The organism is Tersicoccus sp. Bi-70 (genome assembly GCF_001968825.1).
Classification (GTDB): Bacteria; Actinomycetota; Actinomycetes; order Actinomycetales; family Micrococcaceae; genus Tersicoccus.
In genome coordinates this window covers 395559-452197 of record NZ_MIEU01000011.1, presented here as the reverse complement: position 1 = coordinate 452197, position 56639 = coordinate 395559, and the positions used below count along the sequence as shown (strand labels likewise).

Genomic DNA, 56639 nt, shown 5'->3' with positions numbered 1-56639 from the left:
GCTGCCGGTTGCTGAAGAGCGGGTCGCCCGTCATGACCAGGGCCTGCGGGACCTTCTGGCTGATGGCGGCCTCGCGGAACGCCCGGTTGGTGGGCGTGCCCAGGCCGGAGGTCTCCGCGAACACGCCGTCCGAGGTCATCTGCTGGAAGTTGGCGAGCGACTTCTGCGGGTCGTAGGCGTCGTCGTAGGTCTTGATCTCGACCTTGCGGGTCTTGCCGTCCCCGAACTTCACCCCGCCCTCGGCGTTCTTCGCGCCGAAGTAGGCCTTGACACCGGCGACGGTGCAGGTGCCCGGCCCGGCGGTGGTCCCGCTCAGCGGCGTGGTGATGCCGAGGGTGATGGAGGTGTCGGTGATGCCCGGCGTCGACGCGGCGCCGCCGCTCTGAGCGCTGCCGCGGCAGCCCGTCAGCGAGATCGCGAGCACCGATGCGACGGCGACGGCGCCGACCCAGCGGGCTCGCGGTGTCACGCGAGTCCCTTTCCGAACGGTCATGGTCATGCCTCTCTGGTGGGTGTGGTCTCCGGCGCAACGTCCGTGATCGGATCCTGCGCGGGAGCATGCTGGGTGAGGGAAGTCGAAGGGGGCGTCGCGGAGTCGTCCGGCGTCGCTCTCGGCGGTCCACCGGAGCGGCGGCGGAAGGCTCGCCGGAGCGCCCGCGGCAGGCTGACGAGGCCGTCGGGCAGCAGGAACAGGACGGCGAGGAGCAGCACGCCCTGGCTGACCGTGGTCAGGTTCGGGTCCACGGCGTTGGTCAGCTGGGGCACGAGCACGTAGAAGAACCCGCCGATGAGGGAGCCGGCGATGCTGCCCGCGCCGCCGATCACCATGGCGGCCAGCAGGGAGATCGAGTGGCCGAAGCTCAGCGTCTCGGGTGAGGTGTACTGGACGGCGGCGATGTAGAGGAAGCCGCTCGCCCCGCCGAAGATCGAGGCGATCGTGAAGGCGGTGACCTTCGTCCAGTACGGGGAGACGCCCATCGCCGAGGCGACCGCCTCGTTGTTCTTCACGACGCTGAACGCACGGCCGTACTTGCCGCGGACCAGTTTCCGGGCGAGCAGGAAGGCGACGCCGCCCACCACCAGGACGATGTAGTACTGCCACTGGTCGTTGAACAGACCGGACCAGTCGGGGGCGTTCGAGAAGATCGCCGAGACGCCCTGGGAACCGCCGGTGAACTCGTCGAGCCGCTTGGCCAGCGGGACGCCGACGATCGGCAGGGCGATCGTGACCATGGCGATCGCGAGGCCCCCGAGCCGGGCGGCGGCGAGCGCCACCAGCAGGCCGACGAGACCCGGGATGACGCACGCCGCGACGAGGACGAGCAGGATGTTCCAGCCCTGGGTCACGCCGTAGGCGGTGACGTAGGCGCCGAGGCCGAGGAAGAAGATCTGGCCCAGGTTCACCTGCCCGGTGTAGCCCATCACGATGTTCAGGCCGAGGATGGCGACCGCGTAGACGCCGATGCGCACCAGCGTCTGGTTGCCGAGCGGCGGCAGGACGAACGGGATCACCAGCAGGAGGACGACGGCGAGCACGGTCAGGCCCACCAACAGGGGCCGGCGTCGTGCGCCCGGACCGCGGGCGGACCGCCGGGAGGATCGGGTCACTGTGCTCATCTAGACGCGCACCACGACTTTCCGGCCGAACAGGCCCTGGGGGCGGAGGATCAGGATGACGAAGATCAGCACGAACGGCACCGCGATCTTCAGGTCGTGCCCGATCAGCGGGACGTAGACGGCCACCAGGTTCTCGAGCACGCCGATCGCCCAGGCGGCGACGACCGCACCGAGCGGGCTGTCCAGCCCGCCGAGGATCACCGCGGCGAGCGCGTACACCAGGGCGCCGTCGAGCATGCCGGGCGTGAGGGTGAGCTGCGGCGCGACCAGCGCCCCGGCGACGGCGCCGAGGGCGGCCGCGAGGCCCCATCCGACCATCAGCAGCCGCCCGACCGGAAGGCCGGAGAGGGCGGAGGAGCGGGGGTTGTCGGCGACGGCGCGCAGGGCGAGCCCGAGCTTGGTGCGCAGGAACAGCACCTGGAGGATCACCATGATGGCGACGATGGTCGCCGTCGTCGCGAGCGACCGGACGCTGACCACCGCGCCCAGCACGTCCACGCTGGTGAGCGGGAACAGGGAGGGGAACTGGAGGTTGTTGTAGCCCCAGATCAGCGCCGTGACCCCGGTGACCAGCGTGAGCAGGCCGATGGTCACGACCACGGCGGTGTCCGGATCCCCGCCCTCGAACCGCCGGATCAGGAAGCGCTCGACCAGTCCGCCGAGCACGAAGGAGAGGACGACGGCGATCAGCACCGCCGGCAGCAGCGGTATCCCGACGCCCAGGCACGCGTAGGCGACGTACGCGCTGAGCACGGCCAGGCCGCCCTGGGCGAAGTTGATCAGGCCGGTCGCCTGGTTGACGAGCACGATGGCCAGCGCGAGGGCCGCGTAGATCGACCCCGTGGACAGGCCGTCGATCACGAGCTGGATGAAGGTTCCCATGTGGTCAGCCCCCCAGGTAGGCGCGACGGATCTCGTCCTTGCCCGCCAGCTCGGCCGAGGTCCCGGTCAGCACGCTCCGGCCGGTCTCGAGCACGGTCGCGGTGTCGACGAGGGTGAACGCGAGGTTGGCGTTCTGCTCGACGACGAGCATCGCGATGCCCGACTCGACGCGCAGCCGGCGGATGGCCGCGTACACGGTCTTCGCGGTCCCCGGTGCCAGCCCGAGGGATGCCTCGTCCAGCAGCAGCAGGCGGGGCCGGGCCATGAAGGCGCGCCCCACGGCGAGCATCTGCTGCTCACCACCGGAGAGGGCCGCGGCGCGGGAGCCGATCCGCTCCCGCAGCTGTGGGAAGAGCTCGAGGCAGTAGTCGACGTCGGCGGCGATCTGACGGCGGTCCCGGCGCCGGTAGGCGCCCACCGCGAGGTTCTCCCGCACGCTCAGCTGCGCGAGGGTGCCGCGCCCCTCGGGCACGTGGGCGATGCCGAGCGCCGCTACCTGTTCGGGACGCAGCCCCCGGATGCTCCGGCCGTCGAACCGGATGCTGCCGCCGGTGCGGACGGCCCCGCTGATGGCGCGCAGGGTGGTGGTCTTTCCGGCGCCGTTCGCGCCCAGCACACCGACGGCGCCCCCCTCCGGCACGGACAGGGAGATCCCGTCCAGCACCTGGACCGGTCCGTACGACGCCGTGACGCCGTCGAGCTCAAGCAGCGTCATCGGCCGCGTCCTTCCCGAGATAGGCCTCGATGACCCGCGGGTCGGCCTGGGCCTGCGCGGCGGTGCCCTCCATCAGCTTGCTCCCGTGATCGAGGACGACGACGCGGTCCGTCAGGGCCGAGATGAGCCCCATGTGGTGCTCGACGATGACCACGGTGATGTCCTGCTCGTCCCGGATCCGCCGTACCGAGGTGATCAGCTGGTCGACCTCCCCGTGGGAGAGGCCGGCGGCGGGCTCGTCCAGCAGCAGCAGCGAGGGCCGCGACAGCAGGGCCCGCCACAGCTCGATGCCCTTGTGCAGACCGTGGGAGAGCTCGTCGGCCGGCAGGTGCGCGGCCCAGCCCAGGCCCGCGCCGTCGAGCATCGTCAGCGCCTCCTCGCGGATGTCGCGCTCGGCCCGCGCCGTCGACGGCAGGCCGAGCGCCCACCAGACCGGTCCACCGGGCAGCCGGGTGTGGCCGCCGAGGAGGACGTTGTCCAGCACGGTCGCGTTCAGCCGCAGCGCGGGGTGCTGGAAGGTGCGGGAGAGCCCGAGCCGCGCGAGGCGCGACGGCGGGCTGCCCACCACCTCGGTGCCGTCGATGGTGATGGAGCCGCCGGAGGGCCGATAGTGACCGCTGATGCAGTTGAACAGCGACGTCTTGCCCGCACCGTTGGGACCCACGAGACCGAGGATCACGCCGGGCTCGACGTCGAAGCTCACCCCCGAGAGCACCTTGACGCCGCCGAACTGCAGGCTGACGTCGTCAAGGCTCAGGCCTGCGGCCATCCTCGCACCTCATTCTTGCGCCGTTGCATGGACTGTGCACGGGTCTGACATGGCGGAATCCGCCCCCCGGTGCCCTGACCGTACGGAGTAGGCAACGAGATTGTCAACGATTTTGCAAGACGTGTTCGCGATGAGGATCGCAGGCGGCTCCTCCGGCCCGCCGGCTCACCGCGCCGCGGTGCGCCAGCCGCCCTGGTACTCGGTCCGCGCGGTCACCGAGTAGGGGGTGGGGCTCACGACGGCGCGCACGCTGATCTGCTCGTGCGGCTCGACGGTGGCCTTGCCCGATCCGCCGTCCGGCTCGCCCCACACCACGCGCACCTCGGTGCCGATCGGCACGTCGGCGTCCACCGTCGCGAGCGAGAGTCCGCGGCGCTCGTTGGCGGTCACGCCGGTGAACAGGGACAGGCCGACGTTCGTCCCGTCCGCGTCGACGACGGCGTCGTAGTTCGAGGAGCCGTAGTTGGCATTCGGCAGGTCGAAGAACTGGTAGCCGGGGCGGTCGCGGTCCAGGAACGACGCCCAGATCGACGCGAGGTCCTCGTCGTTCCAGGCGAGGGTCACCTTGCGGCGCTGCGCGGCCGGGTCGATCGCCTCGAGCGCGTCCCGGCCGATGAAGTCGTGGTCGAACTTGACGAACGAGCCGTAGCCGAGCTCCCACGGGTTGAGGTAGTAGTCCTCGATGTTCGTCGAGACGAAGGAACCGGCCAGCGCGTTGCCGGCCTCGTAGCTGGCGGCCGGCAGCCACTGCCGGTAGGCCCGCTCGCCCTCCCCGGTGTAGACGGCGGGCAGCGGCGAGGGGATCCAGCCGGACTCGAGCGTGTTGGACGAGTAGGCGCGGGAACCGCAGGGCTCGATGCCGAACTCGGCGCCGGCGGTCAGGACGGCGTCGCGGATCGCGCCGTGCTGCGCATACGGGCCCCAGATCTCCAGGCCGGGCGCGCCGGCCATGCCGTGGCGCAGCGTGTGCACCGCGTTACCGGCGATCGTCGTCTGCCCCATCCGGAAGAACTTGACCTTCTCCACCGGGCCGCCGGCCAGCTTCTCGATGATCTGCCAGGCGTTGGGCCCCTGGATCTGGAACCGGTAGTACTCCCGCTCGACCGCGGCGCCGTAGGGCCGGGACGGGGAGCGGTCGTCGTAGCGGACCTCGACGTCGTAGCCGCCCGTCTCGGCGTGGAACTGCAGCCAGTTGGCCACCGGCGCGCGGCCGACGAAGACGTACTCGTCCTCGGCCTCGTGGAAGAGGATCCCGTCGCCGATCACGCCGCCGTTGGAGGCGACGGGCACGAACTGCTTCGCGGTGTCCACGGGGAAGTCCGCGAAGCTGTTGATCCCGGTCTCCGAGAGCAGCCGCAGCGCGTCGGGCCCCTTGAGGAAGAAGTTGACCATGTGGTGTGACTGGTCGTAGAGCACGGCGGTCTCCCGCCAGGCCCGCTGCTCCCGCCGCCAGTTCGTGAACTCGGCGGGGACGACGGGGTAGATGTACGCGCCGACCTGCGAGTTCCGCAGCAGATCGACCGTGTTCCCCGCCGCGTCGAGCACGTCCTGGAGGTTCCTCGAAGCCATGGCGTCCTTCTCCTGTCGATCGGTCGCAGGCCGTGGCGAAGATCACCGCGGCATTGACGACGGAATTGGTGACAATAATGTAAGCGAAGCCTTGACCGGGCACCAGCGCCGTGGTTCGCTGACATCGATTCCCCCTGCCGCAGTTCCCCCGCGTCTTCAGAAGGGTCGACGATGACCTCCGAATCACTTGCCCGTGCGATCGACCGGGCCAGCAGCCCCGTCGAGCTCCTCCGCAACCAGGACTGGCCGGCCTTCACGTTCCCGGTGGCCCCCGAGTTCACGAACTGGCGCGACGAGCAGCGCGCCTGGAACACCTCCGTCGCCCTGATGGACCAGTCGCATCACATGACGCAGCTGTTCCTCGGAGGTTCCGACCTGATCGACCTGCTCGCCTCCATCTCGCCGAACACCTTCGCGACCTTCCGCCCGGGCGTGGCGAAGCAGCTGATCGCCGTGAACGCGGACGGCTACCTGATCGGCGACGGCATCCTCTTCTACCACCGTGCCGACGAACCCGAGGGCCTCGTGCTGATCGGGCACCACCTGCTGATCGACTGGGTGCGGTTCAACGTGGAGAAGGCCGCCGCCGAGGGCAGGGACGTCTCCCACCGTCTCGAGGCCAACTCGCACATGCGCCAGGGGCCGCCCACCTTCTACCGCTACGAACTGCAGGGCCCGCACGCCGATCGCGTGATGGAGAAGGTGTTCGGCGGCCCGGCCCCCGACATCAAGTTCTTCCACATCGGCGACGTGACGATCGCCGGCCGGCCGGTCAAGGCGCTGCGGCACGGCATGGCCGGGCAGCCCGGCTTCGAGTTCTACGGGCCGTGGGAGGACAACGAGACGGTGCTCGACGCGCTGATGGAGGCCGGCGAGGAGTTCGGGATCCGCCGGGTCGGCGCGAAGGCCTACTCCTCCTCTCCGCTGGAGTCGGGCTGGGTGCCCACCCCGTTCCCCGCCATCTTCGGCGAGGACCTGGCCGAGTACCGGGACTGGCTGCCCGCCGCCCGGGCCGGCTCGATCGGCGGCTCCCTGTACTCGACCGACGTCCACGACTTCTACCTGACGCCCTGGGACATCGGCCTGGGACGGTCCGTCCGGTTCGACCACGACTTCCACGGCCGGGCCGCCCTCGAGAAGCACGCCGAGAACCAGCGGCGGCACAAGGTCACGCTGATCTGGAACGCCGAGGACGTCGCCGCCGTCGTCCGCTCCCAGCTCGAGCCCGGCACCCCCGCCAAGTACCTCGACTTCCCGAAGGCCCGCTACGGGCTGTTCCAGATGGACGAGGTGGTCCGGGACGGCGCCCGCGTCGGCATCTCGACCGACGCCGGCTACGTCGCCCACGACCAGCTGTACATGTCGCTCGCCACCTTGGACGTGGACATCCCCGACGGCACGGAGGTCGAGGTCGTCTGGGGCGAGAACCCCGTCTCCCGCAAGGCCGGCGTCGACGCCGACCACCGGCAGGTCCACATCCGCGCGACGGTCGCGCCCGCCCCGTTCCACGAGTTCGCGCGCACCGTCTACCGCGCGAACGCCTGATCCGCCCCCAACCGCCCGCTCCCGAGGAGTGAAGGACCGATGACCGACACCACCCCCGCCCCCGCCGACACGTCGACGCCCGTCAGCACGGGCCTCTACATCGGCGGGGAGGCCCGCACCACGACCGACACCCTGACGGTGCCCGACCCGGGACGCCCCGGCGAGATCGTCGGGCACGCCGCCGCCGCGACCACGGCCGACGTCGACGACGCGATCGCCGCCGCGCGCTCCGCCCAGCCGGCCTGGGCCGCCCTGAGCGCCGCCGAGCGCGCCGACGCGATGCGGGCCGCGCTGGCCGGCATCGCCGAGGCCCGCGACGAGGACGCCGCGATCCTCTCCCGCGAGAACGGCAAGATCCGGATGGAGTCCTGGGTCGACTCGCTCGTCTTCGAGCTGCGGTGGAACCTCGCGCTCGAGCTGGCCGACGAGGTGGACGCGACGCGCACGCTCAGCCCCGCGCCCGGCATCCCCGTGACCACCACGGTCGCCCACCAGCCGCTCGGCGTCGTCACGGTCATCGTGCCGTTCAACTGGCCCATCGCGATCCTCGGCGCCGCCCTGCCGCACGCGCTGCTGGCCGGCAACACCGCCATCGTCAAGCCGCCGCCCTCGGCACCCCTGGCCACCACCCGGGTGGTCCAGCGGGTCGCCGAGCAGCTGCCGCCCGGCGTCCTGAACGTCGTCACCGGCCGGGACGCCGACATGTCCGCCCTGATCACCAGCCCGCACGTCGCCAAGGTCTGCTTCACCGGCAGCGTCGGCGGCGGGAAGAAGATCATGGAGCTCGCGTCGACGTCGCTGACGCGAGTGACGCTGGAACTGGGCGGCAACGACGCCGCGGTGGTCCTCGCGGACGCCGTCCTCGACGACACCCACCTGGACCGGCTGCACGCGGCGATCTTCGACACGACCGGCCAGATCTGCATGAACGCCAAGCGCATCCACGTGCACCGCTCCCGGCTCGAGGAGGTCGCGGCCGGGCTGGCCGCCCGCCTGGAGAAGACGGTGATCGGGTACGGGCTCGACGAGGGCACCACGATGGGCCCTCTTCATTCCTCGGCGCAGCAGGCGTTCGTGACCGAGCTGATCGAGGAGGCCCGGGCCGGCGGCGCGGACGTCCGCGAGTTCGGCACCCTCCCGACCGACCCGGCCCTGGCGGACGGGAACTTCCTGCGGCCGGCGATCGTCGTCGACCCGGACCCGGCCCTGCGGGTCGTGACCGAGGAGCAGTTCGGTCCGGTCATCCCCCTGCTGCCGTTCGACTCCGACGACGAGGCGGTCGCGGCCGCCAACGACACGTGGGCCGGCCTCGGCGGGTCCGTCTGGTCCGCCGATCCCGAGCACGCCCGCGCCATCGCGAACCGGCTGGCCTGCGGGTACGTGTGGATCAACGACCATGGCGCGACCCGGCTGGACCTGCGGGCCCCGTTCGGCGGCATGAAGCAGTCCGGTTTCGGCCGCGAGCAGGGCATCGACGGGATCCGCGCCTTCCAGGACACCCGTGCCGTCGCCGACCTCGACCCGGCCGCTCTCGCCGAGCATTGAGCCGAAATACCTCTGGACATTACCTATCGCCATAGTTACAGTCGTCACACGGGCGCATCGCGGCGCCCGGCGGAAAGGAGTCCCGATCGTGGCACGACCCGCATCGAACCCCGAGGCCTCCCTGCATCTGATCGAGGGCTTCTCCCTCGAGATGACCGGCAAGGACGTCCCCAGCCTGATGGAGGCGAAGGACCGCATCCCGGCCGGCACCCGGATCAACGTCACCTTCCTCGGCAACGAGGACCTGGACATGCGCGTCGCCGCGGCGAGCGCCGTGCGCGAGCACGGCTTCGTGCCGGTCCCGCACCTGTCCGCCCGTCGGCTGAAGTCCCGGGACGAGCTCGAGGAGTTCCTCGGCCGCCTGCAGGAGGTGGGCGCCTCCGAGCACGTGTTCACCATCGGTGGGGACCCCGCCACCCCCGAGGGTCCCTACGAGGACTCGCTCGCCGTGATCACCAGCGGTGTCCTGCAGCGCTACGGCGTCCGCGAGGTCGGCATCGGCGGCTACCCCGAGGGCCATCCCGACATCGCCGGGGACGCCCTCTCCGGCGCACTGCGCGACAAGGCGGCGGCGCTGAAGGACGCGGGGCTCGACGCCGTCGTCGTCACCCAGTTCGCCTTCGACATCGACCCGGTCGTCGCGTGGATCGACACGCTGCGCTCGGCCGGCATCGACGCCCCCGTCCGGGTGGGCACGCCCGGCCCGGCCGGCATCAAGCGGCTCCTGGGCTTCGCCCGGCGCTTCGGCGTGGGCGCCAACGCCATGATCGTCAAGAAGTACGGTTTCTCGCTGACCAACCTGATGGGCGAGGCCGGCCCCGATCGCTTCGTCGACGACCTGGCCGCCACGCTCGCGGAGCGCACCCCGGGCACCGGGCTGCCGGGCGAGGTGGGCCTGCACTTCTACACGTTCGGCGGCCTCGGCGCGACGGCGGACTGGGCCACCCGGTTCGCGACCGAGCGGTCCACCCAGAGCGCGGCCCAGCGGTCGGCGGGCGACCCGGCCGACCGGGGCTGAGCGCCGTGGCACCGCACACCGACGCCAACCGCGACGAGGCGTGCCTGATCGTGCACGGCCCCGACCGACCCGGCATCGTCGCCGCCGTCGCCGCGCTGATCACCCGCAACCAGGGCAACGTCGTCACCCTCGACCAGTACTCCTCCGATCCCAGCGGGGGCGACTTCTTCCAGCGGGTCGTCTTCAGCCGGCCCGGGCTGACCGTGGCCCTGCCCGACATCCAGGCGGACCTGGCGGAGACGCTCGACCCGCTGGGGCTGGCGTGGTCGCTCACGGACCGCTCCGTGCCCAAGCGGATGGCGATCATGGTCTCCACCTCTGACCACTGCCTGCTCGAGCTGCTCTGGCGGCACCGGCGCGGCGAGCTGCCCGTGACGATCCCGATGATCATCTCCAACCACACGAACACCGCGGAGGACGTGCGCGCGTTCGGCATCCCGTTCTTCCACGTGCCCGCGACCGGGCCCGACAAGAGCAAGGCGGAGGCGGAGATCGCGCGGCTGCTCGACGGCAACGTCGACTTCGTCGTGCTCGCCCGCTACATGCAGATCCTCTCGCCGGACTTCCTCGACGCCGTCGGCGTCCCGCTGATCAACATCCACCACTCGTTCCTGCCCGCGTTCATCGGCGCCGCGCCGTACCGCAAGGCGAAGGAGCGCGGGGTGAAGCTGATCGGCGCGACCGCCCACTACGTGACGAAGGACCTCGACGAGGGCCCGATCATCGAGCAGGACGTCGCCCGGGCCACCCACGCGTACTCCGCGGCCGATCTGCAGGCCCGAGGCGCCTACGTCGAACGCGCCGTCCTCTCCCGCGCCGTCCAGTGGCACGCGGAGGACCGCGTGATCCGGCACGGCAACCAGACCATCGTCTTCTGACCGTCTTTCCTGATCCCCTTCCAACGAGAGGAAAACCCGTGGCACCGAAGAATCTGCAGGACGTGCTCGACGCGTCCGCGAACCCCGTGGAGCTGCTGCGCACGTCGCAGATCGGCTCGTACATCTACCCCGTGGTCCCCGCGGACTTCCAGAACTGGATCAAGGAGCAGACCGCGTGGCGTGACACGGCGGTGCTGTACGACCAGTCGCACCACATGGACAACCTGTTCCTCAAGGGCCCCGACGCCATCAAGCTGATCTCCGCGACGGCGATCAACTCCACGGCGACCTTCCCCGTGAACAAGGCCAAGCAGTACGTGCCCACCACCGCCGCGGGGCACGTGATCGGCGACGGCATCCTCTTCCACGAGGCCGACGACGAGTACGTCTACGTGGGCCGCTCCCCCGCCGCCAACTGGCTGCTCTACCACGGCGAGACCGGCGGCTACCGGGACCTGGACATCACCGTGGACCGGCGCTCCCCCTCCCGGCCGTACGGCCACGAGGTGAACCGCCGCTACTACCGCTTCCAGATCCAGGGCCCGAACGCGTGGCCGGTGATCGAGAAGCTCAACGGCGGCCCGGTCGAGCAGCTGAAGTTCTTCACCATGGCCACCATGCAGATCGACGGCACCACCGTGCGGACCCTGCGTCACGGCATGGCCGGCGCCCCCGGCCTGGAGCTGTGGGGACCCTACGAGGACCACGACCGCATCCGCGACGCGATCGTCGCCGCCGGTGCCGAGTTCGGTCTCGTTCCGGTGGGCTCGCGCGCCTACCCGTCGAACACTCTCGAGTCGGGCTGGATCCCCTCCCCGCTGCCGGCCATCTACACCGGTGAGGCCGAGCGCGGTTACCGCGAGTGGCTGCCCGCCGACAGCTACGAGGCCACCGGCACCCTCGCCGGTTCCTTCGTGTCCGAGAACATCGAGGACTACTACCGGACCCCGTGGGAGCTCGGGTACGGCTCGTTCGTCAAGTTCGACCACGACTTCATCGGCCGGGACGCGCTCGAGAAGATCGACAAGGAGACCCAGCGCAAGAAGGTGACGCTGGCCTGGAACGCCGAGGACATGACGAAGCTCTTCGGCTCCCTGTTCGACGTCGACGGCCCGCACTACAAGTTCTTCGACCTGCCGCTGGCGAACTACGGGTCGGCGAACTACGACTCCGTGGTCGACGCGGACGGCACCGTCGTCGGGCAGTCCATGTTCACCGGGTACAGCGCGAACGAACGCCGGGCGCTCTCGCTCGCGACGGTCGACGCGAACGTGCCCGAGGGAACCGAGCTCTCCGTCATCTGGGGTGAGCCGAACGGCGGCACCTCGAAGGCCGCCGTCGAGCCGCACGAGCAGCTGCCGATCCGGGCCGTCGTGAGCCCGGTGCCGTACTCGACGGTCGCCCGCTCGTCGTACCAGGGCGGTTGGCGGACGAACTACCAGCCCGCCTAGGGTGGTGCTCACCCGCGAGGGGGCCGTTCGGCCCCCTCGCGCCGTGTGCCGCCGAAGGAGCCCACCCCGATGAGCCTGCGATACGCGCTGCTCGCGCTGCTGCGCGTCGGCCCGCTGACGGGCTACGACCTGCAGAAACAGTTCTCCGCGTCGGTGGGCCACGTGTGGCATGCCCCCGACTCGCAGATCTACCCCGAGCTGCGGAAGATGGAGTCCGAGGGTCTGGTGGCCGGGGAGGAACAGCCCCGCGGGGAGCGGGCCACCCGGCGCGTGTACCACGTGACGGACGACGGGGACCGGGCGTTCACCGACTGGATGCGCGCACCCATCCCCTACTCGCGCGTGCGGGACCCGGCACACCTGCGGGCCGCCTACCTGGAGACGACCACCCCGGAGTCGGCGCGGGCCTTCCTGCAGGCGCACATCGCGCAGTGGGAGGGCGAGATCGCCCGCTGGGAACGCGAACTGACCCGCATCGACGCGGTCGAGAATCCCATGCTCGCCCGGCGTATCGCCGTCACCGCCCCGCAGGACCGCGACCGCACGATCGCGTTCAAGCGCTTCGCCTACGAGGGACTGGTGGAGCGGGCGCGCGGTGAGGTCGCCTGGGGACGGCATGGCCTCGATCTGATGGACACCCTCGTCGCCGACGACGGCTCCTGGGCCGACGGAACGGCCCACTGAGCCGTCGGTTCCTCCGCTCGCGCATATCCGCCCCCTTCCGCACGGCGGTGATGGCCCTCGCGCGTGCCGCACCGTAGGTTGGTGCCGTCACACTTCGCACAGCGAATATCGGGGGAATACACATGAGTGAGTCAGACCTGCCTCCGGGAGCCCCGCGGCCCCTGCGCCCGGCCCTTCCGGAACGACCTCCGGCCGTCGAGACGGGCGGCTCGCCCGGACCCGCCGCCGCCGGCCCGTCCACACCCGGCCCGTCCGCTCCCGCGCACGGCGCTTCCACTCCCGCGAATGACGGATCCGCCCACGCCGTGGGCGGATCGACCGACGGGACCGCCACCACGTCAGCGCTGCCGACCGGCACCTCCGGGGTGCCGCGCGGCGGTGCCGGCATCGACCTGATCCGGCTGTGGACCGGCGCCGCGACCGGGGTCGTCGCGTACGTCGGCGTCCTGGTGTTCACGCTGCTGGCGATCGTGCTCGCCCTGCTCGGGGCGGCCGACCTGACCAGCTCCAGTGCGGCCGCATCGGCCGGCGCGAACGCGGTGGACCCGTGGTCCCTGCTGGTGCCGGGAGCGGTGCAGCTGATCGCGATGGCCCACCTCGGGACGCTGGGGGCGTCCGTCTCGGGGGCTCTGCCCTTCTTCGGCACCCTCGACGGATCGGCCGCGCTCTTCGCGGTCCCCCTCGCGGTGACCGCCGTGACGGCGCTCGCGGTCGCCCTCGTCAGTGCCCTGGCCGAGCGCTTCCGGCCGTCCGCCGGCCGCCTCCAGGCGGCGGTCCAGGCGGCCGTGACGGGCGTGGTGCTCAGCGCCCTCGTCAACACGGTGGCCGTTCTCGCCGGCATCACCCTGCCCTCGATCAGCACCTTCCGGGTCGACGGCGTGCACGCGGCCGGGTTCGTCCCGGTGATCGTCGCCTTCCTGCTCGGCACCGGTGCCGCCTGGGCGGGACGCCGGCTCGGCTCCCGTGGGCGGTGGGCCGCCGGGCCCGCGGCTGCGACGCCGACGGTTCCGGCCGACCAGCCCGTCGCCCCGGCGCGCGGCATGGTCACGGTCCCGGACCTGGTCGCCGCGGCTCGGGCCGTGCCCGCAGCCCTGCTCACCCACCTCGCCGTCGTCGTGGTCGTGGCCCTGCCGGTGCTCGTGCTGCTCTATGCCGTCGGGGGCCACCCCCAGGCGATCCTGAGCCTGCCGCTGACGCTGCTCAACCTCGCCGGCTACATCCTCGTCGCCGGACACCTGGGCCCGCTCCACCAGACCGCCCACGCGACCCAGCTCTCCTCCCGGTCCCGGTCCGGCACCGACACGGACCAGCTCCTCCAGGCGGTCGCCGGCATCGACGCGCTGAACATCCCGGCCTGGGCGGGGTGGTGCGCCGTGGTCCTCGCCGTCGTCGCGACCGTGCTCGCCGGCATCGTCCTCGGCCTGCGCCGGCCCTCCCGGGACGCGGCGGGCTGGCTGGTGACGCCCCTCGCCTGGGCGGCCGCCGGTGCTGTCGTGACCGTGCTGCTGGCCGCCACCGCCCGGGTCGACATCCGGGGCATCGCCTCGGCCGAGGGCGGGTTCGGTCCGTCGTGGTGGTTCGTCCTGATCTTTGCGGCGTGGGGCCTCGGGGTCGAACTGACCGCCCGGGTCCTCGCCCCCGTCGTCGCGCCCGCGCTCCCCGCCCGGCTGCGGCGCCTGCTCACGCCCCGCCCACGGGCGACGGCTCCCGGCGACCCCGCCGCCACGACCGACGCCGCCGGCGCCGGCGCCGAGACGACCGGTACCACGGCTCCGGTGGCCGCGGCCCGCACGCCGATGAGTCCGCGCGCGAAGCGCCGCGCCCTGATCCTCGGGGCGGTGGCCGGGGTGGTGGTGATCGCCCTGATCGCCGGGATAGTGATCACGAACGTGATCCGCGGCAACAACGGGCCCGACAAGCAGGTCACCGCGTATCTGCAGGCCCTGGTCGACGGTGATGCCGAGAAGGCCCTCTCCCTCGGCCACACCGATCTCTCGGCGGAGAAGCGCGTGCTGCTGACCAACGCCGTCTACCGCGCGGCGACCAACCGGATCGACGGCTTCACGATCCTGGGGACCGAGCATGCCGGGAACCGGGCGACGGTGCGGGCCGAACTGCGTCAGGGTGAGCGGACCCGCACGAAGACCTACGTCCTGGACAAGCGGGGCGGCGACCTGTTCGACGACCACTGGAGCCTCACGGCCGACGACACGGACACCGCCACGATCTCCGTCTCCGGGCAGAAGGACGCCAGGCCGAAGGTCAACGGCACGGAGGTCGCGGTGAAGACCAGCGCGTTCTCGAGCACGGCCCGGCTGAGCGCGGCGGTCCTGCCGGGGACCTACACGGTGAGCCTGCCGGGCGGGTCCACGTGGGTGGCCGCCGAGGACGCGACGATCGAGACGACGATCGACGGGGACGGGGACACCAGCGCGCGCCTCGAGCTGACCACCACCGACGCCTTCGCCACCGAGGTCGAACGCCAGGTCAAGGACAAGATCGCGGCGTGCGCGAAGTCGACCGACCTGGAACCGACGGGCTGCCCGTTCCGCGGTTACGCCTCCGGGGACACCCGCAAGGTGGTCTGGACGGTCTCCGACGCCCCGTCGATCCGGGTCAGCTCGATCGACAGCGGCTCGGGGTGGCGTTTCTACGCCACCGATCCCGCCGACGCGAAGGTCACCTACGAGGAGGACCAGTCCTTCGGGGACGAGAAGCCGAAGTGGACGAAGGAGTCCGACACGGACTCGTTCTACGTCTCCGGCAAGGCCTCGATCCAGGGCGACACGGTGACGGTGGACCTGAACGACTACTGATCTTCGACTGACCGGGCACCCGCCCGGTAGGAGACGACGGAGCGCCCGGACCCGGTGGGGTCCGGGCGCTCTGTCGTTGCTGGTGCGCTGTCCGGCGCCGGTTCAGAACGAGCGGCCCGTGAGCCGTTCGTACGCCTCGACGTAGCGGTCCCGGGTGGCGGCGACGACGACGTCGGGCAGGGCGGGGGGCGGGGTGTCCGACGCGCGGTCCCAGCCCGAGGCCGGGGAGGTGAGCCAGTCGCGGACGAACTGCTTGTCGAAACTCGGCTGCGGCCTGCCGGGCTCCCACGCCGCGGCGTCCCAGAACCGGGACGAGTCCGGGGTGAGCACCTCGTCGGCCAGCGTGATGGTGCCGTCGTGCACGTCCAGGCCGAACTCCACCTTGGTGTCGGCCAGGATGATGCCGCGCTCCCGAGCGATCAGCTCCGCGGTGCCGTACACGCGCAGCGTCAGTTCGCGGATCCGGTCGGCCACGTCGAACCCGACGGCCTCAACCGTCTGCTCGAACGTGATGTTCTCGTCGTGCTCCCCCACCTCGGCCTTCGCGGACGGGGTGTAGAGCGGGGTCTCGAGCCGCGATCCGTCGGTCAGGCCCGCGGGCAGCGGCAGCGAGCACACCGTCCCGGACCGCCGGTACTCCTCGAGCCCGGACCCGGTCAGGTAGCCGCGGGCGATGCACTCGATCGGGAACATCGTCAGGTTCCGGCAGATCATGGCGCGGCCGGCCACCTCCTCGGGGACCACCGTGGAGACGACGTGGTTCTCGATGTCGGCGAGCTGCTCGAACCACCACAGCGAGAGCTGGGTGAGCACCCGGCCCTTGTCGGGGATCGGGGTCGCGAGCACGTGGTCGTACGCGCTGATCCGGTCGGTCGCGACGACGAGCACGTGCCGTTCGGGCGTCAGCTGCGGGTCGCCGTCCCCGTCGCCGTCCTCGGGCACGGTCGGCACGTAGAGCTCGCGCACCTTGCCGGAGTACACGTGCGTCCAGCCGGGCACCTTCGGCGCCTGGGCCAGGCCGGTGCTCATACGGTCGTACCCATCGAGGGGATGATCGTGTCGGCACCGGCGGCGGGCTCGGTGGCCGCGCGGGACGGCCGCGGCGGACGCGCGGCGGCGGGCACCTCGATGGTGCCGGCGGCGGCCGTCGCGGCGATGTCCGTGCGGTACTGGCCGCCCTCGAGACGGATCCGCGCGATGCCGGCGTAGGCACGTTCCCGGGCGGCCTCGAGGCCCTCACCGCGGCCGACGACGGCGAGCACGCGACCGCCGGTGGCGATCACCTTGCCGTGCCCATCCTTGCCGGCGGCAGTGCCGGTGCCGGCGTGCAGCACGGTGACCGCGGGTTCGGCCGCGGCCTTCTTCAGCCCGTGCACCCGGTCCCCGGTGCGCGGGGACGCGGGGTACCCGTGGGCGGCGAGCACGACGGCGACCGCGCTCGCGGGCCGCCAGTGCAGCTGCTCGTCCTCGTCGAGCCGCCCCTTCGCGGCGTCGAGCAGGAGCGAGCCGAGCGGTGTCTTGAGCCGGGCCAGCACGGCCTGCGTCTCGGGGTCCCCGAAGCGGACGTTGAACTCGACCACGCGGATACCGCGCGGCGTGAGGGCCAGGCCGCAGTAGAGCACGCCGACGAACGGGGTGCCACGGGAGGCCATCTCGGCGAGCACGGGGTTCGCGACGCGGTCCATCACCTCGTCGACCAGGCCGGCCGGCGCCCAGTCCAGCGGGGTGTAGGCGCCCATGCCGCCCGTGTTGGGCCCCTCGTCGCCGTCGTGGATGCGCTTGAAGTCCTGCGCGGGGCTCAGGGGGATGCCGGTGCGGCCGTCGCAGAGCACGAACAGGGAGACCTCGGGACCGCGCAGGTACTCCTCGATCAGCACGGTGCTACCGGCGCGGAAGCACTCCTCGGCGTGGGCGAGCGCCGCGTCCCTGTCCTCGGTGACGACGACGCCCTTGCCGGCGGCGAGCCCGTCGTCCTTGACGACGTAGGGGGATCCGAAGGTGTCGAGGGCCTCGACGGTCTCCTCGCGGGTCGCGGCCACCCGGGCCATGGCGGTGGGGACGTTGGCCGCCGCCATCACCTCCTTGGCGAAGGCCTTGCTGCCCTCGAGCCGGGCCGCGGCGGCGGACGGACCGAAGACGGCGATCCCGGCCTCGCGCAGCGCGTCGCCGACGCCGGCGACGAGGGGGGCCTCGGGTCCGATCACGACGAGCTCGGTGCCGAGCCGGCGGGCGAGGTCGGTGACGGCCTGACCGTCGACGGCGTCGACCGGGTGGCAGGTCACCTCCTGCTCGATCCCGGCGTTGCCCGGCGCGGCGTGCAGTTCGGTGACGAACGGGTCGCCGGCCAGGGAGCGGACAAGGGCGTGTTCGCGGCCACCGGAGCCGAGCACGAGTACCTTCACAGTGCCCAAGGGTACGGGGACGGCCGGGCCCACCGCGATCCGGCACGTGTCGTCCGGGAAACCGGTGACGCCCCATCCGCGATACTGGGAGGTATGCCACAGACCTTCGCCGCGGACACCGCCGTGGAACTGGCCGTCGTCGAGCGCAGCGGCTTCATCGAGTCCCGGCACGTCGGTGCCGCCGTCGTCGTCGACGCGGAGGGGCAGGTGCTGCTCGAACTCGGCGACGTGCGCGCGCCGATCCTCGCGCGCTCGACCCTCAAGCCGTTCCAGGCGATCGCGTCCATGCAGTCGGGAGTCCCGCTGCGCGGCCCGCAGGTCGCCATCGCCGGCGGCAGCCACCACGGCACGTTCGACCACCTCGACGTCGTCGAGGGCATGCTGGCCGCCGCGAGCCTGGGCGAGACCGATCTGCAGTGCCCCCCGGCCTGGCCGTACGACGAGGAGGTGCGCGCGTGGCTCGTGCGCACCGAGCGGGGGAAGTCCCGGCTGGCAATGGAGTGCTCGGGCAAGCATGCCGCCTTCCTGTGGGCCTGCACCGAGGCCGGCTGGGACCCCGGGACGTACCTCGACCCCGAGCACCCGCTGCAGCAGCGCGTCGTCAGGGTGATCGAGGAGTACGCACGGGAGACCGTCGCCCACGTGGGCGTGGACGGGTGCGGCGCGCCGGTCTCGGCCGTCTCCCTCGCCGGGCTCGCCCGCGCCTACTCCTCCCTGGCGCAGGCGCCGCGGGAGATCATGGCCGATGCGCGGGCGGCCACCGTCGCCACCGCGATGCTCGACTACCCGTGGGCGGTGGCCGGCCCGGGCGCCCCCGACACCGTGATCATGGACGAGCTCGGGGTGCTCGCGAAGAGCGGTGCCGAGGGCATCCTCGCCCTCGGCACCGCGTCCGGCGTCACCGTGGCCCTGAAGATGCTCGACGGCTCCGGACGGGCCGCCCCCCTGGTCGGGCTCAGCCTCCTGCAGGCCGCCGGCGTCCTCGACGCCGACCGCGTGGCCGCCGTCCTGCCGCGGGTGTCCCGCCCGGTGCTCGGCGGCGGGGAGCCGGTGGGCCGGCTCGGCCTCGCCGCACCGGTGGCCGCCCTGCTCGAGCGCGACCCCGCCTGAACGCAGCGGACACGGGAGGACCGAAACCGGCATGGCACGACGACGGATCGAGTGGGCCGACGGGGACGCGGCGCTGAGCCGCTGGGCCGAGGGCGCGACGGACCGCACGACGGTCGCGACCGCGGTCCGGTACGCCCTGGAGGAGCTGACCGCACGGGCTCCGGGCAACAGCGTCGAGGTGCGGGTGCCGCCCTACGGCGTCGCCCAGTGTGTCGCGGGGCCCCGGCACACCCGGGGCACCCCGCCGAACGTGATCGAGACGGACGCGCCGACGTTCCTGGCCCTGGTCACGGGGCGCAGCACGTGGGAGCGGGCGCGCGACGCCGGGTCCGTCGCCGCCTCGGGCACCCGTGCCGATCTGACGGACCTGCTGCCCCTGTGGTCCCGGTTCGCGACCGGCGGAGCGTGAGCAGCGCACCGCCCCCGCGACTACGCTGGACGGCATGAGTTCCGCCGTCCCCACCCCTGACGCCGAGCCCACCGCTGGGCCCGACGCCGAGCCCACCGCCGCGTCCACAGCCGGTCCCGTCCGCGGCCCCGGTCCGACGCCGCTGCCCCGCCGGGACAGCACGCGACCGGAGGACGGCACCGAGATCGAGGAGTCGGTCGAGCGGCGTGAGCTCGTGATCCGCCGGGCGCCCCGCTTCGCGCCGTTCCTGGTGGGCGGCGCCGTCCTCGGTTTCATCGTCGCCGGCATCCTCGTCCTCGCCCGCCCGGAGGACCCGCAGTACACCCCGGCCGCGGCCCTCGGCTTCTTCGCGATGCTCTTCGGCGTCATCGGCGTGGGCCTCGGCGCCCTGCTCGCCCTGGCCCTGGACCGGCGCAGCCATCGACGGGCGCGGCGGGGGTCCGCCGATGAGGTCACCGGGACCATGCGATAATCGAACCGTGGCTGCTCGTCCTGACGGAAGACTCTCGCACGACCTGCTCCCCGGCGAGAAGGGCCCGCAGGACGCCTGCGGTGTCTTCGGCGTCTGGGCTCCCGGCGAGGAGGTCGCCAAGCTCTCCTACTTCGGGCTCTACGCCCTCCAGCACCGCGGCCAGGAATCGGCCGGCATCGCGACCAGCGACGGCAGCCGGATCAACGTCTACAAGGACATGGGCCTCGTCTCCCAGGTCTTCGACGAGGCGACCCTCAACACGCTGACCGGGCACATCGCCGTCGGCCACTGCCGTTACTCCACCACGGGCGCCTCCGTGTGGGCCAACGCCCAGCCGACGCTCGGCGCCACCTCGGCCGGCACCGTCGCCCTCGCGCACAACGGCAACCTGACCAACTCCGCCGCCCTGAACGACCTGGTCCGCGAGCGCTACGGCACGCCGCGCGCCGGCGAACTGGCGCAGGGCAACACCACCGACACCGCGCTCGTGACCGCGCTGTTCCAGGGCCGCCCCGGCGAGGACCTCGAGTCCACCGCGATGGAGGTCCTGCCCCAGCTCGAGGGGGCGTTCTGCTTCGTCTTCATGGACGAGGGCACCCTGTACGCGGCGCGTGACCGGTACGGTGTCCGTCCCCTCGTCCTCGGTCGGCTGCAGCGCGGCTGGGTCGTCGCCTCGGAGACCTCGGCGCTGGACATCATCGGCGCCTCCCTGGTCCGGGAGATCGAGCCGGGCGAGTTCATCGCCGTCGACGAGAACGGGCTGCGGTCGCAGCGGTTCGCCGAGCGCGGTGCCGCCGGCTGCGTCTTCGAGTACGTCTACCTGGCCCGGCCGGACACCACCATCGCCGGGCGCAACGTCTACGCCGCGCGGGTCGAGATGGGCCGCCGCCTCGCCGCCGAGCACGCCGTCGAGGCGGACCTGGTCATCCCCACACCGGAGTCCGGGACGCCCGCGGCCATCGGGTACGCGGAGAGGTCCGGCATCCCCTTCGGCAACGGCCTGGTGAAGAACGCCTACGTCGGCCGCACCTTCATCCAGCCGAGCCAGACCATCCGGCAGCTCGGCATCCGGCTCAAGCTCAACCCGCTCAAGGACGTGGTCCGCGGCAAGCGGATCGTCGTCGTCGACGACTCGATCGTGCGCGGCAACACGCAGCGTGCGCTCGTTAGCATGCTCCGCGAGGCCGGCGCCGCCGAGGTGCACGTGCGGATCTCCTCCCCGCCCATCACGTGGCCCTGCTTCTACGGCATCGACTTCGCCTCCCGCGCCGAGCTGATCGCCACCGGCCTCGGCGTCGACGACATCCGCACCTCGATCGGCGCGGACTCGCTGGGCTACATCTCGCAGGAGGGCATGATCGCCGCCACCGAGCAGCCGCGGGAACGCCTGTGCACCGCGTGCTTCACCGGCGAGTACCCCATCCCGTTGCCGGCGAAGGACCGTCTGGGCAAGAACCTCCTGGAACGCGAGGATCCGGGCGGCTGTGAACCCGGACCGGACATCGACCTGGAGCGGGTGCTCAATCCCGCCGAGCAGCACGCCGCGCAGGACGCCGCCGCGGATCTGCGGGCCCGCGCATGAACGCGCAGAACACCGGGACGGACGTCAGTTCCCAGGGCATCACCTACGCCAGTGCCGGCGTGGACGTGGAGGCCGGGGACCGCGCCGTCGAACTGATGAAGGACGCCGTCCGCGCCACGCAGGGCCCGCAGGTCCTCGGCGGGGTCGGCGGATTCGCCGGTCTCTATGATGCGAGCGCCCTGATCGGCTACCGGAAGCCGCTGCTGGCCACCTCGACGGACGGGGTGGGCACGAAGGTCGCCATCGCGCAGGCCCTCGACATCCACCACACCATCGGGTTCGACCTCGTGGGCATGGTGGTCGACGACATCGTCGTGGTCGGCGCGAAGCCGCTGTACATGACCGACTACATCGCGTGCGGCCGCGTGGTGCCCGAGCGGATCGCGGACATCGTCCGCGGCATCGCGGCGGCCTGCGAGCAGACCGGCACCGCGCTGGTGGGCGGCGAGACCGCGGAGCACCCGGGGCTGCTGGCCCCGAACGAGTACGACGTGGCGGGGGCGGCCACCGGGATCGTCGAGGCGGACCGGGTGCTCGGGCCGGACCGGGTGCGCGCCGGCGACGTCGTCATCGGCCTCGAGTCCTCGGGGCTGCACTCGAACGGCTACTCGCTGGTCCGCCGCGTGATCAACCACGCCGGCTGGGCGCTGGAACGGCAGGTCTCGGAGCTGGGCCGCACGCTCGGCGAAGAACTGCTCGAGCCGACCCGCCTGTACACCGCGGACATCCTCGACCTGGCCGAGGCGCTGAGCGACGGCATGCATGCCGTCAGCCACGTCACCGGGGGCGGGCTCGCCGCGAACCTGGCGCGGGTGCTGCCGCGCGGGGTGACCGCGACGGTGGACCGCGCGACCTGGCAGCTGCCGCCGGTGTTCTCCCTCGTGGCCCAGCTCGGCAGGGTGCCGCAGCCGGACATGGAACGCACGCTCAACCAGGGGGTCGGCATGGTGGCCGTCGTCGCGGCGGACGTGGCGGACGCCGCCGTGGCTCGGCTGCGCGCGCGGGGCACCACGGCCTGGGTGATGGGCCGCGTGGACACGACGACGACGCTCGTCACGGCCGACGATCCCGACGTGGTGCAGGGCGCCAAGGGCGTGGACGGCGGCGCGGTGCGGCTGGTCAACCAGTACGCCTGACCGGCGCCGCCGGGCCGGACGGGTCGATCCCGGACAGCACGACAGCACCTCACCGGAGTGAGGTGCTGTGTGCTGGAGGATCAGTCCGTCGGTGTCGGCTCAGCCGAGGCGACGGCTCCCCTGATCATCATCGTCATCGTCCGCGTACCGGTCGACGTAGGAATCGTCGTCCTCGGCCGGCTCCGGATATCGGCTGGCAGGGGGATGACCGGTGGAACCGGCCAGTTCGCGCTGCAACGCCGAGTAATCGGTCGAGGGACTGTAGTACTTGATGTCCCGCGCCTGCTTGGTGGCTTTCGCCTTCTGACGGCCGCGCCCCATGGCGTGACCCCCTCTGCTCTGTCCGGACCCCCGTGGGCAGGGCACACGAGTGTGCGGGCCCAGGGATGATGTGGTCAATGTTTCGTAGATCTAGGGTACATGCTCGTCTGCCTCGCTCAGCACGTCCAGCGCCGCCACGCGCGGCGGCGCTCCGGGGCCGTGGCGACCGTCACGCGAGGCCACGGTGCCGGGCGGTTCGTGACCGTCGACGGCCGATCGGCTAGGGTGCCTGCACGAGTGCGGGAACCCGCCTCGGCGCGCCCGATCCGGGCGGGACGGACCCTCAGGGGCGGACCGCCGCGGGCCCGCCGGGACATGTGAGGAAGGACCGATCAGCCGTGAGCGAATCCACCGGTCAGGAGCGTCCGGAACACGAGGAGGAGGGTCTGGCCGACCCGTCCGGCGTCACCGGCTCCGTGCCCGAGATCACCGACCCGGAGGCGGTGTCCCTGCCCGAGCCGGAGCTCGGTACACCGGTGCTCTCCGCGGAGGTGGAGGACGACGACGTGCGCTCCGCCCTCGCCGAGGCGAGCGCCGTGGAGGGTGAGGCGAAGCGGGCCGCCGACGAGGTCGGTGGTGCGCCCGGGACGGGCCCCGGCCTGGACGTCGACCCGACGGCCGGGCCGCACTAGGCGAGTCGCTCAATTCGCGCCGGGGTCGCCCCCGGGTGGAGCTGGTGCGTTCGGGTGTCGGGCGGCCGAAAGCCGGATGTATGGAGCCGAGCGCTGCTACTGAGTCGGGCGGCCGTGTTGTCGCTATGTCGTACCCGGCGGTCCGGCGTTCGCGGGCGGCGGCGACGTGCCCGGCGGTCGAGAACCCACGTCGTCCGTGACTGACGCCCCAGCTCCCTCACCCTCCGACGAGTTCTGTCGGTGTCGGCTGGTTGAGTGAGGTCATGGAAGCCCCCGCAGCCCCGACAACCGGCCCACATCCCGTGCCGGCCGCGGCGCTGCCCGGGCTGGGGAACCCGATGACCACGGCAACGGGCGGGTGCTCGATCCTCGGGCCGTCGACCGCCGGGTCCTTGATCTGCGCACCCGGGACCCCGGCACACATGCCGACGAGTTGTGTCGGTGGCGGCTGGTTGAGTGAGGTCATGGAAGCCCCCGCAGCTCCGACAACCGGCCCACATCCGGTGCCGGCTGCGGCGCTGCCCGGGCTGGCAGACCTGTTGGCCACGGCGTCCGGCGTGGAGTTGGTTTCGACCGTGTCGGACGCCGCTGCTACCGCCCTCTCCCCCGCTGATCCTGCAGCCCTTGTCGCCCGGCTCACCGGACCAGAGGACACCGAAGCCGGGCTGCCCGCGGCGATAACAGCACTAGAGCATCTGCGGCGACTCGAGTCCTGGGCGGCGGCGACCCGGCACCGACTGGCCCTCGAAGCCATGGAGGCCGCCCGTGTTGGCCACGAGCGGTGGGTCGAGGCTCATCCGCGGGCTTTCGACGATCCCGACGCGCCCGGGCTGTCCCGGGCCGAACGGCTCGCCGTCGCCGACCGCTCGGGGGTCGCGGAGATCGCCGGAGCCCTGCAGATCAGCGAGGGCGCCGTCCACACTTTGCTCCGACGGGCCGCCCTGCTCGCCGATCACCTGCCCCGGACCGGATCGGCCCTCGTCTCCGGGGCGATCACGGCGAAGACGGCTGACTTGATCGCCGATGCGACCACGGAGTACTCCGAAGCCCTCGCCGACGCCGGCACCGACGAGGCAGCCGTGTCTCGATACACCCGCGCAATCGCCGCCATGGAGACCGGGCTGCTCGATGCCGCCGACCGCGGTTGCACGCCGGCGCGGCTCCACGACCGGGCCCGACGTCTGCGCGAGGCGCACCATCCGCGGTCCTTCACCGAGAGGGAGCATGCGGCGCGGGCCTGCCGGTACGTCCGCGTGACCCCCGACCAGGACGGCATGGCTCACCTCTTCGCCCTGCTGCCCGCGGCCACCGTCTGGAGCATCGACCAGCGGCTGACGATCCTGGCCCACCGGCACCACGGTCTGCACAAGGACGACGCCGACGCTCGCCGCACCAGTGGCGACGATGCCGGCGGGTCCGCCGGCGCTCCGGCGGATCGCGCGGAGTCCGCATCGGTGGAGAACGAACTCCCGCGACCGACCGTGGCGCAGCTGCGGGCGGACGTTCTCGCCGACCTCCTCGCCGGCAGTGGTGCTCAGACGCCGGCGGACGAACCGTCCAGGACAGCCGGGGACGACGGCGCGGGACCGGCACCCCGGGTGCTGCTGACCGTCCCCGCGGAGACCCTGCTCGGAGGGGAGCAACCCGGCGTGCTCGGCCCTTTCGGCCCCATCCCCGCGGCCGCAGCGCGAGACCTCGCGGCTCGGGCAATGTCGTTGATGCTCGGGGTCACGGCCACGACGCTCTCTGCGCCTCGGAACGCCGTCGCCGAATCGAGCCAGGGCTGCGGCGGTCCGGTCGACGCACGGGTGCTGCCCGTCCTCGCGACCGACGGCGGCCGGTATCGGATTCCGGCAGCCCTGCGCCGGGCCCTCGCCGTCCGGGACGGGACGTGCCGCTTTCCGGGGTGTCGCCGGAATGCCACCGGCTGCGACCTCGACCACGTCGTCGCCTGGGCCGACGGCGGAGCGACGACAGCGGAGAATCTGGCGCACCTGTGCCGGAAGCACCACGTGCTGAAGCATCACTCGGGTTGGACGGCCGAGATCGGGCCACCCCGACGAACCGGCCCACCCGGCACGGACCGAGGGCCCGGTAACCGCACTGCCGATCGTCTCGTCTGGACCTCACCCGCCGGCCGCCGCTACACGTCCGACCCCGACGGGATCGATGTGTGCGGAGTCGAAAGGGGCGGCGACCCGGGCAACGTCGACCTCGGCGCCATCGTTCTCGACGATCCGCCGCCCTTCTGATCACGACGGTGAGGTGTCTTCGGCCAGGACGGTCGTCGGTCCCGTCGGCGAGGCGGCCACGCGTTGTCGTCAGCGAAGCGGCCAGCCGACCGGCATCTCCGAGGCGCGACCCGGGCGCGCGGCCAGCCGACCGGCATCTCCGAGGCGCGACCCGGGCGCGCGGCCAAGCGTCGGGGAGCCACCGTCGGCCCACGTCGGATGCGTTCCGCGTCGGGACGGGCGTAGGCTCGAGCAGATTGCCCAGCACACTGATGAAGGCAGGATTCTGACATGGAGTACACCCGTCTCGGCGCCACCGGCCTCGAGGTCTCCCGGATCGCACTCGGCTGCATGAGCTTCGGCGAACCGGATCGCGGCAACCACTCGTGGAGCCTGCCCGAGGACGAGAGCCGGACGCTGATCAAGCAGGCTGTCGACGCCGGCATCACCTTCTTCGACACGGCCAACGTCTACTCGGCCGGCAGCAGCGAGGAGATCGTCGGTCGCGCCCTTGCCGACTTCACCGACCGCGACACCGTCGTGCTCGCCACCAAGGTCCACGGCCGGATGCATGAGGGTCCCAACGGCGCCGGCCTGTCCCGCAAGGCGATCATGGCCCAGCTGGACGCGAGTCTGCGTCGCCTCGGCACCGACTGGGTCGACCTCTACCAGATCCACCGCTGGGACCCGCAGACCCCCGTCGAGGAGACGATGGAGGCCCTGCACGACGTCGTGAAGTCCGGCAAGGTCCGCTACATCGGCGCTTCCTCCATGTGGGCCTGGCAGTTCGCCAAGGCCCAGGAGGTCGCCCGCGCGAACGGCTGGACCCCCTTCGTCTCCATGCAGGACCACTACAACCTCCTCAACCGCGAGGAGGAGCGCGAGATGCTGCCCGTGTGCGCGGACCAGGGCGTCGGCGTCATCCCCTGGAGCCCGCTCGCCCGCGGCCGTCTCGCCCGCCCCTGGGACACCGACACCGAGCGCTCCGCCACCGACGAGTTCGGCAAGCAGCTCTACCCGGAGTCGGACCGGTCCATCGTCGACGCGGTCGGGGCCGTGGCCGAGCGCCAAGGTGTCTCGCGCGCCCAGGTCGCCCTCGCCTGGGTGCTGCGCAACCCGGCCGTCACCGCCCCGATCGTCGGCGCGACGAAGGCGAAGCACCTCGAGGACGCTGTCGCCGCTCTCGACGTCACCCTGACCGACAACGACGTCGCCGAGCTCGAGGCCTCCTACACCCCGCACGAGCCCGCCGGCTTCTGAACAGGACCAGCGGCGCCGGAAGACCGCCGGAGCCGCGAACTGACGGAGCCCCTCGACCCAGCTGGGTCGAGGGGCTCCGTCCGTTCCGGGGCGACGCGGCAGGCAGCGCGCCTCAGCAGCCGTCCGGGCCGCAGGCCTGACCGTTGAGCGCACCGGCCTCGTCGGCGCCGCCGTCGGGCGTCACCATGACCAGTGGATTCGCCTCCGCCCACGCGGTGCGCAGGGCCTGACCGAACAGTTCGACCGGCTGGGCGCCGGAGATGCCGTACTTCTCGTCGAGGACGAAGAAGGGCACCCCGGTGATGCCCAGGCTCTGGGCGCGCTCGACGTCGGCGCTCACGGCGTCGCGGTAGCGGCCGGACTCGAGAGCGGCGGAGATCTCCCCGGCGTCGAGGCCCGCGCCGGTACCGATCCGCACCAGCACCTCCCGATCGCCGATGTCCTGACCGTGCTCGAAGTGCGCCGAGAGCAACGCTTCCTTGACCGCCCCGGCCATCCCGTGGTCGGCGGCCAGGTGCAGCAGTTCGTGCCCGGCCAGGCTGTTGGCGACGACGACGGAGCCGAAGTCGTAGGCCAGGCCCTCCCCCGCCGCCACCTCGGTCACCTGCGCGAACATCTGGGCCACCCGGTCGGCAGGCATGCCCTTGCGCTCGCTGAGGTACTCGATCTCGGTGCCGTCGTAGTGCGCCGGCAGCGACGGGTCGAGCTGGAAACTGTGCCAGGTGACGGTCACGTCGTCACGGTGCTCGAAGCCGGCGAGGGCGGACTCGAAGCGGCGCTTGCCGATGTAGCACCAGGGGCAGGCGATGTCGGACCAGATGTCGATGTTCACGATCGCACCAACGCCGATGAACCGTCGCTCATTCCGGCCGGCGTCGGTCCCGTCCGCGCCAACGGACGACCATGGCGTCGACGTCCACGACGGGAGCGATGATCCGGGACTCGGCGCTGAAGCGGGACTCGATCCGGTCCTGCTTGACCCGGTGGTTGTAGTCCGCGAGGTACTCCCGCAGGTCCTCCTCCCGGTCGAAGCGGCTCAGCGTCTCGGGGAAGCCGTCCGCCTCGCGCCGCAACTGGACCACCAGGGGGGCGAGGGCGGCGGTATCGATGTGCTCACGTTTCATCCAGCGCTTGATCCACCACTGCGGATCGTCGGCGTCGGAGAAGTCCAGCGGCTGACCGGCCAGTGGCAGGTCGTCGAACTCGCCGCGTTCCATTGCCTCCCGGATCCGGCGCTCGGCCAGACTCTCGAAGCGGTCCATCACCCCAGTCTGCCGCCTCCCGGCGATCGGGTCATCCGCGGGCAGCCGCCTCGATCGTCGCGATGTCCAGCTTCTTCATCGGCATGAAGGCCGCCGTGATCCGCTGCGCGGTCGCGGCGTCGGCCGACGCCAGCAGTTCCGTCAGCGCGACGGGCGTGACCTGCCAGGACAGCCCGTACTTGTCCTTCAGCCAGCCGCACTGGCTCTCCTGACCGCCGTCGGCGGTCAGCGCCTCCCAGTAGTGGTCCACCTCGGCCTGGTCCTCGCACATGATCTGCAGGGACACCGCCTCGGTGAACGCGAAGGCCGGGCCGCCGTTCAGGCCGACGAAGTGCCGTCCGCTCAGCTCGAACTCCACGACCATGACGTCGCCGGTGCCGGCAGTGGGGCTGTTGTCGGGGTGGTCGACCTGGGTGAGGATGCGGGAATCGGGGAAGACGGACGCGTAGAAACGGGCGGCCTCCAGCGCCTGACCGTCGAACCACAGGCACGTGATGATGTCCTTCATGGCAGCCTCCCTCGGTCCGCGGGGCGACGCCGGACAGCGACCGCCCCCGATGTGAACATGATTCACATCGGGGGCAGTCTAGGATCAGCGAGCGCCGGACGACAAGGGATGCGCGGGCGTCGGCTGGGAGGACGCCGATCGGGCCGACGGCGTAGCCCGCCGGCTCGCGATCGCGGCCAGGCTCAGCCCCACGCCGTCCTCGATCAGAGCTGCCTGCCAGGTCCAGCCGAGCTCCCGCTGAGCCCAGCTGCGCCAGGTGGCACCGCCCCAGGATCCGGCGAGGGCACCGGCAGCCCCCGCGATGACGGGGACGTCCAGGACCGCGTTCTCCCGGTGCGCGAGGATCGTCGCGCCCGTCGCACCGGACACGAGACGCCCCACGAACGGACCCGGGTCGAGCCGGCTCGGGGTGGCCGGCAGCTTGTCCACGACCATCTCGCCGGCGACGGCCAGCGTCGCAGCCACGCGACCGATGCTCCGGCCACCCGATGCGTTGCCGGAGGCAACGGCCGGACGGCCTGCGAGCACCGGGCCGGCGACGCCGAGCGAACTGCGGATGCCGGCCGCGATCCCGAGGATGCTCGAACGGGCGACGAGCGACGCCGACGCGCGGGAGGCCCGGCGGCGCGCGCGTCGCTCGGCCCGACGCAGCTTCGCATCGACCGGACGACCCGGCTCGGTCGCCGCGAGCGCCGCCCGCGTGGCGATGCCGTAGGCGAGGTGCCCGGCGATGTCCGTCGCCCAGTCGGCCGAGGACCAGGTGCGCGGGTCGCTGACTCCGAGCGCGGCCATCGGCACGTCGCTCGCGGCCATCGCGGCGGCGCCGGTCAGAGCCGCCCCGGTCGGACTCGAGAAGCGGAGACCGGCCGACCGGGCGGCACTGGCGAGCACGCCGATCCCGAGCCCGACGCCGATGCCACTGATCTCGCCGAGAGCACTGCGCCGGTTCTCCCGGTCGGCACCGCGGCCGGGGACAGCCGTCCCCAACCGCCGGAGCAGCGCCTCGACCGTCTGACCCGGCGCGTCGCTGGCCGGCCGACCGCGCAGCGCCATGTCGGCCCAGGTGACGGCGTTCAGGGCGGCGGCGCCGGCAGCGCCGGCGAGGATGCCGCGGGTGAGGGTGTTGGTCATGACGGCCCTTCCGTTCGATTACGAAGCATACTGACCATCCTTGCACCCGATCGCTCATCCGTGAACCGGCGGCAGAACCGGTGACGGGACGCGTCAGACGGTCGCGACGCTCAGCCCGTCGGCGTCCTCCCCGTTCTCGCCCGCCGCGCGGTCCACGCGCACCGTGTCCCCGTCGGCGATCTGCCCGGCCAGGATGCCCCGGGCCAGCCGGTCCCCGATCTCCCGCTGCACCAGCCGGCGCAGCGGCCGGGCGCCGTAGGCCGGGTCGAACCCGGTCAGGGCCAGCCACTCGCGGGCGGCGTCGGTGACGTCGAGGGTCAGCCGCCGCTCGGTCAGCCGCGACGCGAGGTCGCGCACCTGCAGGTCGACGATCCGGGACAACTCCTCGATCGAGAGCGCGTCGAACATGACGATCTCGTCGAGCCGGTTGAGGAACTCCGGCTTGAACGAGGCGTTGACCACGCCCATCACCAGGTCCCGCTTCTGCGCGTCGTCGATCGACGGGTCCACGAGGAACTGGGAGCCCAGATTCGAGGTGAGCACGAGAATGACGTTGCGGAAGTCGACCGTGCGGCCCTGTCCGTCCGTGAGCCGGCCGTCGTCGAGCACCTGCAGCAGGATGTCGAAGACCTCGGGGTGGGCCTTCTCCACCTCGTCGAGCAGGACGACGGAGTACGGCCGGCGGCGCACCGCCTCGGTCAGCTGACCGCCCTCGTCGTAGCCGACGTAGCCCGGAGGGGCGCCGACCAACCGGCTGACGGTGTGCTTCTCCGAGTACTCGCTCATGTCGATCCGCACCATGGCGCGCTCGTCGTCGAACAGGAAGTCCGCGAGCGACTTGGCCAGCTCCGTCTTGCCGACGCCGGTCGGGCCGAGGAACAGGAAGGAGCCGGTGGGCCGGTTCGGATCGCTGATCCCCGCCCGGGCGCGCCGGACGGCGTCGGAGACGGCCGCCACCGCGGGGCGCTGCCCGATCAGCCGCTGCCCGAGGACGTCCTCCATGTGCAGCAGCTTCTGCGACTCGCCCTGCAGCATGCGGCCCGCCGGGATGCCGGTCCAGGCCGAGACCACCTCGGCGATGTCGTCCGCGGTGACCTCCTCGTTGACGAGCAGCGAGGTGGCCCCGAGGTCGGCGTCCTGCGCCTGGTCGTCGGCCGCCTGCATCTGCCGCTCCACCGTGGGGATCTCCCCGTAGAGGATGCGGGAGGCCTCGGCCAGGTCGCCCTCGCGCTGGGCCTTCTCGGCCGCCGAGCGCAGCTCGTCGATCTTCGCCCGCAGGTCACCGGCGCGGTTGAGCGAGGACTTCTCGGCCTCCCACCGGGCGTTCAGTCCGTCGAGCTGCTCCTGCTTGTCGGCCTTCTCCTCGCGCAGCGTGGCGAGCCGCTCCAGCGAGGAGGCGTCCGTCTCGTCCTGCAGGGCCAGCTCCTCCATGGTCAGCCGGTCCACCGCGCGCCGGAGGGTGTCGATCTCCTCCGGGGCGGAGTCGATCTCCATCCGCAGCCGGGACGCGGCCTCGTCGACGAGGTCGATGGCCTTGTCCGGCAGCTGGCGGCCGGAGATGTAGCGGTGGGACAGGGTGGCCGCGGCGACCAGGGCGGCGTCGGCGATGGCGACCTTGTGGTGCGCCTCGTAGCGCTCCTTCAGGCCGCGCAGGATGGCGATGGTGTCGTCGACGCTCGGCTCGCCGACGTACACCTGCTGGAAGCGCCGCTCCAGCGCCGGGTCCTTCTCGATGTTCTCGCGGTACTCGTCCAGCGTGGTGGCGCCGATCAGGCGCAGCTCCCCGCGGGCCAGCATCGGCTTGAGCATGTTGCCGGCGTCCATCGCGCCCTCGGACGCGCCCGCACCGACGACGGTGTGCAGCTCGTCGATGAAGGTGACGACCTGCCCCTCGGCGCCCTTGATCTCCTCGAGCACGGCCTTGAGCCGCTCCTCGAACTCGCCGCGGTACTTGGCGCCGGCGATCATCGCGCCGAGGTCGAGGCTGATCAGGGTCTTGCCGCGCAGCGACTCGGGCACGTCACCGGCGACGATGCGCTGGGCCAGGCCCTCGACGACGGCGGTCTTGCCGACACCGGGCTCGCCGATCAGTACCGGGTTGTTCTTGGTGCGCCGGGAGAGCACCTGCACGACGCGGCGGATCTCGGCGTCCCGGCCGATCACCGGGTCGAGCTTGCCCGAGCGGGCGACGGCGGTCAGGTCGGTGCCGTACTTCTCCAGCGACTGGAACGTCGACTCGGGGTCCGGGCTGTCGACCTTCCGGCCGCCGCGCACCGAGGGGATCGCGGCGCGCAGCGCGTCCGGGGTCGCGCCCGCCTCGCGCAGCAGGGTGCCCGCCGCGCCCTGGTCGGCAGCGACGCCGAGGAGCAGGTGCTCGGTCGAGACGTACTCGTCCCCGAGCTTCTCGGCCTCCGCCTGCGCGGCCTGCACGACGGCGAGGCCGGCACGGGAGAGCTGCGCCTGCTGCACCGAGGATCCCGACGACGCCGGCAGGGCGCGCAGCGCGGCCGTGACCCGCGGCGCGAGCACGGCCGGGTCGACGTCGGCACCGCGGAGCACGGCGACGGCGACCCCGTCGGTCTGATCGAGCAGCGCGGAGAGCAGGTGCGCGGGTTCGACCTGCGGGTTGCCGGCCGTGGTGGCGGCGGTGACGGCGGCGGAGAGCGCCTCCTGGCTGCGGGTGGTGAATCGGGGGCTCACCGAATTCCTTTCGACGGGTGGGGGCGAGGAGAACTCGAACTTGAGTCTACTCAACTCAACCTGTCGGGGGAAGGGTTCATTCCCCGCGCCACCCGTGGCGTCAGCGCAGCGGGCCCACCACCGACTCGACGGTGCGCAGGAGGTCGCCGGAGGCCACGTACTCCTCCAGGTCGGCGATCTCCGGGGCCAGGAACCGGTCCGAGCCGGGGGCGCCGATCCGGGCGGTGACGTCGGCCAGCACCGCCGCCCCCGCGGGGCCGGGCAGCAGCGGGGCGCGCAGCGCGATCGCCCGGGTGGCGGCGAGCAGCTCGATCGCGAGCACCCGCCGCAGGTTCAGCACCCCCTGCCGCAGCTTGCGCGCAGCGTGCCAGCCCATCGACACGTGGTCCTCCTGCATCGCCGAGCTCGGGATGGAGTCGACCGAGGCCGGCACCGCGAGGCGCTTCAGATCTGAGACCAGGCCGGCCTGCGTGTACTGGGCGATCATCAGGCCCGAGTCGGTGCCGGGATCCTCGGCGAGGAAGGGCGGCAGGCCGTGGGAGCGGGCCGGGTCGAGCATCCGGTCGGTGCGGCGCTCGGCCATCGACGCCACGTCGGCGACCGGGATGGCGAGGAAGTCCAGGACGTACGCGACGGGGGCGCCGTGGAAGTTGCCGTTGGACGAGATGGTGCCGTCGTCGAGCACCACCGGGTTGTCGATCGCGGCCGCGAGCTCGCGCTCGGCGACCTGCGTCGCGTGGGCGGCGGTGTCGCGTGCGGCACCGGCCACCTGCGGGGCGCAGCGCAGCGAGTAGGCGTCCTGCACGCGGTCGTCGCCGTACCGGTGGGAGGCGACGATCGGCGAGTCGGCGAGGACCGCGAGCATGGTCGCCGCCGAGCGGACCTGGCCGGGGTGCGGCCGCAGCGGCTCGTGCAGCTCGGGGACGAAGACCCGGTCGGTGCCGAGCAGTCCCTCGACCGACAGGGCGGCGGTGATGTCCGCGACGGTGAACAGCTCCGCCAGGTCAGCGAGCGCGAGGACGAGCTGGCCGAGCATCCCGTCGGTGCCGTTGATCAGGGCCAGCCCCTCCTTCTCCTCGAGGGTCACGGGCGCGATGCCGGCCTCGGCGAGCAGGTCCGCGACGGGGCGCTCGACGCCGTCGGGCCCGGTGGCCCGCCCCTCCCCCATCAGCACGAGCGCGCAGTGGGCCAGCGGAGCGAGGTCGCCGGAGCAGCCGAGGGAGCCGAACTCGTGCACCACCGGGGTGATGCCGGCGTTGAGCAGGTCGATGAGCGTCTGCAGGGTCTCGGGACGGATGCCGGTGCGCCCCGAGGCGAGGGTCTTGGCCCGCAGGAACATCAGGGCACGGACCACCTCGCGCTCGACGGCCGGCCCGGCGCCCGCGGCGTGGGAGCGGACGAGGGACTTCTGCAACCGGGTGCGCTTCTGCGGCGGAATGGGGGTGTTGGCCAGGGCGCCGAACCCGGTGGAGATGCCGTAGACCGGGGTCGTGGAGGCGGCGAGCGCGTCGATGTGGGCGCGGACGCTGCTCACCCGCTCCCGGGCCTCCGGCGCGAGCTCGATGCGGGCGTCGTGGCGGGCGACGGCGACGACGTCGGCCGCGGTGGTGCCGGCGGTCGAGAGGACGACGGGAGCCGCCTGGTCGGTGGGGCGGGCGGGGGCGGTGGCGGTCACGGGACTTCTCCTACGGGGACGAATGAGGGAGCTGACGGGGAGGGATCAGGGACGGCCGGCGGGGGCGACGACCCGGCGGCCGCGCTGCCACACGTCCCACGTCAGGGGCATGCCCGGGCGGTAGGCCAGGTGCACGGCCGAGGGAGCGTCGAGGACGTGCAGGTCGGCGCGGGCACCGACGGCCACGCGGCCGACGGCGGGTCGGCCCGCGGTGCCGACGTCGCGGCGCAGCGCGCGGGCGCCGCCGAGGGTGGCGGCCTCGATGGCCTCGTCGACGGTCAGTCCCATCTGCAGGACGGCGGTCGCGACGCAGAAGGCCATCGACGTGGTCCAGCTGGTGCCGGGGTTGGCGTTGGAGGCGATGGCGACGGTGACCCCGGCGTCGAGCAGCCGCCGCGCCGGCGCGAGCGGGGCACGGGTGGAGAGGTCGCAGGCCGGCAGGACGGTCGCGACGGTGTCCGAGGCCGCGAGCGCCTCGACGTCGGCGTCGGTCACGTGGTTGACGTGATCCACGGACGCGGCACCCACCTCGACGGCCAGGGCCACACCCCCGCCGGGGCCGAGCTGGTTGCCGTGCACACGCAACCCGAGGCCGGCCTCCCGGCACGCGGCCAGCACCCGCCGGGACTGCTCGACGGTGAACGCTCCGCGTTCGCAGAACACGTCCGCCCAGCGCACGTGCGGGGCGACGGCGTCGAGCATGGGCCCGCACACGTTCTCGACGTACGCGTCCGGGTCGAGGCCGTCGGGAACCAGGTGGGCGCCGAGGAAGGTGACGTCCTCGACGTGGGCGGCGGCGATCCGGGCGCTGCGGGCCTCGTCCTCGACCGTAAGCCCGTACCCGGTCTTGGTCTCCAGGCTCGTGGTGCCCCCGGCCAGCGCCTCCCGAACGCGACCGGTCACCAGGGCGTCGAGCCGGGCGTCGTCGGCCGCGCGGGTGGCGCCGGTGGTCACGGCGATGCCGCCCGCCTCGTACGCCTGCCCGGCCATCCGGGCGGCGAACTCGGCGGCCCGGTCCCCGTCGAAGACGAGGTGGGTGTGGGAGTCGACCCAGCCCGGCAGCACGGCCCGGCCCTCGACGTCGACGGCCTGGTCGGCCGCCGGTGCGTCCGACGCCGGACCGACCCAGGCGATCCGCTCACCCTCGAGCACGACCGCGGCGTCGCGGATGGTACCGAGCTCGGCGTCGACCGTGGTCAGCTCCGCGATGCCGGTGAGGAGCGTCGATGCGGGACCGGACGTGGTCACCGCTGGTCCCGCATGGGTGGGCCCACGTGAGCAGGGGCCCCCGACCGAGCTTGCGAGGTTGGGGAGCTCATGGGGATCCGGACGCCGCGCTCGTCGGCGACCTCGAGCGCCCGCTCGTACCCGGCGTCGGCGTGCCGGATGACGCCCATGCCGGGGTCGTTGGTCAGCAGCCGTTCGAGCTTCTGAGCGGCCAGCGGGGTGCCGTCCGCGACGCCCACCTGCCCGGCGTGCTGGGAGCGGCCGATGCCGACCCCGCCGCCGTGGTGGATGGACACCCAGGTCGCGCCGGACGAGGCCGCGGTCAGGGCGTTCAGGAGCGGCCAGTCGGCGATCGCGTCCGAGCCGTCGGCCATCGCCTCCGTCTCGCGGTAGGGCGAGGCGACGGAGCCGGAGTCCAGGTGGTCGCGGCCGATCACGATCGGCGCGGAAAGCGTCCCGTCCGCCACGAGCTCGTTGAACCGCAACGCGGCGCGGTGCCGTTCGCCGTAGCCGAGCCAGCAGATCCGGGCAGGCAGGCCCTCGAACTCGACCCGCTCCGCGGCGGCGTCGAGCCACCGGTGCAGGTGCTCGTTCTCGGGAAACAGCTCCTTGATCGCCGCGTCGGTGATCTCGATGTCCTTCGGGTCGCCCGAGAGCGCCACCCAGCGGAACGGGCCCAGGCCCTCGCAGAACAGGGGCCGGATGTAGGCGGGCACGAAGCCGGGGAAGTCGAACGCGCGGGTGTAGCCGGCCTGCCGGGCCTCGTCGCGGATCGAGTTGCCGTAGTCGAACACCTCGGCGCCCGCGTCGCGGAACTCGACCATGGCCTGCACCTGGGTCGCCATGGCCTCACGGGCCTTCTTCGTGAATCCGTCGGGGTCCGCCGCGGCCTCGGCCTCCCACTGCTCGACGGTGTACTCGGTCGGCAGGTAGGACAGCGGGTCGTGCGCGGAGGTCTGGTCGGTGACGACGTCGACGGTCAGCTCCCCGGCGCGGTGCCGGCGCAGCAGCTCGGGGAAGACGGTGGCGGCGTTGCCGACGTACCCGACGGACAGGGCACGCCGCTCCGCCTTCGCGGCCGTCACCTTCGCGATGGCCGTCTCGAGATCGGTCTCCACCTCGTCGAGGTAGCGCTTGGCCTGCCTCCGGCGCAGCCGGGTCTCGTCGACGTCGACCACCAGGCAGGCGCCCCCGTTGAGGGTCACGGCCAGCGGCTGGGCACCGCCCATGCCACCGCAGCCGCCGGTCAGCGTCAGCGTGCCCGCCAGGGTCGGCTCGGACAGCCGGCCGTCCTCGTGCATGACCTTCGCGACGGCGTGGAAGGTCTCGAAGGTGCCCTGCAGGATGCCCTGGGTGGCGATGTAGATCCACGAGCCCGCGGTCATCTGCCCGTACATGGTCAGCCCCTCGGCCTCGAGCCGGCGGAACTCGGGCCAGGTGGCCCAGTCGCCGACGAGGTTGGAGTTGGCGATCAGCACGCGCGGCGCCCACGCGTGGGTGCGGAACACGCCCACCGGCTTGCCGGACTGCACGAGCAGCGTCTCGTCATCGGCCAGGTCCTTCAGGGTCGCGACGATGGCGTCGTAGGCCGCCCAGCTGCGCGCGGCGCGGCCGGTGCCGCCGTAGACGACCAGGTCGTCCGGGCGTTCGGCCACCTCGGGGTCGAGGTTGTTCATCAGCATCCGCAGCGGCGCCTCGGTCTGCCAGCTGCGAGCGCTGAGCTCGGTGCCGCGAGGGGCGCGGACGGGACGGGCTCCGGGCAGGGCCATGGTGATCTCCTGGTCGTCGTCGACGGGTCGGTGCAAGGGGTCGGTACAGGGGCGATGCGACTGTCTCCATGCCACCACGCCGGACGGCTCGACGACGGGCGTCGACCGCGCACCTGTCCGGGATCCCAGACGAATGGTCCAGGAGCGGCCGATCGGGATCAGCTGGCCCGCGGACCACCGTGCAGTCGGGTCGAGAGGGCGTCGGCGGTCTGCCGCAGATGGGCGACGAGATCGCGACGGCGGTCCTCGTCGACGCGGTGGGAGAGGAACGTCAGGGCGATGCCGGCGACGGGCAGACCGCGGTGGTCATGCGCGGCGACGGCGACCGAGGCGAACTCCGGCGTCACGTCCCCCTCCTCGACGGCCCAGCCCCGGGCCCGGGTCCGGTCCAGCTCTGCGCGCAACCGGCTCGGGCTGGTGACCACCGTGTGCTCCCAGCGGGACGAGAACGCGTCCCGGTTCGGGTAGAGCGCCCGCACCTGGGCCGCCGGCAGGTCCGCGAGCATCGACCGGCCGCTCGCCGTCAGATGCGCCGGGATCCGCACCCCGACGTCGGTCACCAGCGAGGGGCGGCCCGGGGCGCGCTCCTCCACGACGTAGACGACGTCCCGCGCGTGCAGCAGCGCCAGGTGCGCGTTCTCGCCGACGGCGTCGACCAGCGCGCGCAGCAGCGGCGCCCCCAGGCGGGCCATCGGGTCCTGGCGCACCCAGGCCGAGGACAGCTCGAACGCCGCGATCCCGAGCCCGTAGAGCCGCTCCTCGGGCAGGTGGGTCACGAAGCCCTCGTCGATCATCACGGCGAGCAGGTGGTAGACCGTCGAACGGGGCAGCTCCAGCGCGGCCCCGATCGAGGCGGCGGACACCGGCCCCCGGCGCGTCGCCAGGAACCGCAGCACACGCAGGGTGTTCGTCGCCGCAGGCACCTTCGACTCCATCGCCGCCTCCTCCTCGCTCCACCGTCCGTGAAGGCGTCCGGGATCCCAGACGATACCGGGTCGACGGCCGCACCGGCGGACGGACCCGGCGACGGAGAATCGCAGCATGGAATCCGACGCGCACGACGCCCCGTCCTCGCCCTGGCAGGGCCGCATCGACGGACCCGGCGCGGAGCACCGCCGCTGGCACCAGGCGATCCGGCGGACGGCCGACGAGGAGACGGGGCCGGACGGGACGGGGCCGGACGGGTCGGTCGCGGACACGACCCGGGGCGTCGCCCTGGTCGGCTTCGCCAGTGATGAGGGCGTCCGCCGCAACCAGGGACGCCCCGGCGCGGCCGCGGGCCCGGACGCCCTGCGGCGGGCCCTGGCGCCGCTCGCCCTGCACACGGACGTCCCGCTCGTCGACGCCGGCACGGTGACGGTCGACGGCACGGATCTGGAGGCCGGACAGGAGCGGCTCGGCGCCCGCGTGGCGCAGGCCCTGGCCGCGCACGACCTCGTCGTCGTGCTCGGCGGCGGCCACGAGACGGCGTGGGGCAGTTACCGGGGGCGGGTGACCGCGCCGCGGCTGGACGGCCGACGCGTCGGCGTGCTCAACCTCGACGCCCACTTCGACCTGCGGTCCGCGCCCGTCCCGTCGTCCGGCACCCCGTTCCGCCAGATGGCCGAGGCGGACGCCGACGCCGGCCGCGACTTCCGCTACACCGTCCTCGGCATCAGCGAACCGTCCAACACCAGCGTCCTCTTCGCCACGGCGGAGCGGCTCGGCGTGCGATGGATGACCGACGAGCAGTGCACGGCGGCGAACCTGCCTGCGGTGCTGGCGACCGTCGACGCCCTCCTGGCCGACGTCGACGTCGTGCACCTGAGCATCGACCTGGACGTGCTGCCCGCCGCGGTGGCGCCCGGCGTGAGCGCCCCGGCCGGGTACGGGGTGGCCCTGGAGGTCGTCCACGCGGTCTGCCGGCACGTCGCCCGCAGCGGGAAGCTGGTCCTCGTCGACGTCGTCGAGCTGCTGCCCGCGCTCGACGTCGACCAGCGCACCGCGCGCACCGCCGCCCGGCTGATCACCACGCTGGTGCACGAGGTCGCCGGTACCGCCGGCTCGGCCCCGTCGATGTCGGCATCGGCCTGACGCGTCCGTCGGCGCACGCGCAGTGCGGTTGACTGGATGCCATGAGTCCCGCCGTCACCGTGTCGATCACGCGCGTCGTCGACCCGTCGCGACCCCGCCAGGTGGAGGTGTGGGCGCGTGCCGGCCAGGACCTGGCCCGCCAGTTCCCGGGCTACCTCGGGTCCGGCTGGATCCAGTCGCACGACTCGGCCGAGCGCTGGCACATGCTCTACCGGTTCAGCAACGAGCGCACCCTGCGGGTCTGGGAGGAGTCGCCGGAGCGCCGCTGGTGGATGAACACCGCCGAGGGCATGGTCCAGCACGACCGCGAACAGCGCCGCACCGGCATCGAGGGCTGGTTCGAGGACCCCGCGGACGAGATCGTCGCCGAACCCCTCCGCACCCCACCGCGCTGGAAGCAGATGATCAGCATCTTCATCGTCTTCTTCCCGGTCAGCCTGACCCTGCAGTGGCTGATGAGCCCGGTGATCGGTGGATGGGTGCTGCCGCTGCGCGTGCTCGTGTCCACGATGGTCGCGGTGCCGTTGATGACCTACTTCTTCCTGCCGTGGAGCACGCGCGTGCTGTCCCCGTGGTTGCACGCCCCGCAGCGCAGCAAGAGATGAGCACCGCCGGAGATGAGCGCGCGTCCTTCCGCAACGGACCGAACTGGAGGGCGGGAAATCGTCAGCACTATGATGGTTTCGCAGAACGGCACGACAGTGCCGATCGTGAGTCGATGGTGAGGAGAACAGTCCGAGCATGGCAACGAACGATGCGACATTCACGGTTCCCGGTCTGAGCGTGGAGGACGGCCACCGGGTCGGCGAGCTGCTGCAGATCCGTCTGCACGCCCTCAACGACCTGCAGCTGACCCTCAAGCACGCGCACTGGAACGTCATCGGGCGCGACTTCATCGGGGTCCACGAGATGCTGGACCCGCAGATCGAACTGGTCCGCGGCTTCGTCGACGACCTCGCCGAGCGGATGGCCGCTCTCGGCGTCCCGCCGAACGGGCTCCCCGGCGATCTGGTGGCGCGCCGCACCTGGGAGGACTACTCGATCGGCCGCGCGACCACCGTGGAGCACCTCGCGGCGCTCGACCTCGTCTACAACGGCGTGATCGAGGACCACCGCAAGGACATCCAGATCCTCGACGACCTGGACCTGGTGACCCAGGACATGCTGATCGGGCAGGTGCAGGAACTCGAGAAGTTCCAGTGGTTCATCCGGGCCCACCTGGAGAACACCGGTGGCGGCCTGCGCCACGAGGGCGCGACCACCGAGAAGGACGCCGCCGCGAAGGCGTGACGCCGATCCGGTAGGCCGAGCCTCGACACGGGCGACGGCAGCATCCCTCACCGGGGTGCCGCCGTCGCCCGTCGTCGTTGCCGGTGGCATTCCTGGGCCGAGCTGCCCGGTGGGTACGGTCAGGCGCTGCCCACGCCCTCGATCCCCACCAGCCAGCGCACCCCGAATCGATCGCGCAGCTGCCCGTCGATCCCGCCCCACGGCCGCTCCTGCAGGTCGTCGAGGATCTGCCCGTCCTCCGCGAGCGCGGCGAACCAGCCACGCAGCCGATCCTCGTCGGTGCCGAGGATCGAGAGCATCATGCCGTCCATCTGCAGCGCCGACTCGTCCGGACCCGCGTCGGCGCCGAGGAGGGTGACCGGACCGCGCAGTTCCCCGTGGGCGATGGCGTCGGCCGGACCGTCGTCGCGACGGAACTCCTCGTAGGTGTGCAGGATCAGATCGCCGCCGAACGCGCGGTGGTAGAACCCGAGCGCCTCCCGCGCGGTCGCGGGGAACAGCACGTAGACGCGGGGCCAGCCCTCCGCGACCTCGGCGGTCATCGCGCACCCCGCCGGGTGCCGGTGTGCAGGGCGCTGGTGAGCGGTGCGGTCCTCATGGGTCCTCCCGGTGGAGCCTGGATGTGAACGATGTCCACATCGAGCCTACGGGTGGACGCGCAGCCCGGACAAGGGTCGGGCCAGGATCACCCCGTCAGTGCAGCGTGGTCAGGGTCGCCCAGCCGTGCCCGATGATCGGCCCCGAGGTGACGCCGCCGGCCGCGACCGGGTAGTAGCGCAGCGAGCCGTCGTCGAACCGCACGAGCAGTCCGGTCCCCAAGGGCGAGTCGAACCCGTTCACCACGGTCATGCTGCGGGCGTGCTGCCAGCCGCTGCCGATCACCGTGGAGCCGGGCAGGAACCGGCCCGCGCCGTCGCTGCGGTAGAGCCGCAGGGTCCCGTCGCCGGTGCGGGCGATCAGATCGCTGTGCCCGTTGCCGTCGGCGTCGATCATCACCGTCTCGACGGCCGGCCAGGACGCGACGACGACGACCCCCGAGGTCAGCCCCGTCCCGGACGTGTTGGCGTAGTACACCAGCTGGCCGGCCGGGTTCTTCGCCAGCATCCCCGGGTACCGGGCGCCGTCGAGCCATGTGCCGGGCATCAGCTGGTAACCGTCCCAGCCGCGGCCGATGGTGACGGCCGGTGCGAAGCCGCCCCCGTTGTAGCCCGGGTAGAGCTTGAGGTCACCACCGGCGAAGGAGGCGACGACGTCGAAGGTCCCGTCCCCGTTCCAGTCCAGCGTGGCGGCGGCGCGCAGCGTGCCCCAGCCGGCACCGATCCGCCGCGCAGGCAGCACCGTGCTGCGTCCCGTGGCGCCGTAGTCGAGCAGGTCCCCGGTCGAGGAGCGCGCGACGAGGTCCCCGGCGCCCGGAATGGTCGGGCTGCCGCTGGTCGCCTTCGTGCGAGTCACGGTCAGGGCGGCCTGGTTGACCTTCGCGGCGAAGGCGGCGTCCACGCGGGCCCGGGCGAGCACGGCGTCGTACATCTGCGCGGTCATCGCGGGGCTGGCGCACAGCACCATGGTGCCGCCGGCGTTGATGAAGTTCTGGGCGCGTTGGGCGGGCGTCCAGGCGGCGACCTGCTTCGCGTTGCACAGGTCGTCCGAGATGATGATGCCGCGGAAACCGAGGTCGGACCGCAGCATGCCCGTCAGGACGGTCGGCGAGAACGCCGCGGGGTTGGCCGCGTCGATGCGGCTGTAGACGGCGGTCGAGACCATCATCCAGCGGACCCCGGCGGCGACCTGGTCCCGGAAGGGCTGCAGGTACGGGTCGGTGCGGGTGGTCTGCGTGTCCGTGACCCCCGCCGTGGTGTCCGTGTTGCCGATCACCCGGCCGAGGCCCGGGAAGTGCTTGGGCGTGGCGGCGACGCCCGCGTCCGCCAGCCCCGCCGTGAAGGCGCGGGACTTGGCCGAGACCAGCGCGGGGGTGTACCCGTACTCGCGGGCGAAGGCCCCGATCGGGGCGTTCGACGGCGCGAACGCGGCGCTCGGCACCGTGTCGGCGACGGGCGCCAGGTCGACCGTCACCCCGGAGAGCAGCAGTTGCCGGCCCCAGCCCGCGGCGGAGGAGCGCAGCGTCGCATCCGCCCACGTGCCCTGGGTCAGGGCGCGCGGGATGGCGGAGAAGCCCGGGCCGGTGAGCACCTGGACGGCGCCGCCCTCCTGGTCCGTGGAGACGGCGAGGCGGTAGCCCCCGGTGGAGACGCCGGCGGCGGCCTGCAGGGTACGGGAGACGGCGGCGGTCGCGGCGATCCCCGCGCTGCTGCGTCCGCTGAGCATGACGTTGCCGACGTGACGGTCCCGGATCAGGGCGGTGACCGCCGGGTCCGCGGCGGTCGCACCGTTGGCGACCATGAACAGCTGCCCCACCCGCTGTTCGAGGGACAGCCGGCCGATCAGGTTGCCCGAGCTCGGGATCACGCTCGCCGTCGCCGGCGTCGCCGTGGCCAGCACGAGCACCACGCTCAGCGCCGCGGCAGCACCCCGCGCCGTCCGTCTCGACCGCATCGTCCTTCTCGATCGCACCATCGCGATCCACCCCTTTCGGCCGCCCGTCCCACAGGCTACGCGCTTCGCCACCCGCCGCGCGGCGGGCGAGGCGGCGATTCGGTCTCGGTGCTGGATCCGTCGCCTAGAGTCGCTGCATGAGCGAGCAACCCCGCGAACGCGCCTTCGCGCAGGTCGACGTGTTCACCGCCGAACCTTACCGGGGCAACCCGGTGGCGGTCGTCCTCGACGCCGACGGGCTGGACGAGGAGACGATGCGCCGTTTCGCCGCATGGACCAACCTCTCGGAGACGACGTTCGTGCTGCCGCCCATGGATCCGGCCGCCGACTACCGGCTGCGGATCTTCACCCCGGCGGAGGAACTGCCCTTCGCCGGCCACCCGACCCTTGGCAGCGCCCACGCATGGCTCGCCGCGGGAGGCACCCCGCGCGGAGCGGGTACGGACGGCGACGTGGTGCAGGAGTGCGCGGTGGGACAGGTGCGGATCCACCGCGACGGTGACCGGCTCGCCTTCGCCGCCCCGCCGACGATTCGCTCGGGTCCCGTCGACGCGGCCATGCTGGACCGCCTGGTCAGCGGCCTGCGGATCAGCCCGGACCAGGTGGTCGACTCCCACTGGGTCGACAACGGCCCGGGCTGGGTGGGGGTCCTGCTGCGCGACGCCGCGGCGGTCCGCGGGCTCGACCCGGACGCCGTCGCGCTCGGGGACCTGAAGGTCGGGGTGGCCGGCCCCGAACCGGCGGGCGGCGCCACCCAGCTGGAGGTGCGGGCCTTCGCCGCCGGCGCCGGGATCGCCGAGGACCCCGTCACCGGCAGCCTGAATGCCTCGCTGGCCCAGTGGCTCATCGGCGAGGGGGTGCTGCCGCGCTCCTACGTCGCCGCGCAGGGCACGGTGATCGGCCGGGCGGGCCGGGTGCACGTGACCGCGGACGACGACGACGTGTGGGTCGGCGGCGACGCGGTCACGTGCATCCGGGGCACGGTGCTGCTCTAGCTCGGCTGCACCCGTTCGACCTGCTCCCGTCCGAGGAGCTGTAGCTCTGCGAGCGGCGTCGCTCTACAGCTCCGTGCTGCCGCTGGTTCCGCCGTCGTAGGTGCCGCCGGTGACCTTCGCCTTGACGAAGTTGTACAGCGCGCCGACGCCGCCGCCGGGCTGGTCCCAGTACTCGGCCGAGTCGGGGCTCACCTCGATCAGCGTCAGACCGGGCGTCTCCTTGCCGTCGGGAAAGAACGCATCCGTCGTCGAGTCCCACAGCTCGTCGATCTTCGCGCTGCTGTGCTCGAGGCGGGCCGTGCCGGCGAGGGACACCCAGTGGTCGGAGTCGGCGAAGGCGACGTTGACCTGCGGGTGGGAGGTCAGCTGTTCGGCCAGCGGACCGTCGTCGTGGGCGAAGAACCACAGGGTGCCGTCGTCCTCGACCGTCTGCACGGACATCGGCCGGCTCTGGATCGACCCGTCGGTGAGCACGGTGCCGACCATGACGGTCCGGTCCTTGCGCATCAGGTCGACGATCTTGGCGGTGTCCTCGGACGGGCTGTCGGTGCTGGGCTGAGTCATGTCGCGCTCCTGACGTTCGTGGTCGGGTCTGACGTCCTCAGCCTAGATGCCTCGGTTCTCGAAACACATCGGCTCAGGCGTCGGCGTCCTCGCGACCCTCCGACACCCAGCTCCGGTCCCGGGAGCGGGCGCCCGCGACCCGCGCCGCAGCACCGTCGAGCTCGGCCACCTGTTCGGCGGAGAGGGCGATGTCCACCGCGGCGGCGTTCTGGCGGTTGCGCTCGGGGTGCCGGGACCCGGGGATCGGCACGACGGTCACGCCGGCCTCCTCCCCCTTGGCGTACAGCCAGGCCAGGGACATCTCGGCGAGGGTGATGCCGGTCTCGTGGGCGCTCGCCTCGATCTCCGCCAGCAGGGCGAGATTGGCCTCGAGGTTGGCGTCATCGAACCGCGGGAAGCCGTGCCGGGCGTCCTCGGGCGTGAGGTCGGCGGCGGAGCGCACGGATCCGGCGAGGAAGCCGCGGCCCAGCGGGGAGAACGGGACGAACCCGACGCCGAGTTCCGCACACGCGGGCACGACGGCGCGTTCGACGTCCCGGCTGAAGACGGACCACTCGCTCTGCACGGCGGTGATCGGGTGCAGGGCGTGCGCCTCGCGCAGTTCCTCCGCCGTCACCTCGCACAGCCCCAGGTGCCGCACGAGGCCGTCCTCCACGAGGGAGGCCATGGCGCCGACGGTCTCGCTCAGGGGCACGGAGAGGTCCCGCCGGTGCAGGTAGTAGAGATCGATGACATCGGTGCCGAGGCGCTGCAGGCTCTCCTCGGCGCAGCGCCGCACGTAGTCCGCGTCCCCGCGTGCCCGCCGCGTGCCGTCCGCGCCGTGGACGATGCCGAACTTCGTCGCGACCGTCACCTCGTCGCGCCGGTCCGCGAGCAACCGGCCGACCAGCTCCTCGTTGGTCCCGTCGCCGTACACGTTGGCCGTGTCGATGAGGGTGATGCCGTCGTCGACGGCGGCGTTCAGCACCGCGAGCGCCTCGTCGGCCGCCAGGCCGCCGTAGGCGGAGGTCAGCGCCATCCCGCCGAAGCCGAGGGCGCTGACGGTGAGGGGGCCGGCCGCGCCGGTGCCGAGGATGACGGTCTCCATGGGATCAGCGCCCCTCGTAGCCGAAGGCTCCGACCGACCGGCCGCCGACGGTGGTCCAGGTGGCCGCGGTCGGCACGATCTGCTTGCCGAGCGGCATCAGGGAGACCGGCACCATCTTGATGTTGGCGATCGCGAGCGGGATGCCGACGATGGTGACCGCCTGGGCGGCGGCCGTGACGACGTGCCCGACGGCGATCCAGATCCCGGCGACCACGAACCAGATGACGTTGCCGAGCGTCGCGAACAGGCCCGGGCTGCCACCCCGGTCCACGATGGTGCGGCCGAAAGGCCAGAGCGCGTACGCGGCGATCCGGAACGACGCGATGCCGAACGGGATGGTGACGATCAGCAGACAGCAGACGACGCCGGCGAGGGCGTAGGCGACCGCCAGCCACAGGCCACCGAGCACGAGCCAGATCACGTTCAACAGGGTCCTCATGCTCCGATTCTGTCCCCTCACCGGCATCGGACGCCACCGCCGCGCGACCGGGGCCGGCACCGTCACCCCACGCCGCGGCGGTGAGCGCGAGTAGCATCGCCTCCACCGGGCCGTGGTGACCGCGCTCAAGCAACGCTGGCACCGGGTCCGCTTCCGGCACTCGCACGCAGGAGGTCACGATGGCACCGTCAGGACCGGCAGGATCATCGGCATCCCCGGGGTCGGCACCCCCCGGAGGGGGAAGGCCCGGAGGGGAAAGGCGGGGAGGGGGAAGGCGGGGAGGGGGAACGCCGGGGACGGCGCGGGTGGCCAACCCGTACTCCGTGCTCCGCCGCAAACCGATCGGCGAGATCGAACCGGAGGTCGAGGAGAACTCGCTCAAGCGCACCCTCGGCCTGTGGCAGCTGACCGCGATCGGCGTCGGCGGCATCATCGGCGCCGGCATCTTCTCGCTCGCCGGCGCGGTCGCCCACGGCAAGGCCGGCCCGGCCGTGCTCCTCTCGTTCCTGATCGCCGGCGTCGCGAGCGCCGCGGCCGCCTTCTCCTACGCCGAGTTCGCGGGCATGGTGCCCAAGGCCGGCTCCGCCTACACGTACGGTTACGCGGCGCTCGGCGAGATCGTGGGCTGGTTCATCGGCTGGGACCTGCTGCTCGAGTACATCGCCATCGTCGCCGTCGTCGCGATCGGCATCTCGGGCTACTTCGGCTTCCTGCTCGGGCAGGTGGGCGTCCAGCTACCGGCCTGGATGCTCGGTGCCCCCGGCACCGGGGACGGGCACGTGGTCGACCTGTTCGCCATGATCCTGTGCCTGCTCACCGCGTTCATCCTCACGCGCGGCATCGGCAGCGCGGCCCGGGCCGAGATGGTCTTCGTGGGGCTGAAGGTCGCGCTCGTGCTGCTGATCGTCGTGCTCGGTGTCTTCCACATCAACACCGCCAACTACTCGCCGTACTTCCCGTTCGGGTTCTCCGGAGTGATGGCGGGCGCGGCCACGGTGTTCTTCGCGGTGTTCGGGTACGACGCCATGAGCACCGCCGCCGAGGAGTCGAAGGACTCGACGAAGCACATGCCGAAGGCCATCCTCTACTCGCTGGCGATCGCGATGGTGCTCTACGTGCTCGCGACCCTGGTGCTGACGGGCATGCAGAAGTACACCGAGATCGACCCGGAGAGCGGGTTCTCCTCGGCGTTCAACGCGGTCGGCATGCCGGTGGTCGCGAACATCATCGCGGTGGGCGCCATCGTGTCGATCCTGACCGTCATGATCACCTTCACGCTCGGCGTCTCCCGCGTCTGGTTCTCGATGAGCCGGGACGGCCTGCTGCCCGCGTGGTTCGCGAAGACGGACCCCAGGCGCCACGTTCCGGTCCGCGTGACCTGGCTGGCCGGCATCGGCGCGGCGATCATCGCGGGGGTGCTGCCGATCGAGGAGGCGGCAGGGCTGACGAACATCGGCATCCTGTCCGCGTTCGTCGTCGTCTGCGTCGCCGTCATCGTGCTGCGCTACCGGCGCCCCGACCTGTCGCGCGAGTTCCGCACCCCGCTGATGCCGGTCACCCCGGCCGTCGGCGTGCTGTTCTCGCTGTGGCTGATCTTCTCGATCCAGAACGTCGAGACGTACGTGCGGTTCGTCGTCTGGCTCGTCGTCGGCCTGGTGATCTACTTCCTGTACTCGCGCCGCCACTCGGTGATGAATCCGGACAGCCCGCGGCTGCAGAAGGGCGCCACCGGCTGAGCGGAAACCGGCCGAGCTGAACGCACCCGGAACGACGCCAGCTCGTCACCAGATGTCGCATCCGGCCCCCGGAAGGGGGTGGATGGAGCATCTGGTGACGAGCTGGCGGGGTGGTGCGGGTGGTGTGGGTCAGCCCTGGCGACGCGCGGTGTTCGGGGCGTCCGCCCGGCGAGAGCCGCGACGACGGCCGGCCGGGGAGCCGTTCCCGCGCGCCGGGCCCGCCGGGGCACCGGAGCGACGGGGAGCCCCGCCGCCCGTGGAGGAGCCACTGGGGGCGCCGGTGGTCGTGCTGTAGGCGACGGTCGAGGCCGGGCGCGCGTTCGGGGTCGAGGCACTGCGGCCCGAACCGCCGCGACGGGCACCGCTGCGCGAGCCGCCCGCCGCCGAACGCGGTGCGGAGGCGGTGTCGGCCTGGGTGCCGCGGCCGTGACCGCGAGCGCCGCGGGAGCGGCCTCCACCCTGGCCACCGGAACGGGTCGACGACGCCGTCGCCGGCTTCCGGGACGTGCTCGGGCGGTTGCCGGAGGCGCTCACGGGGGCCGGAGCGACGCGGGGCGCGATCGTCCCGACGACCTCGGCGACCGCGGGCGAGTCCGGGGTCACGGTCTCGAGCGCGGCGTCGACGCCGGCGGCGCGGAGCAGCTTGCGCACGTCCTGGCGCTGCTCGGGCAGCACGACGGTGACGACGGTGCCGTCCGAACCCGCGCGGGCGGTGCGACCGGAGCGGTGCAGGTAGGCCTTGTGCTCCGTGGGCGGATCGATGTGGACGACCAGCTCGACGTCGTCGACGTGCACACCGCGGGCGGCGACGTCGGTCGCGACCAGCACGCGCACCTCACCCGAGGAGAACTGGGCCAGGTTCCGGTCGCGGGCGTTCTGCGACAGGTTGCCGTGCAGGTCGACCGCGGGGATGCCGGCGGTGGTCAGCTGCTTGGCCATCTTCTTGGCGTGGTGCTTGGTCCGCATGAACATGACCCGCCGGCCGGTGCCCGAGGCGAGCATCGTGACCAGGTCCTTCTTGGTGTCCGCGTCCGTGAGGAACACGCGGTGCTCCATGGTCGTGACGGCGGCGGAGGACTCGTCGACCGAGTGCACGGTGGGGTTGTGCAGGTAGCGCTTGACGAGGACGTCCACGCCGTTGTCCAGCGTCGCGGAGAACAGCAGCCGCTGGGCGTCCTTGGCGGTGGTGTCGAGCAGGCGGCGGACGACCGGCAGGAAGCCGAGGTCGGCCATGTGGTCCGCCTCGTCGAGCACGGTGATGCGCACGTCGGCCAGGGTCAGGACCTTCTGGCGGAGCAGGTCCTCGAGCCGGCCGGGGCAGGCGACGACGATGTCGGCGCCGGCGCGCAGGGCGCTCTCCTGCCGCTTCTGGGACACCCCGCCGAAGATGACGGTGGTGCGCAGGCCGAGGGCGTTGGCCAGCGGTTCCAGCGTCGCGTTGATCTGCGTCGCGAGCTCGCGGGTCGGTGCCAGGACCAGCCCGGTGGGGCGGGAGGGACGGCGCTGGACGCCGGCCAGACGGGCGACGAGCGGGAGGCTGAACGCCAGCGTCTTGCCGGAGCCGGTGCGGCCGCGGCCGAGGACGTCACGGCCGGCGAGCGAATCGGGGAGGGTGGCTTCCTGGATGGGGAAGGGAGCGGCGATGCCGCTGGCGGTCAGGGCGTCCGCGAGAACGGTGGGGACGCCGAGATCGGCGAAGGATGTCACGAGGGTGGAACCTCTCGATGGTCGGGCCCGCACGCGGGGAATCACGGCGGGTGCGCCGGAAAAGGAAGGGCCGCGTGAGCGGCGGGTCGTCAGATTCGCGACGCGTACCGGCGGGTGGTCGCAACCGGCGGGAGCCGGTGCGGCAGGAGCCGCAGGGCGGCCCGGGCGACCGATCGTTCGTCGATCGGAGCGGGCCGATGATGGCGCACCAGGACGAGAAAGGCCGTCCGACGTGCCGGTACCTCTTCGATCCTACGCGCCGGTAACGCCTGGACGGGGATCGGAGGCGGAGGGATTGGTCACACGGCCGCCGGGCGGCCGCCTCACCGCTAGGCTTGTTCGCCGTGACGGATCACGAGGACGGCGGGGCGCAGGGCGCCGGGAACGCGGAGCCGGGAGAACGAGAACACCGCGGCGTGGTCTCCTTCGTCCGGCGGGGAACCCGGCTGCAGGGCAAGCAGCTCGCCGCGTGGGAGCGGCTGAGCGGTCACTACCTCGTGGACGTCTCCCGCGCCTCGGGCGCCACGTCCGTCGACCCGGGCGCCCGCCTCGACGCCCCCGCGACCTTCGGCCGCCGCGCGCCCCTGACCGTGGAGATCGGGTCCGGTCTCGGTGACGCGGTGGTCGCCGCGGCCGCCGCCGCACCGGAGCGGGATTTCCTGGCCCTGGACGTCTACCGCCCGGGCCTGTCGGACCTGATGCGCAAGGCGGACACGGCGGGCGCACCCAACATCCGGGTGATCGAGGCGAACGCCCCCGAGGTGTTCGGCACGCTGCTGGCACCCGGCTCGGTCGACGAGGTGTGGATGTTCTTCCCCGACCCGTGGCCGAAGAAGCGGCACCACAAGCGGCGCCTGGTCTCCCCCGCCTTCGCGGAACTGGTGGCCCGGGTGCTGCGGCCCGGTGGCCGGTGGCGCCTGGCGACCGACTGGGAGGAGTACGCGGAGCAGATGCGCGCGACCCTCGACGAGGTGCCCGCATTCACGCCGGCCAACGACGGCCCCGACGGCTGGGCTCCGCGGTTCGACGGCCGGATCGAGACCGGGTTCGAGCGCAAGGGCATCGCCGCCGGCCGCGTCATCCGGGACCTGACGTACATCCGGCGCTGACCGGCGCCGCTCAGCGCAGGGGCTTGCGCCAGAGCACGACGGCCTGGGAGCGCGGGCGGGGACGCTGGCCCCGGACGAGGGAGACGACGTCCCCGGCGATCCCGGCCGCGAACACGCGGGACGCGTCGACGACCCCGCCACCGGCCTGCACGCGGGCGAGCTCGTCGGTCAGCTCGGTGACCCGGTTCTGCAGGGCGCGCACCTGGTTCTGCAGTTCCATCACCCGGCGGATCCCCTCGAGGGAGACCCCCTCCTGGGACAGCCGCTGGACGGTGCGCAGGGCATCGACGTCCTGCTGGGAGTAACGCCGCGACCGGCCCGGTGAGCGCTGCGGCGTGACGATCCCCATCCGGTCGTACTGGCGCAGGGTCTGCGGATGCATCTCGGCCAGCTCCGCCGCGACCGAGATCACGAAGATCGGGGCATCGGTGTCGATGGGCCTGTCCATGGTCACTCCTCCCGGGTCCCGGGTGCGACGCCGTCGGGGCCGGTGCTGACGCGTGCGGTCACAGTCGTGCGCGCGCGGCGAGGTCGCGACGGGGGTCCGCGTCGTCCGTGGCCTCGGCGAACGCCCGGACCGCGTCCTGGGCCGCCCCGCTCAGCTTCTGCGGGACCGCCACCTCGACCTTGACCAGCAGATCTCCGGTGTGTTTCTTCGTCGCCACCCCGCGGCCCTTCACGCGCAGCGTGCGGCCGGACGGGGTGCCCGCGGGCACCTTGACGTTGACGCTCTCGCCGTCCGTGGTGGGCACCGACACGGTCGCGCCGAGCGCCGCCTCCGGGAAGGTGACCGGCACCGTGATGCGGATGTCGTCGCCGTCGCGGGTGAAGAGGGGATGGGGCTTGACCTGGACGGTGACGATCAGGTCGCCCGCCCCGGCGGCGCCCGGGTGGCCCTTCCCGCGCACGCGGATCTTCTGTCCGTCCCGCACGCCGGCGGGCACGCGGACCTCGATCACGTCGCCGTCGCCCTCCCGCAGCCCGATGGTGGTGCCGCGGACGGACCCGGCGAAGGAGATCGCGGTGGTGGCCTGCCGGTCGCCGCCCTTCTGCGGGGTCTGCTGGCCGTAGCCGCCGTAGCCGCCGAAGCCGCCGCCCCCGCCGAACGACCCGCCCCCGAAGAGGTCGCGGAACTCGGGCGGCAGGTCCGAGGCGTCGAAGCCGCCGCCGCCACCCGGCGTCGTGTAGCGGGTGCGAGTGCGGCCGCCGCCGGTGTTGAAGAGGCCGCCGAAGACGTCCTCGAAGCCGCCGCCCGCTCCGGCACCGGCGCCACCGGCGCTGAACCGGGCACCGGAGCCCATCGCCCGGATCGCGTCGTACTGCCGCCGCTCCTCCGGGTCGGAGAGCACCGAGTTGGCCTCGGCGATGTCCTTGAACTTCTCCTCGGCCGCGGCGTCGCCCGGGTTCTGGTCGGGGTGGTACTTCCGCGCGAGTTTGCGGTAGGCCTTCTTGATGTCGGCCTCCGTGGCGTCCTTGGACACGCCGAGGACCTGGTAGAAGTCTTTCTCGATCCAGTCCTGGCTGGCCATGGCGTCTCGATTCTGCGGGGAGTGGGGAAGGGGAATGACGAGCGGACCGCCGCCGTCGCTGGTCAGCGCACGACGACGGTCCGTCTCGGGTGGGGTGCCGGTTGCCCGGCACCCCCGGGATCAGGAGGCGACGCCCACCTGCGCGGCGCGCAGGACACGGTCCCCCACACGGTAACCGGAGCGCAGCACATGGCTGACGTGGCCGGACTCGACCACGTCGCTGGGCTGCTGCAGCAGCGCCTCGTGGACGGCGGGATCGAAGACGGTGCCGACCTCGCCGTAGCGCTCGAGTCCCTGCTGGGTCAGCACGGCGTCGAGCTTGGCGGCGATCGACGCGAACGGCCCCGCGGTGAGGTCACCGTGCTGGCGCGCGGCGTCGAGGTCGTCGAGCACCGGCAGAAGGGCGGTCAGGACGGAGATCACCGCGTTGCCGCGGGCGACGTCCCGGTCCCGGTCCACCCGGCGACGGTAGTTGACGAACTCCGCCTGCAGTCGCTGCAGGTCGGCCAGCCGCTCGGCCGCGAGCTGCTCGGCATCGTTCGCCGGCGCCGCGGTCGCGTCGGTACCAGCACCGTCGGCGTCGTCGCTTCCGGCCCCGTCCAGGATGGCCTCGGCCTCGGCGACGACGTCGCGGTCGGCGCCGTCGGCGGGCTGCCCGGGCTGCTCAGCACCGGTGGGCTGGTCCGCCCCGGCGCCCCGGACCTCGCCGGTGACCGGGTCGATGCGACGGTTGTCCCGGAAGACGGGACCCTCGCCGTTCTCACCGTCGCGCCCCGGCTCCCGGGGCTCCCCTGGTGTCTGTGCGCCCATGACTACTTCTTGTCCTCGTCCTCGTCGATGACCTCGGCGTCGACGATGTCCTCGTCGGCCCCGGCGGAGGTGCCGCCGGCGGTGGAGGCGTCCTCGGCACCGGCCCCGGCGGACGCGCCGCCGGCCTGCGCCTGGGAGTAGATCGCCTCGCCGAGCTTGCCCTGGGACGCCTGCAGCTTCTCCAGCGCGGACTTGACGGCGTCGTCGTCTGACCCCTCGAGGGCCGACTTCAGCGCGTCGACGTCGCCCTGGACCTCGGTCTTGACGTCCTCGGGCAGCTTGTCCGCGTTGTCCTTGAGGAGCTTGTCCGTCGAGTAGGCGAGCTGCTCCGCGTTGTTGCGGGCGTCCGCGGCCTCGCGGCGCTTCTTGTCCTCGGCGGCGTGCTCCTCGGCCTCGCGCACCATCCGCTCGATGTCGTCCTTCGCCAGCGAGGTACCGCCGGTGATGGTCATCGACTGCTCGGTGCCGGTGCCCTTGTCCTTCGCGGACACGTGCACGATGCCATTGGCGTCGATGTCGAAGGTGACCTCGACCTGCGGCACGCCGCGGGGGGCCGGGGCGATGCCGGTCAGCTCGAAGGTTCCGAGCGGCTTGTTGTCGCGGGTGAACTCGCGCTCGCCCTGGAAGACCTGGATGGACACCGACGGCTGGTTGTCGTCGGCGGTCGTGAAGGTCTCGCTGCGCTTGGTCGGGATCGCGGTGTTGCGCTCGATCAGCTTGGTCATCACGCCGCCCTTGGTCTCGATGCCGAGGGAGAGGGGGGTGACGTCGATGAGCAGCACGTCCTTGCGCTCACCCTTGAGGACACCGGCCTGCAGGGCCGCGCCGACGGCGACGACCTCGTCCGGGTTGACGCCCTTGTTGGGCTCCTTGCCACCGGCGAGCTCCTTGACGAGCTCGGAGACGGCGGGCATGCGGGTCGAGCCGCCCACCAGGATGACGTGGTCGATGTCGCCGACCTTGACGCCGGCCTCGGCGATGACGTCGTGGAACGGCTTCTTGGTGCGGTCCAGCAGGTCCGAGGTCAGCTCCTGGAACTTGGCACGGGTGAGGTGCTCGTCCAGGTGGACCGGGCCGTCGGGGGTGACGGAGAGGTACTGCAGCGAGACGTTGGTGCTGGTGGCGCTGGAGAGTTCCTTCTTGGCCTGCTCGGCGGCCTCCCGCAGACGCTGGAGGGCGATCTTGTCCTTGGACAGGTCGACGCCGGTGCTGGCCTTGGCGCGCTGGAGCAGGAAGTCGACGACCCGCTGGTCCCAGTCGTCGCCGCCGAGCCGGTTGTCACCGGCGGTCGCCCGCACCTGGATGGTGGAGAAGCCGTCGTCGTCCTTGCCCACCTCGAGGAGGGAGACGTCGAAGGTGCCACCGCCGAGGTCGAAGACGAGGATGAGCTCGTCCTCCTTGCCCTTGTCCAGGCCGTACGCCAGGGCGGCCGCGGTGGGCTCGTTGACGATGCGGGACACGTTCAGGCCCGCGATCTCGCCGGCCTCCTTGGTGGCCTGGCGCTCGGCGTCGTTGAAGTACGCCGGCACGGTGATGACCGCGTCGGTGACCTTCTCGCCGAGGTAGCTCTCCGCGTCGTTCTTCAGCTTCATCAGGATGCGCGCGGAGATCTCCTGCGGCGTGTACTTCTTGTCATCGATGTCGATGGTCCAGTCGGTGCCCATGTGGCGCTTGACCGACGCGATGGTGCGGTCGATGTTGTTGACCGACTGGCGCTTGGCGATCTCACCGACGAGCACCTCGCCGGACTTGGAGAACGCGACCACCGACGGGGTGGTGCGCGCACCCTCGGCGTTGGCGATGACGGTGGGCTCGCCGCCCTCGAGGACGGAGACGACGGAGTTGGTGGTACCGAGGTCGATGCCTACTGCACGGGACATGGGTGGTTCCTTTCGACGAGACAGACGATGCGGGAGGGCACGTCTTGAGCCTTCTGCACTCAAGCTTGCCGAGACTCTCCGAGGATGTCAAGGCGAGTTGAGTTCACTTGGCTCAACCCTGTACACGGCTCCCGTATTCCCGGGTAGTTCCGCCAGGGATCTGCCGCCCTCGCCGTGGGCCGCGTACTCTGCCCGCATGAGCCCGACGACCACGCCGCCGTCCGCGAAGGCGACCCTGCACCGCTACCTCCGCGGGGTGCGCCGCGACCTCGCGTGGAAGCTGGACGGCCTGGACGAGACGCACCTGCGGATGCCGATGACACGGACGGGCACCAATCTGCTGGGCCTCGTCCGGCACGCCAGCGGGGTGGAGGCCGAGTACTTCGGACTCGTCTTCGACCGCCCCCTGCCGGAGCCGCTGCCGTGGGACTCCGAGTACGCCGACAACGACGACTTCTGGACACCGGCGGACGTCCCGGCCCACGACGTGCTCGCGCTCTACGAGCGGGTGCAGCAGCACGCGGACCGCACCATCGCCGACCTGCCCCTGGATGAGCCCGGCCTGGTGCCGTGGTGGCCGGAGGAGCGCCGAGCGGTGACGCTGCACCAGATCCTCGTGCACGTCATCACCGATCTCGCGCGCCATGCCGGTCATGCCGACGTCGTGCGCGAGTCCATCGACGGCAGCGCCGGGCTCTCGGAGGGCAACGACAACCTGCTGACCCAGGACGAGCAGTGGTGGGAGGACTACCGGGACCGGTTGACGGGCATCGCGGAGGGCTTCCGATCCACGGACGGGGACGCGCGATGACGCCGCACGCCGGGGACGCCGATCTTTACGATCTCGAGCGCTTCGTGCGGGCGCAGGACGACGGGACGTGGGAGACGGCGCTGGCGGAGCTCGAGCGCGGCCGGAAGAGCACGCACTGGATGTGGTTCGTCTTCCCGCAGATCGCCGGGCTCGGCCGCAGCCCCATGGCACAGCGCTACGCCATCGCGTCCCTCGACGAGGCGCGCGCGTACCTGCGCCACCCCCTGCTCGGCGCACGCCTGCACCAGGCAGCGCAGGCGGTGGTCGCCGCCGACGGCACGGCCGAGGAGATCCTCGGCGGCATCGACGCCGTCAAGCTGCGGTCTTCGATGACGTTGTTCGCCCGCGCCGATCCGGAGCAGGACGCCTTCCCCCGCGTGCTCGATCACTTCTTCGACGGCGAGGCCGACCCCGCCACGCTCGCCCTGCTCTGAGCTGTACCGATCGGAGCAGCATCGCTGCGCGGTTCCGACCCGGACGTGACCGGGCTGTTAACAGGGCAGGTGCCCCGAGCCGTTCTCTCGGGGCACCTGCGGGACTCGCTGACGATCGATGACATGCCATCCAATTGGGGGGGCGATGGACTTGGTCAGCATCGGCACCTGTCGGCGAGGTGGTCCCGTGGTGCACCGGGTTTGGGTCGATGAATGCACCACGGGCGACACGTCGCCAGTGTCGATCCTCGGCGCGGAGCGCCGGCCAGGGATCAGGGGCAGCGAGCCCCCATTGGTTCTGTCGGGCCA

General features: G+C 72.2%; 51 protein-coding genes (1 of these 51 only partly in view). 23 read left to right on the top strand and 28 right to left on the bottom strand.

Features of this window, described 5'->3' with window-relative positions:
- The 6 genes from BGP79_RS08670 to BGP79_RS08645 form a co-directional block, all read right to left on the bottom strand.
- Nucleotides 1–469, bottom strand: the beginning of a protein-coding gene (locus BGP79_RS08670) for an ABC transporter substrate-binding protein (protein WP_233121288.1). Its footprint begins 773 nt before the window's first position; 469 of the gene's 1242 nt are visible here — the first part of the coding sequence; the start codon lies at nucleotides 467–469; its stop codon lies beyond the left edge, outside the window.
- Nucleotides 470–495: 26 nt separating this feature from the next.
- Entirely contained in the window at nucleotides 496–1617 is a 1122-nt protein-coding gene (locus BGP79_RS08665) for a branched-chain amino acid ABC transporter permease (RefSeq protein ID WP_076694566.1), read from the bottom strand.
- A complete protein-coding gene (locus BGP79_RS08660) occupies nucleotides 1618–2499 on the bottom strand; it encodes a branched-chain amino acid ABC transporter permease (RefSeq protein ID WP_076694564.1) in 882 nt (293 codons plus the stop codon).
- Between the two features lie 4 nt (nucleotides 2500–2503).
- A complete protein-coding gene (locus BGP79_RS08655; protein WP_076694562.1) occupies nucleotides 2504–3214 on the bottom strand; it encodes an ABC transporter ATP-binding protein in 711 nt (236 codons plus the stop codon).
- A complete protein-coding gene (locus BGP79_RS08650) occupies nucleotides 3201–3983 on the bottom strand; it encodes an ABC transporter ATP-binding protein (protein ID WP_076694561.1) in 783 nt (260 codons plus the stop codon). The genes BGP79_RS08655 and BGP79_RS08650 overlap by 14 nt, the downstream gene beginning before the upstream one ends.
- Nucleotides 3984–4148: 165 nt before the next feature.
- Nucleotides 4149–5552, bottom strand: a complete 1404-nt coding sequence (locus BGP79_RS08645) for an aminomethyltransferase family protein (protein ID WP_076694559.1) — start codon at nucleotides 5550–5552, stop codon at nucleotides 4149–4151.
- 171 nt (nucleotides 5553–5723) lie between these two features.
- Here BGP79_RS08645 and BGP79_RS08640 point away from each other — a divergent pair, with 171 nt between their 5' ends.
- From BGP79_RS08640 to BGP79_RS08610, 7 genes are all read left to right on the top strand, one after another.
- Complete coding sequence (locus BGP79_RS08640) at nucleotides 5724–7097, top strand: aminomethyltransferase family protein (RefSeq protein WP_076694558.1); 1374 nt, start codon at nucleotides 5724–5726, stop codon at nucleotides 7095–7097.
- Between the two features lie 39 nt (nucleotides 7098–7136).
- Nucleotides 7137–8642 carry an aldehyde dehydrogenase family protein gene (locus tag BGP79_RS08635; protein ID WP_076694556.1) on the top strand — a complete coding sequence of 502 codons (1506 nt, stop codon included), beginning with the start codon at nucleotides 7137–7139 and terminating at the stop codon, nucleotides 8640–8642.
- 88 nt (nucleotides 8643–8730) lie between these two features.
- A complete protein-coding gene (locus BGP79_RS08630; RefSeq protein WP_076694555.1) occupies nucleotides 8731–9660 on the top strand; it encodes a methylenetetrahydrofolate reductase in 930 nt (309 codons plus the stop codon).
- 5 nt (nucleotides 9661–9665) lie between these two features.
- A complete protein-coding gene (purU, locus tag BGP79_RS08625; RefSeq protein ID WP_076694553.1) occupies nucleotides 9666–10538 on the top strand; it encodes a formyltetrahydrofolate deformylase in 873 nt (290 codons plus the stop codon).
- Nucleotides 10539–10576: 38 nt separating this feature from the next.
- On the top strand, nucleotides 10577–11989 hold the full coding sequence (locus BGP79_RS08620) for an aminomethyltransferase family protein (protein WP_076694551.1): 1413 nt from the start codon (nucleotides 10577–10579) through the stop codon (nucleotides 11987–11989).
- A 69-nt stretch (nucleotides 11990–12058) separates the two neighbouring features.
- A complete protein-coding gene (locus BGP79_RS08615; protein ID WP_076694550.1) occupies nucleotides 12059–12673 on the top strand; it encodes a PadR family transcriptional regulator in 615 nt (204 codons plus the stop codon).
- A gap of 305 nt (nucleotides 12674–12978) precedes the next feature.
- Complete coding sequence (locus BGP79_RS08610) at nucleotides 12979–15489, top strand: hypothetical protein (protein WP_076694548.1); 2511 nt, start codon at nucleotides 12979–12981, stop codon at nucleotides 15487–15489.
- A 102-nt stretch (nucleotides 15490–15591) separates the two neighbouring features.
- On the opposite strand, the gene BGP79_RS08605 is transcribed toward BGP79_RS08610, so the two are convergent.
- Entirely contained in the window at nucleotides 15592–16518 is a 927-nt protein-coding gene (locus tag BGP79_RS08605; RefSeq protein ID WP_076694547.1) for a phosphoribosylaminoimidazolesuccinocarboxamide synthase, read from the bottom strand.
- Nucleotides 16515–17891, bottom strand: coding sequence for a phosphoribosylamine--glycine ligase (gene purD, locus BGP79_RS08600; RefSeq protein ID WP_083701709.1), 1377 nt, complete (start codon nucleotides 17889–17891; stop codon nucleotides 16515–16517). Before purD ends, BGP79_RS08605 begins: the two co-directional genes overlap by 4 nt.
- 93 nt (nucleotides 17892–17984) lie before the next feature.
- Between purD and BGP79_RS08595 the strand changes: the two genes are divergently transcribed.
- The 5 genes from BGP79_RS08595 to purM are packed head-to-tail and all read left to right on the top strand — an operon-like array spanning nucleotide 17985 to nucleotide 22600.
- Nucleotides 17985–19001 (top strand): asparaginase, encoded by a 1017-nt coding sequence (locus BGP79_RS08595; protein WP_076694544.1) that lies wholly within the window; start codon nucleotides 17985–17987, stop codon nucleotides 18999–19001.
- A 31-nt stretch (nucleotides 19002–19032) separates the two neighbouring features.
- Nucleotides 19033–19410 (top strand): sterol carrier family protein, encoded by a 378-nt coding sequence (locus BGP79_RS08590; protein WP_076694542.1) that lies wholly within the window; start codon nucleotides 19033–19035, stop codon nucleotides 19408–19410.
- A gap of 34 nt (nucleotides 19411–19444) precedes the next feature.
- Entirely contained in the window at nucleotides 19445–19882 is a 438-nt protein-coding gene (locus BGP79_RS08585) for a hypothetical protein (RefSeq protein ID WP_233121285.1), read from the top strand.
- A 7-nt stretch (nucleotides 19883–19889) separates the two neighbouring features.
- Nucleotides 19890–21464 (top strand): amidophosphoribosyltransferase, encoded by a 1575-nt coding sequence (purF, locus tag BGP79_RS08580; protein ID WP_369800178.1) that lies wholly within the window; start codon nucleotides 19890–19892, stop codon nucleotides 21462–21464.
- A complete protein-coding gene (gene purM, locus BGP79_RS08575; protein ID WP_076694539.1) occupies nucleotides 21461–22600 on the top strand; it encodes a phosphoribosylformylglycinamidine cyclo-ligase in 1140 nt (379 codons plus the stop codon). Before purF ends, purM begins: the two co-directional genes overlap by 4 nt.
- Before the next feature lie 99 nt (nucleotides 22601–22699).
- Here purM and BGP79_RS08570 read toward each other — a convergent pair whose 3' ends face one another.
- Nucleotides 22700–22921: a DUF3073 domain-containing protein gene (locus BGP79_RS08570; RefSeq protein ID WP_076694538.1), complete on the bottom strand. Its 222-nt coding sequence runs from the start codon at nucleotides 22919–22921 to the stop codon at nucleotides 22700–22702.
- 338 nt (nucleotides 22922–23259) lie between these two features.
- Between BGP79_RS08570 and BGP79_RS08565 the strand changes: the two genes are divergently transcribed.
- From BGP79_RS08565 to BGP79_RS08555, 3 genes are all read left to right on the top strand, one after another.
- Nucleotides 23260–23553, top strand: a complete 294-nt coding sequence (locus BGP79_RS08565; RefSeq protein WP_076694536.1) for a hypothetical protein — start codon at nucleotides 23260–23262, stop codon at nucleotides 23551–23553.
- A gap of 557 nt (nucleotides 23554–24110) precedes the next feature.
- Entirely contained in the window at nucleotides 24111–25805 is a 1695-nt protein-coding gene (locus BGP79_RS08560) for an HNH endonuclease signature motif containing protein (RefSeq protein WP_158067156.1), read from the top strand.
- A gap of 270 nt (nucleotides 25806–26075) precedes the next feature.
- Complete coding sequence (locus BGP79_RS08555; protein ID WP_076694533.1) at nucleotides 26076–27044, top strand: aldo/keto reductase; 969 nt, start codon at nucleotides 26076–26078, stop codon at nucleotides 27042–27044.
- A gap of 112 nt (nucleotides 27045–27156) precedes the next feature.
- Here BGP79_RS08555 and BGP79_RS08550 read toward each other — a convergent pair whose 3' ends face one another.
- The 9 genes from BGP79_RS08550 to BGP79_RS08510 all read right to left on the bottom strand — a co-directional run bounded on the left by BGP79_RS08550 (nucleotide 27157) and on the right by BGP79_RS08510 (nucleotide 38251).
- Nucleotides 27157–27876 carry a DsbA family oxidoreductase gene (locus BGP79_RS08550; protein ID WP_076694532.1) on the bottom strand — a complete coding sequence of 240 codons (720 nt, stop codon included), beginning with the start codon at nucleotides 27874–27876 and terminating at the stop codon, nucleotides 27157–27159.
- Nucleotides 27877–27904: 28 nt separating this feature from the next.
- A complete protein-coding gene (locus BGP79_RS08545) occupies nucleotides 27905–28306 on the bottom strand; it encodes a DUF1992 domain-containing protein (protein ID WP_076694530.1) in 402 nt (133 codons plus the stop codon).
- A gap of 31 nt (nucleotides 28307–28337) precedes the next feature.
- Nucleotides 28338–28814, bottom strand: a complete 477-nt coding sequence (locus tag BGP79_RS08540) for a VOC family protein (RefSeq protein ID WP_076694529.1) — start codon at nucleotides 28812–28814, stop codon at nucleotides 28338–28340.
- Nucleotides 28815–28898: 84 nt separating this feature from the next.
- A complete protein-coding gene (locus BGP79_RS16740; RefSeq protein ID WP_076694527.1) occupies nucleotides 28899–29945 on the bottom strand; it encodes a hypothetical protein in 1047 nt (348 codons plus the stop codon).
- A 93-nt stretch (nucleotides 29946–30038) separates the two neighbouring features.
- Nucleotides 30039–32645: an ATP-dependent chaperone ClpB gene (gene clpB / locus BGP79_RS08530; protein WP_076694526.1), complete on the bottom strand. Its 2607-nt coding sequence runs from the start codon at nucleotides 32643–32645 to the stop codon at nucleotides 30039–30041.
- Between the two features lie 100 nt (nucleotides 32646–32745).
- On the bottom strand, nucleotides 32746–34320 hold the full coding sequence (gene hutH / locus BGP79_RS08525; protein ID WP_076694524.1) for a histidine ammonia-lyase: 1575 nt from the start codon (nucleotides 34318–34320) through the stop codon (nucleotides 32746–32748).
- A 45-nt stretch (nucleotides 34321–34365) separates the two neighbouring features.
- On the bottom strand, nucleotides 34366–35568 hold the full coding sequence (gene hutI, locus BGP79_RS08520; RefSeq protein ID WP_076694522.1) for an imidazolonepropionase: 1203 nt from the start codon (nucleotides 35566–35568) through the stop codon (nucleotides 34366–34368).
- Complete coding sequence (hutU, locus tag BGP79_RS08515; protein WP_076694808.1) at nucleotides 35565–37316, bottom strand: urocanate hydratase; 1752 nt, start codon at nucleotides 37314–37316, stop codon at nucleotides 35565–35567. Before hutU ends, hutI begins: the two co-directional genes overlap by 4 nt.
- Before the next feature lie 158 nt (nucleotides 37317–37474).
- Nucleotides 37475–38251: an IclR family transcriptional regulator gene (locus BGP79_RS08510; RefSeq protein WP_076694520.1), complete on the bottom strand. Its 777-nt coding sequence runs from the start codon at nucleotides 38249–38251 to the stop codon at nucleotides 37475–37477.
- Between the two features lie 106 nt (nucleotides 38252–38357).
- Here BGP79_RS08510 and hutG point away from each other — a divergent pair, with 106 nt between their 5' ends.
- The 3 genes from hutG (at nucleotide 38358) to BGP79_RS08495 (ending at nucleotide 40679) form a co-directional block, all read left to right on the top strand.
- Nucleotides 38358–39389, top strand: a complete 1032-nt coding sequence (gene hutG / locus BGP79_RS08505) for a formimidoylglutamase (RefSeq protein ID WP_076694519.1) — start codon at nucleotides 38358–38360, stop codon at nucleotides 39387–39389.
- 41 nt (nucleotides 39390–39430) lie between these two features.
- Entirely contained in the window at nucleotides 39431–39994 is a 564-nt protein-coding gene (locus BGP79_RS08500) for an antibiotic biosynthesis monooxygenase (protein WP_076694517.1), read from the top strand.
- Nucleotides 39995–40130: 136 nt separating this feature from the next.
- Nucleotides 40131–40679, top strand: a complete 549-nt coding sequence (locus BGP79_RS08495) for a Dps family protein (RefSeq protein ID WP_076694516.1) — start codon at nucleotides 40131–40133, stop codon at nucleotides 40677–40679.
- A gap of 119 nt (nucleotides 40680–40798) precedes the next feature.
- Here the strand turns inward: BGP79_RS08495 and BGP79_RS08490 are convergent, their stop codons facing one another.
- Together BGP79_RS08490 and BGP79_RS08485 are read right to left on the bottom strand one after the other, a co-directional pair.
- A complete protein-coding gene (locus tag BGP79_RS08490; protein WP_076694514.1) occupies nucleotides 40799–41221 on the bottom strand; it encodes a VOC family protein in 423 nt (140 codons plus the stop codon).
- Between the two features lie 151 nt (nucleotides 41222–41372).
- A complete protein-coding gene (locus tag BGP79_RS08485) occupies nucleotides 41373–43229 on the bottom strand; it encodes a glycoside hydrolase family 3 N-terminal domain-containing protein (RefSeq protein ID WP_143588348.1) in 1857 nt (618 codons plus the stop codon).
- A 137-nt stretch (nucleotides 43230–43366) separates the two neighbouring features.
- On the opposite strand from BGP79_RS08485, the gene BGP79_RS08480 reads away from it, so the two are divergent.
- Entirely contained in the window at nucleotides 43367–44224 is an 858-nt protein-coding gene (locus tag BGP79_RS08480) for a PhzF family phenazine biosynthesis protein (protein ID WP_076694511.1), read from the top strand.
- A 63-nt stretch (nucleotides 44225–44287) separates the two neighbouring features.
- Here the strand turns inward: BGP79_RS08480 and BGP79_RS08475 are convergent, their stop codons facing one another.
- The 3 genes from BGP79_RS08475 to BGP79_RS08465 form a co-directional block, all read right to left on the bottom strand.
- Complete coding sequence (locus tag BGP79_RS08475; RefSeq protein WP_076694510.1) at nucleotides 44288–44788, bottom strand: pyridoxamine 5'-phosphate oxidase family protein; 501 nt, start codon at nucleotides 44786–44788, stop codon at nucleotides 44288–44290.
- A gap of 73 nt (nucleotides 44789–44861) precedes the next feature.
- Nucleotides 44862–45875, bottom strand: coding sequence for an aldo/keto reductase (locus tag BGP79_RS08470; RefSeq protein ID WP_076694508.1), 1014 nt, complete (start codon nucleotides 45873–45875; stop codon nucleotides 44862–44864).
- A 4-nt stretch (nucleotides 45876–45879) separates the two neighbouring features.
- On the bottom strand, nucleotides 45880–46314 hold the full coding sequence (locus tag BGP79_RS08465) for a YccF domain-containing protein (RefSeq protein WP_076694507.1): 435 nt from the start codon (nucleotides 46312–46314) through the stop codon (nucleotides 45880–45882).
- 305 nt (nucleotides 46315–46619) lie between these two features.
- Between BGP79_RS08465 and BGP79_RS08460 the strand changes: the two genes are divergently transcribed.
- On the top strand, nucleotides 46620–48050 hold the full coding sequence (locus BGP79_RS08460; protein ID WP_076694505.1) for an amino acid permease: 1431 nt from the start codon (nucleotides 46620–46622) through the stop codon (nucleotides 48048–48050).
- A gap of 129 nt (nucleotides 48051–48179) precedes the next feature.
- On the opposite strand, the gene BGP79_RS08455 is transcribed toward BGP79_RS08460, so the two are convergent.
- On the bottom strand, nucleotides 48180–49757 hold the full coding sequence (locus BGP79_RS08455; protein ID WP_076694504.1) for a DEAD/DEAH box helicase: 1578 nt from the start codon (nucleotides 49755–49757) through the stop codon (nucleotides 48180–48182).
- Between the two features lie 416 nt (nucleotides 49758–50173).
- Here BGP79_RS08455 and trmB point away from each other — a divergent pair, with 416 nt between their 5' ends.
- Nucleotides 50174–50866 (top strand): tRNA (guanosine(46)-N7)-methyltransferase TrmB, encoded by a 693-nt coding sequence (gene trmB, locus BGP79_RS08450; RefSeq protein WP_076694502.1) that lies wholly within the window; start codon nucleotides 50174–50176, stop codon nucleotides 50864–50866.
- A gap of 10 nt (nucleotides 50867–50876) precedes the next feature.
- Here the strand turns inward: trmB and BGP79_RS08445 are convergent, their stop codons facing one another.
- From BGP79_RS08445 to dnaK, 4 genes are all read right to left on the bottom strand, one after another.
- Nucleotides 50877–51314: a heat shock protein transcriptional repressor HspR gene (locus BGP79_RS08445; protein ID WP_076694501.1), complete on the bottom strand. Its 438-nt coding sequence runs from the start codon at nucleotides 51312–51314 to the stop codon at nucleotides 50877–50879.
- Between the two features lie 58 nt (nucleotides 51315–51372).
- Nucleotides 51373–52395, bottom strand: coding sequence for a DnaJ C-terminal domain-containing protein (locus tag BGP79_RS08440; protein ID WP_076694499.1), 1023 nt, complete (start codon nucleotides 52393–52395; stop codon nucleotides 51373–51375).
- 120 nt (nucleotides 52396–52515) lie between these two features.
- On the bottom strand, nucleotides 52516–53205 hold the full coding sequence (locus tag BGP79_RS08435; RefSeq protein ID WP_076694498.1) for a nucleotide exchange factor GrpE: 690 nt from the start codon (nucleotides 53203–53205) through the stop codon (nucleotides 52516–52518).
- Between the two features lie 2 nt (nucleotides 53206–53207).
- Nucleotides 53208–55085 (bottom strand): molecular chaperone DnaK, encoded by a 1878-nt coding sequence (gene dnaK / locus BGP79_RS08430; RefSeq protein ID WP_076694496.1) that lies wholly within the window; start codon nucleotides 55083–55085, stop codon nucleotides 53208–53210.
- A gap of 196 nt (nucleotides 55086–55281) precedes the next feature.
- On the opposite strand from dnaK, the gene BGP79_RS08425 reads away from it, so the two are divergent.
- A complete protein-coding gene (locus tag BGP79_RS08425) occupies nucleotides 55282–55896 on the top strand; it encodes a DinB family protein (protein WP_076694495.1) in 615 nt (204 codons plus the stop codon).
- Entirely contained in the window at nucleotides 55893–56330 is a 438-nt protein-coding gene (locus BGP79_RS08420; protein WP_076694493.1) for a DUF1810 domain-containing protein, read from the top strand. The genes BGP79_RS08425 and BGP79_RS08420 overlap by 4 nt, the downstream gene beginning before the upstream one ends.
- The last annotated feature ends 309 nt before the right edge of the window (nucleotides 56331–56639 follow it).

Excerpts from the sequence above, each read along its gene's own strand:
- BGP79_RS08420 (WP_076694493.1), top strand. The coding sequence starts at position 55,893 with ATGACGCCGCACGCCGGGGACGCCGATCTTTACGATCTCGAGCGCTTC.
- BGP79_RS08665 (WP_076694566.1), bottom strand. The coding sequence starts at position 1,617 with ATGAGCACAGTGACCCGATCCTCCCGGCGGTCCGCCCGCGGTCCGGGC.
- BGP79_RS08650 (WP_076694561.1), bottom strand. The coding sequence starts at position 3,983 with ATGGCCGCAGGCCTGAGCCTTGACGACGTCAGCCTGCAGTTCGGCGGC.
- BGP79_RS08555 (WP_076694533.1), top strand. The coding sequence starts at position 26,076 with ATGGAGTACACCCGTCTCGGCGCCACCGGCCTCGAGGTCTCCCGGATC.
- BGP79_RS08480 (WP_076694511.1), top strand. The coding sequence starts at position 43,367 with ATGAGCGAGCAACCCCGCGAACGCGCCTTCGCGCAGGTCGACGTGTTC.
- BGP79_RS08490 (WP_076694514.1), bottom strand. The coding sequence starts at position 41,221 with ATGACCGCCGAGGTCGCGGAGGGCTGGCCCCGCGTCTACGTGCTGTTC.
- BGP79_RS08435 (WP_076694498.1), bottom strand. The coding sequence starts at position 53,205 with ATGGGCGCACAGACACCAGGGGAGCCCCGGGAGCCGGGGCGCGACGGT.
- hutU (WP_076694808.1), bottom strand. The coding sequence starts at position 37,316 with ATGGCCCTGCCCGGAGCCCGTCCCGTCCGCGCCCCTCGCGGCACCGAG.
- BGP79_RS08485 (WP_143588348.1), bottom strand. The coding sequence starts at position 43,229 with ATGCGGTCGAGACGGACGGCGCGGGGTGCTGCCGCGGCGCTGAGCGTG.
- BGP79_RS08470 (WP_076694508.1), bottom strand. The coding sequence starts at position 45,875 with ATGGAGACCGTCATCCTCGGCACCGGCGCGGCCGGCCCCCTCACCGTC.
- BGP79_RS08445 (WP_076694501.1), bottom strand. The coding sequence starts at position 51,314 with ATGGACAGGCCCATCGACACCGATGCCCCGATCTTCGTGATCTCGGTC.
- BGP79_RS08510 (WP_076694520.1), bottom strand. The coding sequence starts at position 38,251 with ATGGAGTCGAAGGTGCCTGCGGCGACGAACACCCTGCGTGTGCTGCGG.
- BGP79_RS08655 (WP_076694562.1), bottom strand. The coding sequence starts at position 3,214 with ATGACGCTGCTTGAGCTCGACGGCGTCACGGCGTCGTACGGACCGGTC.
- BGP79_RS08615 (WP_076694550.1), top strand. The coding sequence starts at position 12,059 with ATGAGCCTGCGATACGCGCTGCTCGCGCTGCTGCGCGTCGGCCCGCTG.
- BGP79_RS08645 (WP_076694559.1), bottom strand. The coding sequence starts at position 5,552 with ATGGCTTCGAGGAACCTCCAGGACGTGCTCGACGCGGCGGGGAACACG.
- hutG (WP_076694519.1), top strand. The coding sequence starts at position 38,358 with ATGGAATCCGACGCGCACGACGCCCCGTCCTCGCCCTGGCAGGGCCGC.
- BGP79_RS08540 (WP_076694529.1), bottom strand. The coding sequence starts at position 28,814 with ATGAAGGACATCATCACGTGCCTGTGGTTCGACGGTCAGGCGCTGGAG.
- BGP79_RS16740 (WP_076694527.1), bottom strand. The coding sequence starts at position 29,945 with ATGACCAACACCCTCACCCGCGGCATCCTCGCCGGCGCTGCCGGCGCC.
- BGP79_RS08425 (WP_076694495.1), top strand. The coding sequence starts at position 55,282 with ATGAGCCCGACGACCACGCCGCCGTCCGCGAAGGCGACCCTGCACCGC.
- BGP79_RS08545 (WP_076694530.1), bottom strand. The coding sequence starts at position 28,306 with ATGGACCGCTTCGAGAGTCTGGCCGAGCGCCGGATCCGGGAGGCAATG.
- BGP79_RS08605 (WP_076694547.1), bottom strand. The coding sequence starts at position 16,518 with ATGAGCACCGGCCTGGCCCAGGCGCCGAAGGTGCCCGGCTGGACGCAC.
- BGP79_RS08635 (WP_076694556.1), top strand. The coding sequence starts at position 7,137 with ATGACCGACACCACCCCCGCCCCCGCCGACACGTCGACGCCCGTCAGC.
- BGP79_RS08595 (WP_076694544.1), top strand. The coding sequence starts at position 17,985 with ATGCCACAGACCTTCGCCGCGGACACCGCCGTGGAACTGGCCGTCGTC.
- BGP79_RS08660 (WP_076694564.1), bottom strand. The coding sequence starts at position 2,499 with ATGGGAACCTTCATCCAGCTCGTGATCGACGGCCTGTCCACGGGGTCG.
- dnaK (WP_076694496.1), bottom strand. The coding sequence starts at position 55,085 with ATGTCCCGTGCAGTAGGCATCGACCTCGGTACCACCAACTCCGTCGTC.
- BGP79_RS08495 (WP_076694516.1), top strand. The coding sequence starts at position 40,131 with ATGGCAACGAACGATGCGACATTCACGGTTCCCGGTCTGAGCGTGGAG.
- BGP79_RS08440 (WP_076694499.1), bottom strand. The coding sequence starts at position 52,395 with ATGGCCAGCCAGGACTGGATCGAGAAAGACTTCTACCAGGTCCTCGGC.
- purM (WP_076694539.1), top strand. The coding sequence starts at position 21,461 with ATGAACGCGCAGAACACCGGGACGGACGTCAGTTCCCAGGGCATCACC.
- BGP79_RS08640 (WP_076694558.1), top strand. The coding sequence starts at position 5,724 with ATGACCTCCGAATCACTTGCCCGTGCGATCGACCGGGCCAGCAGCCCC.
- BGP79_RS08500 (WP_076694517.1), top strand. The coding sequence starts at position 39,431 with ATGAGTCCCGCCGTCACCGTGTCGATCACGCGCGTCGTCGACCCGTCG.
- BGP79_RS08585 (WP_233121285.1), top strand. The coding sequence starts at position 19,445 with ATGAGTTCCGCCGTCCCCACCCCTGACGCCGAGCCCACCGCTGGGCCC.
- BGP79_RS08590 (WP_076694542.1), top strand. The coding sequence starts at position 19,033 with ATGGCACGACGACGGATCGAGTGGGCCGACGGGGACGCGGCGCTGAGC.
- BGP79_RS08465 (WP_076694507.1), bottom strand. The coding sequence starts at position 46,314 with ATGAGGACCCTGTTGAACGTGATCTGGCTCGTGCTCGGTGGCCTGTGG.
- BGP79_RS08570 (WP_076694538.1), bottom strand. The coding sequence starts at position 22,921 with ATGGGGCGCGGCCGTCAGAAGGCGAAAGCCACCAAGCAGGCGCGGGAC.
- BGP79_RS08475 (WP_076694510.1), bottom strand. The coding sequence starts at position 44,788 with ATGACTCAGCCCAGCACCGACAGCCCGTCCGAGGACACCGCCAAGATC.